General features: G+C 70.8%; 42 protein-coding genes (2 of these 42 only partly in view). 19 read left to right on the top strand and 23 right to left on the bottom strand.

The genetic code is table 11. From position 1 onward, the window contains the following. Positions 1-1,006 carry the 3' portion of an ABC1 kinase family protein gene (locus tag WME85_RS28715; RefSeq protein ID WP_437825715.1) on the top strand. Its footprint begins 344 nt before the window's first position, so 1,006 of the gene's 1,350 nt are visible here — the last part of the coding sequence; the start codon falls outside the window, past its left edge; it ends in the stop codon at positions 1,004-1,006. Positions 1,007-1,107: 101 nt separating this feature from the next. Next, complete coding sequence (locus tag WME85_RS28710; protein ID WP_437825713.1) at positions 1,108-4,365, top strand: protein kinase domain-containing protein; 3,258 nt, start codon at positions 1,108-1,110, stop codon at positions 4,363-4,365. A 21-nt stretch (positions 4,366-4,386) separates the two neighbouring features. Here WME85_RS28710 and WME85_RS28705 read toward each other — a convergent pair whose 3' ends face one another. Then, complete coding sequence (locus WME85_RS28705) at positions 4,387-6,036, bottom strand: hypothetical protein (RefSeq protein WP_437825711.1); 1,650 nt, start codon at positions 6,034-6,036, stop codon at positions 4,387-4,389. Positions 6,037-6,193: 157 nt separating this feature from the next. On the opposite strand from WME85_RS28705, the gene WME85_RS28700 reads away from it, so the two are divergent. After that, entirely contained in the window at positions 6,194-7,579 is a 1,386-nt protein-coding gene (locus tag WME85_RS28700; RefSeq protein WP_437825710.1) for a sigma 54-interacting transcriptional regulator, read from the top strand. A gap of 30 nt (positions 7,580-7,609) precedes the next feature. Here the strand turns inward: WME85_RS28700 and WME85_RS28695 are convergent, their stop codons facing one another. The 3 genes from WME85_RS28695 to WME85_RS28685 all read right to left on the bottom strand — a co-directional run bounded on the left by WME85_RS28695 (position 7,610) and on the right by WME85_RS28685 (position 10,313). Then, positions 7,610-8,377, bottom strand: coding sequence for a hypothetical protein (locus tag WME85_RS28695; RefSeq protein ID WP_437825708.1), 768 nt, complete (start codon positions 8,375-8,377; stop codon positions 7,610-7,612). A 481-nt stretch (positions 8,378-8,858) separates the two neighbouring features. Beyond that, positions 8,859-9,782: a hypothetical protein gene (locus tag WME85_RS28690; RefSeq protein WP_437825707.1), complete on the bottom strand. Its 924-nt coding sequence runs from the start codon at positions 9,780-9,782 to the stop codon at positions 8,859-8,861. A 72-nt stretch (positions 9,783-9,854) separates the two neighbouring features. Continuing rightward, positions 9,855-10,313, bottom strand: coding sequence for a hypothetical protein (locus WME85_RS28685; protein WP_437825705.1), 459 nt, complete (start codon positions 10,311-10,313; stop codon positions 9,855-9,857). 171 nt (positions 10,314-10,484) lie between these two features. Here WME85_RS28685 and WME85_RS28680 point away from each other — a divergent pair, with 171 nt between their 5' ends. The 4 genes from WME85_RS28680 to WME85_RS28665 all read left to right on the top strand — a co-directional run bounded on the left by WME85_RS28680 (position 10,485) and on the right by WME85_RS28665 (position 14,136). Then, positions 10,485-10,826, top strand: coding sequence for a hypothetical protein (locus tag WME85_RS28680; RefSeq protein ID WP_437825703.1), 342 nt, complete (start codon positions 10,485-10,487; stop codon positions 10,824-10,826). 101 nt (positions 10,827-10,927) lie between these two features. Next, positions 10,928-11,332: an SRPBCC family protein gene (locus tag WME85_RS28675; protein WP_437842373.1), complete on the top strand. Its 405-nt coding sequence runs from the start codon at positions 10,928-10,930 to the stop codon at positions 11,330-11,332. Next, on the top strand, positions 11,329-12,417 hold the full coding sequence (locus WME85_RS28670) for a hypothetical protein (RefSeq protein ID WP_437825700.1): 1,089 nt from the start codon (positions 11,329-11,331) through the stop codon (positions 12,415-12,417). Before WME85_RS28675 ends, WME85_RS28670 begins: the two co-directional genes overlap by 4 nt. A 111-nt stretch (positions 12,418-12,528) precedes the next feature. Next, positions 12,529-14,136: a GMC oxidoreductase gene (locus WME85_RS28665; RefSeq protein ID WP_437825698.1), complete on the top strand. Its 1,608-nt coding sequence runs from the start codon at positions 12,529-12,531 to the stop codon at positions 14,134-14,136. Positions 14,137-14,275: 139 nt separating this feature from the next. Here WME85_RS28665 and WME85_RS28660 read toward each other — a convergent pair whose 3' ends face one another. Next, a complete protein-coding gene (locus WME85_RS28660; protein ID WP_437825696.1) occupies positions 14,276-15,754 on the bottom strand; it encodes an NADH:flavin oxidoreductase in 1,479 nt (492 codons plus the stop codon). A gap of 193 nt (positions 15,755-15,947) precedes the next feature. Between WME85_RS28660 and WME85_RS28655 the strand changes: the two genes are divergently transcribed. From WME85_RS28655 to WME85_RS28630, 6 genes are all read left to right on the top strand, one after another. Continuing rightward, positions 15,948-17,294 carry a cytochrome P450 gene (locus tag WME85_RS28655; RefSeq protein ID WP_437825693.1) on the top strand — a complete coding sequence of 449 codons (1,347 nt, stop codon included), beginning with the start codon at positions 15,948-15,950 and terminating at the stop codon, positions 17,292-17,294. Continuing rightward, entirely contained in the window at positions 17,291-19,156 is a 1,866-nt protein-coding gene (locus WME85_RS28650; RefSeq protein ID WP_437825691.1) for a peroxidase family protein, read from the top strand. Before WME85_RS28655 ends, WME85_RS28650 begins: the two co-directional genes overlap by 4 nt. Before the next feature lie 31 nt (positions 19,157-19,187). Further along, positions 19,188-20,684, top strand: a complete 1,497-nt coding sequence (locus WME85_RS28645; RefSeq protein WP_437825690.1) for a cytochrome c — start codon at positions 19,188-19,190, stop codon at positions 20,682-20,684. A 30-nt stretch (positions 20,685-20,714) separates the two neighbouring features. Continuing rightward, positions 20,715-21,137, top strand: coding sequence for a hypothetical protein (locus WME85_RS28640; RefSeq protein ID WP_437825687.1), 423 nt, complete (start codon positions 20,715-20,717; stop codon positions 21,135-21,137). Positions 21,138-21,278: 141 nt separating this feature from the next. Beyond that, positions 21,279-22,709 carry a cytochrome c gene (locus WME85_RS28635; RefSeq protein ID WP_437825685.1) on the top strand — a complete coding sequence of 477 codons (1,431 nt, stop codon included), beginning with the start codon at positions 21,279-21,281 and terminating at the stop codon, positions 22,707-22,709. A 170-nt stretch (positions 22,710-22,879) separates the two neighbouring features. Beyond that, positions 22,880-23,404, top strand: a complete 525-nt coding sequence (locus WME85_RS28630) for a hypothetical protein (protein ID WP_437825683.1) — start codon at positions 22,880-22,882, stop codon at positions 23,402-23,404. Between the two features lie 7 nt (positions 23,405-23,411). Here the strand turns inward: WME85_RS28630 and WME85_RS28625 are convergent, their stop codons facing one another. From WME85_RS28625 to WME85_RS28605, 5 genes are all read right to left on the bottom strand, one after another. Next, the gene (locus WME85_RS28625; protein WP_437825681.1) at positions 23,412-23,642 is read right to left on the bottom strand and encodes a hypothetical protein; all 231 of its coding nucleotides are present in this window, start codon (positions 23,640-23,642) and stop codon (positions 23,412-23,414) included. Positions 23,643-23,756: 114 nt separating this feature from the next. After that, complete coding sequence (locus WME85_RS28620) at positions 23,757-25,634, bottom strand: DUF885 domain-containing protein (protein ID WP_437825679.1); 1,878 nt, start codon at positions 25,632-25,634, stop codon at positions 23,757-23,759. A 200-nt stretch (positions 25,635-25,834) separates the two neighbouring features. Next, positions 25,835-26,746, bottom strand: a complete 912-nt coding sequence (locus WME85_RS28615; RefSeq protein WP_437825677.1) for an SCE4755 family polysaccharide monooxygenase-like protein — start codon at positions 26,744-26,746, stop codon at positions 25,835-25,837. 235 nt (positions 26,747-26,981) lie between these two features. Further along, positions 26,982-27,641, bottom strand: coding sequence for a carbonic anhydrase (locus tag WME85_RS28610; protein ID WP_437825675.1), 660 nt, complete (start codon positions 27,639-27,641; stop codon positions 26,982-26,984). A 151-nt stretch (positions 27,642-27,792) separates the two neighbouring features. Beyond that, entirely contained in the window at positions 27,793-31,743 is a 3,951-nt protein-coding gene (locus tag WME85_RS28605) for a M36 family metallopeptidase (protein ID WP_437825673.1), read from the bottom strand. Positions 31,744-32,396: 653 nt separating this feature from the next. Between WME85_RS28605 and WME85_RS28600 the strand changes: the two genes are divergently transcribed. Continuing rightward, the gene (locus WME85_RS28600) at positions 32,397-33,359 is read left to right on the top strand and encodes a diacylglycerol/polyprenol kinase family protein (RefSeq protein WP_437825671.1); all 963 of its coding nucleotides are present in this window, start codon (positions 32,397-32,399) and stop codon (positions 33,357-33,359) included. A gap of 101 nt (positions 33,360-33,460) precedes the next feature. Here WME85_RS28600 and WME85_RS28595 read toward each other — a convergent pair whose 3' ends face one another. The 7 genes from WME85_RS28595 to WME85_RS28565 all read right to left on the bottom strand — a co-directional run bounded on the left by WME85_RS28595 (position 33,461) and on the right by WME85_RS28565 (position 39,990). After that, a complete protein-coding gene (locus tag WME85_RS28595; protein ID WP_437825670.1) occupies positions 33,461-33,880 on the bottom strand; it encodes an HNH endonuclease in 420 nt (139 codons plus the stop codon). After that, positions 33,877-34,233 (bottom strand): hypothetical protein, encoded by a 357-nt coding sequence (locus WME85_RS28590; RefSeq protein WP_437825669.1) that lies wholly within the window; start codon positions 34,231-34,233, stop codon positions 33,877-33,879. The genes WME85_RS28595 and WME85_RS28590 overlap by 4 nt, the downstream gene beginning before the upstream one ends. Positions 34,234-34,429: 196 nt before the next feature. Next, positions 34,430-35,071: an HD domain-containing protein gene (locus tag WME85_RS28585; protein ID WP_437825667.1), complete on the bottom strand. Its 642-nt coding sequence runs from the start codon at positions 35,069-35,071 to the stop codon at positions 34,430-34,432. 175 nt (positions 35,072-35,246) lie between these two features. Beyond that, entirely contained in the window at positions 35,247-36,059 is an 813-nt protein-coding gene (locus WME85_RS28580) for a mechanosensitive ion channel family protein (RefSeq protein WP_437825666.1), read from the bottom strand. 148 nt (positions 36,060-36,207) lie between these two features. Then, entirely contained in the window at positions 36,208-37,071 is an 864-nt protein-coding gene (locus WME85_RS28575) for a mechanosensitive ion channel family protein (RefSeq protein ID WP_437825664.1), read from the bottom strand. 279 nt (positions 37,072-37,350) lie between these two features. Further along, positions 37,351-39,357, bottom strand: coding sequence for a DUF4139 domain-containing protein (locus WME85_RS28570; RefSeq protein WP_437825662.1), 2,007 nt, complete (start codon positions 39,355-39,357; stop codon positions 37,351-37,353). Between the two features lie 150 nt (positions 39,358-39,507). Then, complete coding sequence (locus WME85_RS28565; protein ID WP_437825659.1) at positions 39,508-39,990, bottom strand: peroxiredoxin; 483 nt, start codon at positions 39,988-39,990, stop codon at positions 39,508-39,510. Between the two features lie 184 nt (positions 39,991-40,174). On the opposite strand from WME85_RS28565, the gene WME85_RS28560 reads away from it, so the two are divergent. Beyond that, positions 40,175-41,335, top strand: coding sequence for a hypothetical protein (locus tag WME85_RS28560; protein ID WP_437825658.1), 1,161 nt, complete (start codon positions 40,175-40,177; stop codon positions 41,333-41,335). Between the two features lie 183 nt (positions 41,336-41,518). On the opposite strand, the gene WME85_RS28555 is transcribed toward WME85_RS28560, so the two are convergent. Together WME85_RS28555 and WME85_RS28550 are read right to left on the bottom strand one after the other, a co-directional pair. Next, on the bottom strand, positions 41,519-42,004 hold the full coding sequence (locus WME85_RS28555) for a hypothetical protein (protein ID WP_437302199.1): 486 nt from the start codon (positions 42,002-42,004) through the stop codon (positions 41,519-41,521). 357 nt (positions 42,005-42,361) lie between these two features. Then, positions 42,362-44,014, bottom strand: a complete 1,653-nt coding sequence (locus tag WME85_RS28550; RefSeq protein WP_437825655.1) for a protein kinase domain-containing protein — start codon at positions 44,012-44,014, stop codon at positions 42,362-42,364. A gap of 167 nt (positions 44,015-44,181) precedes the next feature. Between WME85_RS28550 and WME85_RS28545 the strand changes: the two genes are divergently transcribed. From WME85_RS28545 to WME85_RS28530, 4 genes are all read left to right on the top strand, one after another. Next, positions 44,182-46,839, top strand: coding sequence for a protein kinase domain-containing protein (locus tag WME85_RS28545; RefSeq protein ID WP_437825653.1), 2,658 nt, complete (start codon positions 44,182-44,184; stop codon positions 46,837-46,839). A 121-nt stretch (positions 46,840-46,960) separates the two neighbouring features. Further along, positions 46,961-48,208, top strand: coding sequence for a serine/threonine-protein kinase (locus WME85_RS28540; protein ID WP_437825651.1), 1,248 nt, complete (start codon positions 46,961-46,963; stop codon positions 48,206-48,208). A gap of 1,073 nt (positions 48,209-49,281) precedes the next feature. Continuing rightward, the gene (locus tag WME85_RS28535) at positions 49,282-50,844 is read left to right on the top strand and encodes a DUF1592 domain-containing protein (protein WP_437825650.1); all 1,563 of its coding nucleotides are present in this window, start codon (positions 49,282-49,284) and stop codon (positions 50,842-50,844) included. Further along, positions 50,844-52,226, top strand: coding sequence for a DUF1552 domain-containing protein (locus WME85_RS28530; RefSeq protein ID WP_437825648.1), 1,383 nt, complete (start codon positions 50,844-50,846; stop codon positions 52,224-52,226). Before WME85_RS28535 ends, WME85_RS28530 begins: the two co-directional genes overlap by 1 nt. Positions 52,227-52,307: 81 nt before the next feature. Here WME85_RS28530 and WME85_RS28525 read toward each other — a convergent pair whose 3' ends face one another. From WME85_RS28525 to WME85_RS28510, 4 genes are all read right to left on the bottom strand, one after another. Next, positions 52,308-53,369, bottom strand: coding sequence for an SGNH/GDSL hydrolase family protein (locus WME85_RS28525; RefSeq protein ID WP_437825646.1), 1,062 nt, complete (start codon positions 53,367-53,369; stop codon positions 52,308-52,310). Positions 53,370-53,753: 384 nt separating this feature from the next. Then, positions 53,754-55,115, bottom strand: a complete 1,362-nt coding sequence (locus WME85_RS28520; protein ID WP_437825645.1) for a DUF1552 domain-containing protein — start codon at positions 55,113-55,115, stop codon at positions 53,754-53,756. 31 nt (positions 55,116-55,146) lie between these two features. After that, positions 55,147-56,637: a DUF1592 domain-containing protein gene (locus WME85_RS28515; RefSeq protein ID WP_437825642.1), complete on the bottom strand. Its 1,491-nt coding sequence runs from the start codon at positions 56,635-56,637 to the stop codon at positions 55,147-55,149. Between the two features lie 746 nt (positions 56,638-57,383). Further along, positions 57,384-57,671, bottom strand: the 3' end of a protein-coding gene (locus WME85_RS28510) for a LacI family DNA-binding transcriptional regulator (RefSeq protein ID WP_437825641.1). 765 nt of this gene lie beyond the right edge of the window; only the last 288 of its 1,053 coding nucleotides appear in the window; its start codon lies off the right edge, out of view; it ends in the stop codon at positions 57,384-57,386.

Raw genomic sequence — 57,671 nt, 5'->3', positions numbered from 1 at the left:
CATCCGCGCGGTCGTCGAGGAGGACCTCGGGGCGACGATCGGCGAGCTCTTCGCGGCCTGGGACGACGCGCCGTTCGCGAGCGCCTCCATCGGCCAGGTGCACCGCGCGGCGCTCGCGGACGGGCGCGAGGTGGCCGTGAAGGTGCAGCACCCGGGGATCGACAGGGCGATGGCGAGCGACCTCGAGAACGCCGGCGTGGTCCAGGCGATGGTCGGCGCCGTGGCGCCCAGGGAGCTCGACTCGAAGCGCGTGCTCGAGGAGGTCCGGGCGCGCTTCCTCGAGGAGCTCGACTACGGCCTCGAGGCGGAGCGGCAGCGCTATTTCGCGGGCGTGCACCGGGGGGACCCGGCCATCCACATCCCCGAGGTCATCGAGGAGCGCTCGTCGCGCCGGGTGCTCACCGCCGAGCTCGCGCGCGGCGCGACCCTGGAGGAGGCCGCGGCGCGCGACGAGCGCACCCGGCGCGCGTACGCCGAGGCGCTCTGGCGCTTCGTCTTCAAGGGCAACCTCGTCGGCGGGATGTTCAACGCGGATCCGCACCCGGGCAACTACCTCTTTCACCCGGACGGCCGGGTCACCTTCCTCGATTTCGGCTGCGTGGAGCCGCTCGACGGCGCGCGGCTCGAGCACGGGCGCGCGATGCACGTCGCCGCGCTCCGCAGGGACGAGGCGGCGTTCGCGCGGCACGCGGCGCTCATCCTGGGGACGCGCGGCGGGCGGTTCGAGGAGCTCTCGCTCGCGTACTCGCGGCGGTGCTTCGAGCCGCTGTTCGGCGCGCCGTTCCGCGTCTCGCGGGCCTACGTGGCGAGCCTCGTCGAGGGCGTGAAGGCGATCAAGGAGCAGATCCTGGTGAAGGACAGCGGGTTCGTGCAGCTGCCGCCGGGGATGCTGTTCATGAACCGGCTCCAGTTCGGGTTCTACTCGGTCCTCGCGCGGCTCGACGTGGAGGCCGACTATGCGGCCGTGGAGGGCGCGTTCCTGAGCGAGGCCGGGCTGCTCGGGTAGCTCCGCGCGTCAGAGATCCCGCCAGAGAAGGCTCCAGGTCGAATTCCAATTCAGGTAGGCAGCTGTCGTAGCGCCAGGATATCCTTCCCCCGAGGTCTCGCGTGACGTCCGTCGAGGTGGTCGAGGGGGCAATCTTCGCCGGACGCTATCGGCTGATTCGCCGCCTCGCCGCCGGTGCCATGGGCGCGGTGTACGAGGCGCTCCACCTCGGGACCGGTCGCCGGTGGGCGCTCAAGGTGATGCTCTCCCACATCATCGAGCGCCCCGAGCTCCGGCGGCGCTTCGAGCTCGAGGCGCGGGTAACCGCGCCCATCGAGAGCCCCTACATCGTGGAGGTCTTCGACGCCGGGGTCGACGAAGCGACCGGGGTGCCGTTCCTCGTCATGGAGCTGCTCCGCGGTGAGGAGCTCGGCCGATGTCTGCGGCGCGTGGGGCGGTTCTCGCCCGAGGAGACGCTCGCGTGCCTGCACCAGACGGCGCTCGCGCTCGACAAGACGCACCGGGTGGGGATCGTCCATCGCGATCTCAAGCCGGCAAATATCTTTCTCAGCGTGCGCGAGGACGGCGAGCGCCTCATCAAGATCCTCGATTTCGGCGTGGCAAAGATCATCACCGACGGCACCGTCGGCGGGGGCGCGACCCAGACCGTGGGGACGCCGCTCTACATGGCGCCCGAGCAGTTCCGGGCCCGGCGCGTCTCGGCGGCGACGGACATCTACGCGCTCGGGATGGTGGCCTATACGTTCCTCGTCGGCGAGGCGTACTGGGCCGACGAGAAAAAGGAGGAAGACAACCTCGTCGCCTTCGCGCTCGACGCGGCGTATGGCCCCGTGGAGCCGGCGAGCGCGCGCGCGGCCAGGAGAGGCGTCTCCCTGCCCGGCGGCTTCGATGCATGGTTCGCGCAGGCGACCGCCGTCGATCCGGACTCGCGATTCGCCACCGCGACCGCGGCAGTGCGCGCGCTCGGCGACGCGCTCGGGATCGCCGACATGGCTCGCCTCGACCTGCCTCGTCCCGCCGTCGCCAGCGTGGCGGAATTCGAAGCGGGGACGGCGGCGGCCGCGGAGGGGAACGTCCTCGAGGAGGGCGGAGCGCGCCCCGGATCCGCTCGGACCGCTTCGGGGGAGACCGAGTCCGCGCTCCCCGGGGGCTCGACGGCGACACGCTCGGTGTCGGGTCTCGAGTCCACGGCTCCCGTCGGAGAGGGAGGACAGGCGGCGCCTGGAACATCGGCGCCCCCGCCGCGCGCGTCGCCGCGGCTCGGTCGACCTCGAAAGGTGGGGATCGGGCTGCTGGCCCTGACGGGCGGCTTGCTCCTCGCGGTCGCCGGCGCATCGGTCCTCGATCCGCGGATGCCCGCAGGAGCGGTGCCTCCTTCCGCCTCCGCGGTGCCCTCTCCCGCCTCGCCCCTGCAATTGCCGTCCTCGGTGCTGGCGTGCCCGCCCTTCGCTGCGTCGGGCGTCGATGCGCCCACAGGTTGGCTGGGCGCCGCTGCGGCGTCGCTCTTCTGCGAACGAGCGCGCGTCGTGCTGGGGGGGTCCTCGGGGCGGACGCTCATCCCCGCCGAGCTCCTGGCGCTCCCGGCGCAGCCCGTGGACGGGTTCCCCGAGGATCCCTACGCCGCCCCCGGAGCGCGCGCGAAGGCCATCGAAGAAGCACACCAGCGAGCGGCCGCCTACGTCGACGGCGATGTCGTCCGGGAGGGCTCTGGCTTCCGGATGACGGTCGCCCTCCGCCGCGCCGACGGGGCCGAGATCGACCGCGCCGTGGGCGCCGGGCGCGCCCTCTACCAAGCCGTGAGGGACGCGATGAATCGCCTCGCCGAGCGGGGCGCGCTCCCGGCGGCGCCCTCCCTCGAGCCCGCGATGGCCGATTTTTCGCGCGCTCGCGACGTCGGCGGCGCGCTCGTGCTCTTCGACCTCGCCGCGGCCATGAGCAACAACGCGGGCGGGCTCGCGGACGAGTGCTCCCGCGTCGCGGCGAGGAGCGCCGATCTCGCGGAGCTGGGGCGCGCCGAGGGCCGCCATTGCGCCTACACGCTCGGCCTTCCGCTTCCGGCGGTGGAGCTGCCTCCGCGCGGCGATCCTGCCTCCTCGGGCGAGCTCGCCGCGCGCGCCCGCGTCGAGCACGTGGCCCTGCGCAAGGACGATCCGGCCACGATCGCCGAGCTCGAGGGCCGCTTCGCGCGCGAGGCCACGCCGCTCGGGCGCTCGACGCTCGCCACGACCCTCTCGTGTCTCCTTCAATCGCCCGACCCGAAGCGGGCCGCGGAGATGGCCCTGCTCGCGGTGCACGCGGATCCGAGGAACCCGATCGGCGAGGGCTGCGCGCCCTGGCTCCAGCTCCTCTCGGTGACGTACGGCACCGCGAGCGCAGGGGCGACGCTGCGCGCGATGCAGGCCTGGGTGCCCTGGAACAGCTATGGCTGGCTGTTTCAGGCGAAGGGCCCGGGCGACAAGGCGCCTGCGCTCGCGGTCGCCCGGCGCGCCTATGTCCTCTCGCCCCTCGACACGACCGTGGCCGGCACCCTCGCGGACGCGCTGCTCGCCCTCGGCGCGCGCGAGGAGGCGCGGGGCATCGCGGTCGCGCTCGCGACCGGGGGGCATCCCGTGCACCGCGTGGGGAGCGACTCGCTCCTGGTGCGCATCGAGGCGAGCGAGGCTCGGTTCGGCGCCGCGCTCGCGCGCGCAAGGCGGGCCATGGTCGTCTCCGCGGGCGACGCCGGCTGGCTGCGCGTGCAGCGCCTCGACATCGCCTGGCGCGCGCTGCAGATCGCGCTCGTCCTCGGCCGCGCGCAGGAGATCGCCGATCTCGTCGTGGAGCGGTTCCTCGATCCCGAGCCTCCTCCGCTCGACGGCGCATACCTCGACGTCCCGCTCCGGCTCCCGGCGATCTGCGCGCACGCCTCGCCCGCCGTCTCCCGCCGCTGCTTCACCCGATTCCGGGAGCTCCGGCAGCGCCTGTCGTACAGCGCCCTCCCGGACGCGGACGCCTTCACCGAGGGCGCCGAGCGTTACGCGAAGGGAGACCTCGCGGGCGCGGTGCGAGCCTTCCGGCCTCTGCTGCGGACGCCGGGGCCGTTCGTCGAGGTGCTCGCCGAGCCGATGGTGGAGACGTTCGAGCGCATGGGAGAGACCGAGCTCGTCGCGCGGCTGGAGGCCGCGCTCGCCGATCGCTCTTCGGAGCTCAACGGGGCGAGCCTCGCGCTGGTGCGGGCCGCGCGGCGCGCGGCCCGGCGGGGCGAGGACGGCCAGGCGCGGGAGCTCGCGCAGCGGGTGCTGGACGCGTGGTCGGTGGCGGATGAGACGGTGCCCGCGGTGGCGGAGATGCGGCGGCTGATCGAGGCGCCGGCGCGGTGAGCGGCGGTTCGCGGACGTGTGTCAGTTGCAGGTCTTGCCGCACACGGACTGGACCTCGCTGACGCAGGTCGTGTCCCAGGCCGTCCCGCAGCAATAAGGATCCTGATCGCAGAGGAGCTTCACGCAGCCCGAGGAAGTGAGGGGCGGGACGTCGCAGCCCGGGGTGAGCGCATCACCTTCTGTACAGAGCGCGTGGCCGCAGCTCGGGACGGGGCACATCAGGCTATTCGCCGCGCTCAGGACCTCGCTGACGCAGAGGCCGTCCCACTCCGTGCTGCAGCAGTAGGGATCCGCGGCGCAGACGCTCGTCACGACAGGGCTGCACCCATCGGGGAGCGGCGCGCCGGGCGTGCACTCGTCGTGCGGGGTGCACACGATCGCGGAGCTCGCCGGGTCCCTGGAGAGATCGCGATGATCGTTGAGATAGACGGTGACCCCATTCCACACGCGACCACCCCCCTCGCAGTCCCTGTACGCCTCCTCTGGAGGCGCGCTCAGCCCTGCCCCGCAGACGTCGCGGCAGGCGGCGCGTCCGCCGATCGCGCCGCAGCTCGCCCGGTCGCTCGGGTTCGCGCAGAGCCGATCCGTGAGGTACGTTCCGCCGGTCCGCCAGAGGTCGCTGTGACAGACGTATCCGAGGTCGTCGCTCGATCCAGTGAAGATGTCGCCATAGAACGAGCCTTCGGGGTAGGTGAACACCTGGCTCTCATCCGCCGGATAGGTGACGTCGAGGCCGGAACCCACGATGTCGTCGTCTTCAACCCAGCCATAAGGCACTTTGCCCACCATGATGCTGAAGTACCGATGGTGGGGCTGCCCCCTCGGGTGAGCTCCCTCGTCGTCGGGGCACGTGAAGGTGATCGGGGTGTCGCCCGCGGTGAACTGGTCCACAAAGCCGGCATACGGCGGAGAGTCGGGGAAGCTCTGGTCCTCCTGGTCAACGTCACACGCGTGGATGCCGTTGCACACGCGCACGCTCATCCATGCGTTCCGCTGCAGCGTCACCGGCGTGCCCTGCTTGCAGATCCCCACGAAATGCGGCTGCCAATTGCAGGTGTCCGCGACGTACATCACAGAGATCGGGCAGCGATCGAGGCTCCGGATCCTCGTCCTGTCGCGCAGGAAGCTGTGTAACTTCACCCGCGGCGAAGGCTCGTGGTCGCCAGGGACGTGGATCGAGATCGGCACCTCCCTGTCGAGCGCGTTCATCCGCGCGAGCACGCAGGCCGAGACGAGATCGAGGCAATCCTGCGTGGGCTGGGTGTCCGACCAGCCTGGGCACAGGCCGAATCGACCCCGCCATGTGCTGGCGTATCCGTCGGGCGTCACGGCCTGCGTCGCGTCGAGCGCGCACGAGACGACCTCCGCCATCAGGTTCTCGGCGCTCGTGGCCGCTCCCGTGTAGAAGAGATCGGCGAGGCTTTGCTGGTTCAGCAGCGCGCTGAGCCCTGCGTCGCTGAGCGTCGTGGCCTTCAGCGCCGACAGGAGCTCCACATTGACCCTGGCCGCGTCCGGATGCAGCCCGTTCTGCGGCATCTCGAAGCGCGGGCCTCTCAGAGGCTCCCGCGTCGAGGTGGTGACTTCTTCGTTCAGCAGTTCTTCAGGCCCGCACCCCAGGGCGATGGCGGCGGGCACGAGGACGATCGAGGTGATGGCGCGTCGAGAGCTCATGCCCCGCGTCTTTACAAGAGCCATGCCGCCCCCGGTAGAGCGCCTCTCCGGGCTCTCGGCCCGCGAGGCGCAGTTGCAGTGTTGCACCCCTGTTGCGCGGAGGGCTCCGCCGCGCCTCGGGGACGCCCGCTCGGAGATGGTGTATGTAGAAGATGCAATGGCCGACGACCCGGATAGCAGAACTCTCTCCTCCACCGAGGAGCTCAAGGAGATCGGCGACGCCCACCTCCGCCCCCACCTGTTCCTCGTCCTCGAGGCGCACCGCCCGCTCGCCCTCCCCGTGCGTTTCTCGCTCACGAAGCTCGACGAGCTCGTCATCGGCCGCGGGACCGCCCGGGAGATCGAGGCGACGGCCGGCGCTCGCCGGCTCGCGGTTCGCACCGACGATCGCCGCATGTCCTCGACCCACGCGCGCCTCGGCAAGCTGCTCCAGCGCTGGGTCCTCGACGATCTCGGCTCCAAGAACGGCACGCTGGTCGACGGCGTTCGAACGACCCGGGCCGAGCTCGAGGATGGGGACCTGATCGAGCTCGGGCATACTTTTTTTCTCTACCGGGAAGCCATTCCTTGCGAACCGAACGATCCTCCCGTGCTCGACCTGGCTGCCTCGCGTCCGGAAGCCCCGGGCCTCGCGACCGTGCTCCCTCAGCTCCATCGCGTGTTCGAGCGGCTCGTCCCCATCGCGCGCTCGACGGTCTCGGTGATCCTCGAAGGCGAGACCGGCACCGGCAAGGAGGTGATGGCGCGCGCCCTCCACGCGCTCTCGGGGCGGACCGGCGACTTCGTCGCCGTCAATTGCGGCGCGCTCCCGAAGGACCTCGTGGAAGCCGAGCTCTTTGGCCACAAGAAGGGAGCATTCTCGGGCGCGACGGAGGATCGCCTCGGCCTCGTCCGCAGCGCCGACCGGGGCACGCTGTTCCTCGACGAGATCGGCGACCTGCCGGCGCCGGCGCAGGCGGCGTTGCTCCGGACCCTGCAGCAGCGCGAGGTCCGCCCGATCGGCGGCGCGCGGTCGCTCGCGGTCGATTTCCGGATCATCGCGGCGACTCACCGCCCCCTCGAGCGGATGGTCGAAGGCGGCGCGTTTCGTGCCGATCTGTGGAATCGCCTCGCCGGCCACAAGGTCGAGCTTCCCCCGCTGCGCGCGCGCCGCGAGGATCTCGGCCTGCTCACCGGGGCGATCCTCGCCAGCCTCCCGCCGGAGCACACGGCGCAGGTGCGGATCCATCCGCGCGCGGCGAGGGCGATGCTCCGTCATGATTGGCCGGGGAACGTGCGGGAGCTGGAGAAGTGCCTCGGGACAGCGGTCGTGCTCGCGGGGGAGCAAGGGCAGGTGGATCTGGAGCACCTCTCCCCTGCGGTGCAGCGTGCGCTGGAAGGGCCGATGGCCGAGGATGCCGCGCGGCGGGATGAGCTCGTCCGGCTGCTCGAGGTGCACAGAGGGAACATCACCGCCGTGGCGAGCGAGATGGGCAAGGCGCGGATGCAGATCCAGCGCTGGCTCAAGCGGTATGGGATCGACGCGGAGCGGTTCCGGAGATAGCCACGCTCCTGGCCGACGGCGGGCGCGACGTCAGTTGCAGCTCTTGCCGCAGACGCTGGCGACCTTGCTGACGCAGCGGCTGTCCCACGTGTTCGTGCAGCACTCCGGGTCGACCGCGCAGATGCTCGCGACGCAGTTGGCCTGAGCCGCGTCGCAGCCTGCGGTCAGCGCCGAGCCGGTGGTGCAGAGCGCGTGCGCGCAGGGACCATCGTCGCAGGCCAGGCTGCCGGCGATCGTACGCGTCTCGGTGACGCAGACGTTGTCCCAGCTGGTGCTGCAGCAGTAAGCATCCGCATTGCAGATGGCCGCGATCGCCGGGCTGCACTCCTTGGCGAGCGGCGCCCCGGTCGTGCACTTGTCGTGCGAGCACCGGCTGTCTTTCTTCTCGATCCGATAGAAGCACTCCCCACAATTCACATCGTTGGAGTCGAAGATGTGCACTTTGACACGGCAGTCCCGAGCGTCGGGGGACGCCCAGCCCACAGCGTTGCAGGCTCCGTTGCCAGCGTTCCACACCTCGTAGGAATCACGAACGTAACCTGAACCGCAGTCGCCGCCTACGATGATATCGTAATTCTGCTGGTTCCAGATGTTGCCGCAGTGACGGTACTGAGAAGCGTAGGCGGTGATCTCTTGTTGCGCCTCGGCCACGTCCTCCGTGGGATCGTCGGCCTCCTCGATCGCGCGCAGCTCCGGGTCGAAGGCGGCGCCCTCCGCGTCCACGGCGCAGCCGACGGCGAGCGAGAACACAAGAGCAAGCGCGCCACCAATGGCGCTCCGGCAGGTGAGGCTGATCATCGTATCTCTCCGAGATGAAGGTGGTTGTTCGAGCCGCCCCCACGGGGGCCCTTGGACGCGTGCAGCAGAGAGTCTCCGTGCGACGCGATCGCAGCGGACCGGTTGGCAACTGACGTGCCACTCGGAATGATCGGGCCCTCGACGCTCACGCGCAGGGGAGGCGCTCGTCCGCCGGGGAGGTCACCGGTCGAGCGCCTGTCGCTCGCGGCGAACGAGCCGCGAAAGGAGCCGCAGCGCAGCAGCACAGCAGCGCAACAGCGCCTGTGCGGCGGGGCGTCGCCACGGCAGCCGGTGGGGAGCGGCCGTTTCCCCCGTGCGTGCAGGGGTGCCACAAGGACCGCCACGCCTGCAACCTCGAGGCGCGGCCTGGCGCATGGCGCCCGGGCTCGCCCCGCTCCTGCGCCGCGGGCCTCGGTCGGCGGGGGCGCATTCCTGCGGAGAGCCGGGCTCCTCGTGCACGCGGGCGGCGCGCGGCGCCGGGTCAGCGCGGGCGGCGGTCGTGGAAGAGGAGCATCTCGACCGTGCCGGCCTCGCGGAGCCAGGGCTGGTCGTGCGGCCCCGGCAGGACGCGAAGCGTGTGGGGGACGGAGCGCTTCGCGAGCTGCGCGGCGAGCGCGGCGTTCGCGTCGTGGAACGGGTCGCCCTTGCTGGTGAGCAGGTGGATGTCGCGCGGGCCGGCCGCGGCGACGGCCCTGGCGAGCCGGTCGGCGTAGGCGGGGGCGCGGTGGGCGCTGATGGCGGACTGCACGCCGCCCCAGGCGGCGAAGAGCTCGGGCCTGCGGAGGAACACCTCGACGCCGACGTAGCCGCCGAGGGAGCAGCCGTCGAGCGAGGTGCGGGCGGCGTCCTGGAACACGGGCGCCTCGGCGCGGGCGCGCGGCAGGACGACGTCCGCGAGCCAGCGCGCGTAGCCGTCGAGCGCCGCGGAGGGGTTCGGCGCCCTGTGGACGTTGGGCGTGAAGGGGCACGCGACCGCGAGGCCGCGGAACGGCTGCGCCGCGAGCGCGGCGTTCACCTCGGCGAGGCGCGCGTCGGTCCAGTCCTTCCGGCGCGCGGTGCGGACGAGCGGCGGTCGGCGGAGCCGCTCGTAGGCCGAGCCGAGGCCGTAGCGCTCGAGCCACGCGAAGGCGCCGAGGCGCTCGTCGCCGGTCTCGCCGAGGCCGTGGAGGAGCACGAGCAGCGGCACGCGCTCGCCGGGGGCGAGGTGCCTCGGGACGAGCAGCGTGAACCGCCGGCCGAGGGCGCGGTCGCCGGGGACCTGCAGGTCGCGCACATCGAAGGACGGCGGGGTAACGGCGGCGGGCGGCGGCGCCGGCGTCGCGGCGCCGGCGGGGTCGGCGAGGGCGGCACGCGGGGCGAGGGCGGCGGCGCAGAGGGCCAGGAAGGGGCGCCGGGGGAGGAGCATCCGCGGAGTGTCGCAGCTCCGCGGCGGCCGACCAGCCGCGCCGGCGGGCTCGGCGGTCCTGACCAGCCGCCGTCAGCCTGGCAGGGGCACCGCTGGAGATCGCGTCCGGAGGGGACGACGAGGCGGCTGCGCTTCGCCTGAGATGCCGTTCGGGTCGCGCGGACCGCGGAGGCGGTCGGCGCGCACCACCCGCTGTCCGCTGGCCGCCGCGCGCTCCATGGCGGCACGGCGCGTCTCGCCTCGCCCGTGCTCGTCGGGGTGGTCGTCATTGGCCGTGTAGCCGATGAGGATGAGCCCCAGCGGATCGACGTGCTCGGTCGCATTGAGGACGAAGCCGATGTCGTGCGCCGAGCCGGCCTGTCCGAGCGGTTCCGGCGTGACAAGTCGTGGTGATGACATGACAGCCATCATCATGCACGACGTACCGTTCAAGGCGGAGGACGGCGAGGGTGTCACCGGCGCATAGATGCAAAGCACGAGGGGGAGAACCGCATCCAGCCCGGATAAATCGCAATCGACGCACTTCTTCATGAACGACGACTCAGGGGCCTACGTCCCGAGGACACCCCACGAATCCGGAGTTGGCCATCGAGCATCTGATCGCGGTGGCGGAGCGGAGCAAGATGAGCGTGCTCGACAAGCGCATGGACGCCGCCCTGCGCGAGTATTCGCCTGTTCAGCTCCACCGAGTGTGTCTCCAACATGCACGGTGCCTTCGCTCTCTGCGTATGGAAGTCGAGGCAGGTCCGTTGCTTCAGCGCCTGCTGCACCCTGCTGCCCGCCTGGCGAGCCAACCCGGTGGGCCTCGACGATGTCCTCGAGGGCTTCTGTCCACCTGACTACAAGAACATGTCCGAGGCGGCTGACGCGCTGCTGGAGGAGAAGTGTGGGAAGGGCGACACGTACGGCGATCCGGCAGACTTCGAAAGAGCCTACGAGACCCTCGACATCGCGCAGCGCTTCCTCAATGAAGTACCGCGTTATCGAACGCCAGCGTGGCCCTCGGCACGACCGCCCGTCTTCAACCTGAAAGGGAACTACTGATGTCAACAGTCTCCGCCGTTGTAACGTCGCGAATCGCGGTGCCGAGGGCACCCCTCTTCGCCTGGCTCGTCCCCGGGGTCTTCGACACGGAGTTGAACACCGTGCTGCGCGCCGGGTACGGTTTTCCCGGCACGGAGTGGACCTCCGGCACCACTGGACCCTGGGATGTGCCTGGTTCGTACCGGACGATCCACCTGACGGATGGTAGCACCGTGCGCGAAGAGGTAACAGCGGCCGATGCGCCAGACCATTTCGCGTACATGGTAAGCAACTTCACGAATCCCATCCTCCGCCGACTGGTGAAGGAGGCACGAGGGCAATGGTGGTTCACGGACGACTGCCCCGGTACCAAGGTGAAGTGGCTCTACGAGTTCGAGGGCACGTCCGCCCTGGCCACGCTCCTCCTGACTCCCGCGATCAAGATCCTCTACCGCCGGTACATGGTCGCCGCGATGCAACGGATCAAGGAACGCGCTGAAAACGAGCTGCTGTGGAGCGTCCGATGAGCAAGTGGAATTTTGATCTGAGCTCCTTGCACGGCCCGCAAGGGATGAGCGAGGACGACCTCGCCTACCGCGGCTCCAGATATGCGGACGTCCGAGACGCCCTGTACGCGAATCCGTACCGCGGGGGCCGAAGCGGCGAGGCCCCCGGCCTCCTTCCGATGTTCAAGTCGACCATCAGAAATGCGTGGTCGGGCGCGTTCTCTGCTCATGCCGATTTGCTGAAGCAAGCCGCGGCGCGCACGGTGGACTCGAGGGCGGACCTCCGCTGGGGGCCCGATGGCAAGGGCTTCCGGAGGATGCTCTCGCCCAACGGCATCTGCCTCCTGGGAGTGTGGGAGATCACGGAGGAGAGCCAGTATAGCGGCTACTTCAAGGCGGGCGCCAAGGGCTTGATCATCGGACGATACTCCTCGGATGGCAATGAGACGCGGCGCGGGCAGCGACGCTCATTGAGCCTCGCCGGAAAGATCTATCCGACGATGGACCCGGACCACGCGACTCCGCTCGTTCCCGCCAGCTTCCTGTCCCAGGAAGACCTCGGGGGCATGCACACCGACTTCATCAACGACGCGGAGCTCCGAAATGCGCCCAACGTGACCGCATGGCGGCGCGGGATCTATTTCCTCATCATGGTTCGCGCTGGTTTAATCTTTCCGCTCGTGGACAAGGTGCCGGACGCTCGCCAGCTCCATGAAATCGCCGAGCTCGGCAAGCCCAAGGGCGAGCGCACGAGGTGCCCCGAGCACATGCTGCTCAAGATGGCGCCTCGACAGGCCCGGATTCAGGGCGAGGACCTGGACTTCCGAGATGAGGTTTATGCTCACATATTCGAGCCGGGGGCTCCCGAGCCCACTGGTTCGATAGTGTTCGACATCAGCGTGTCCGACAGGGGCGAGAGCGTAGGTATACCGGGATTCCGGCGTGTGAAGGTCACCGACTGGCGCCGCATCGGCCGGATCACGTTCACGGAGGCCGTCGCCTCGTACAACGCCGATCATGTGGTGCATTTCCATCACCCGGGTTGGCGCGACAACCGGAACGACGCGAAGACCGCGATCCGCTCGGGCGGGAGACGGGTCAGGTAGTCGTAATTCGCATCTCCAGGGCGAGCGACCCGACGGAGCGCTCTGCATGACGAGCGGCTGGAGAGCTGACGCAGCGTCCAGGTGAAGGGCCTTTCGCGAGGAGAGCGCCTCATGGTTGATCAGTTCGACGTCATCGTGATCGGGAGCGGCTTCGGGGGGGCCATCACGGCTGCTCGGTTGGCAGAGGGAGGTGCCCGCGTTCTCGTCCTCGAGCGGGGCAGGCGCTGGACGGCAAGTCAGCACCCGCGCGGGCCCACGGACGCCTGGCTCTATCAGCAAAATTCCCCAGCGAAGCACAACGGCTGGCTGGACCTGCGCTTCTTCCCGCGCATGATCGTCGCGCAGGGCGCCGGAGTCGGAGGCGGATCCCTCTGTTATTCGGCTGTACTCCTGGAGGCTCGACCCCAGCTGTTCGACGCCGGGTGGCCGCCGGAGATCACCTACGAGGAGCTGCAACCGTACTACGCGAAGGTCCGCGGCATGCTCAGCGCGAGGCCGATCCCGAGCCGACAGCTCACAGCCCGCGCGCGCCTGCTCCAGAGGGCGGCCACGAAGCTCGGCTATAGCGACCGCTTCACCAGAGTGCCGCTCGGGATCACGTTCGACAAACACTGGAATTATGACCGCGACGACCCGCTCGGCCGTCAGCACTCGAGGTCGTTCGTCAATCAGCAGGGCGAGCGGCAGGGCACATGTGTTCATCTCGGCAACTGCGATATCGGTTGCGACGTTCGCGCAAAGAATGCGCTCGATCTCAACTACATTCCTCTTGCGGAACGCCACGGGGCCGAAGTGCGACCGTTGCACGTCGTGCGCCGCATCGAGCCGGATGGCAGCGGCTACCGCGTATCCTTCGAGCGCGTCGACGGGGAGCGCCTGATTTCTGGCAGCGTGCGTGCGGAGGTGGTGGTCCTGGCAGCGGGCTCGCTCGGCACCACGGAGCTCTTGCTGCGCTGCCGCGATGAGCACCGCACCCTGCCGAACATCAGCCGACAGCTCGGGAAGCATTGGAGCCCGAACGCCAACTTCCTGACCCCGGCCCTCTATCCGCACGGCGACCAGGTGAAGCAGGGCATCGGCCCCACCATCACGTCGGCGCTGGAGTTCATGGACGGCAGCGTGAACGGAGAGCGATTCTACATCCAGGACGACGGAATTCCGAATATGGTGCTCAACGCGGTGCGCGCCAAGCTGGCGTCGCCCGCGTTGCGGCCGGTAGCATGGCTGCTCGAGCGACAGCTCAAGCGCGGTCTGGACGAGTGGAATCCGACCAGAAATGTGATGTTCTGGTTGGGCCAGGGTGTCGACGCCGCCGACGGTGAGCTGCGCCTGAGACCTCGCTTCGCGAAGTGGTGGGAGCAAGAGCTCGACCTCAAGTGGCGGGTCGACAAGTCGGAAGAGCTGGCCAGCACGATCCTGAAGATGCAAGAACGACTGTCCGAGGCGACTGGCGGCCAGCTCCACGTGCCCCTGTTCTGGCGACTCCTCCGGGGCATGATCTCGGTGCACCCGCTGGGAGGTTGTGGCATGGGCCGCAGCCGCGCCGAGGGCGTCGTCGACCATGCGGGGAGGGTGTTCGGCTACAAGAACCTGTTCGTCGTGGATGGCGCGATCCTCCCCGGGGCCATCGGGTGCAATCCCTCGATGACGATTGGTGCCCTGAGCGAGCGCATCGCCGATTTGCTGCTGTGCGACCGAGGCGCCGGCCCGGCGCGCTGAAGCAGGCGATCCGCGTCAGCCAGCGCCTGGAGCGCGTCTGAGACCAGGCGCCGGTCAGGGGTCCCAGCCCTGACCGGCGATGTTGCCGGCGGGCCGCTCCTCGCCGTGGCGGGCGAGAGCGGGCGCCGAGGACGGCCGCCTACCGGCGGTGGCGCTCGCCGCGGTAGTAGGTGCAGCGCAGGGACCCGCCGTCCACGGGCACAGTGCTCGGCACCTCGAGCGGCGCTGGCTGCCCTTGCGACGGCTCGGACGCGACGAGGCCGGCGAAGGGCGGCGGTCCCCCTCCGTACGGCGACGGGTAATAGACCGACATCGCGTTCTGCATCATCTTGATGTAATCGCCGCCGTAGCGATCGAGGTCATAGCACGCGAGCGGGTTCTCGAGGACGTTGAGCAGGCACTTGTTGCAGTAAGTGCAAGGGTTGGGCGGAGCGTCGAGCCCGCGCTCGAACATCTTGACGAGATCGTTGTTGGCGAGGAGCGGCCTCGCGATGCTGACCGCGTCGCTCGCCCCGCTCCGGATGGTCTCGGCGATGACCGAGGCCGTCTGGAAGCCGCCGGTGACGATCACAGGGACCCTGACGCGCTCCTTGATCGCGCGGGCGTTCTCGGCGTTGAGCCCCTCGATCCTGGTCTTCTCGGGCAGGTGGCGGAACCAGATGCGGCGGAACAGCGGGCGCAGGAGCCGGTACCTGAACATCAGGTAATTGCGCATCGTCAGCGAGCCGCTCGACAGGAGCCCGTCGTACCACCGGCGCGCGTCGTCCAGGGGGAAATCGCCGGCGGGGTTCCGCGGGTGCGGGAACATGCTCCCGGTGGAGACGTGGATGGCGTCGACCCCCGCCTCCTCGAGCATCTGACAGATCGCGATCGACTCCTCGAGGGTGTTCCCGCGCTTCTCGAACGGGACCACGTCGTTGTACTCGAGAGCGCTGATCTTGGCCTGCACATGGAAGTCGTCGCCCACCGCCTTGCGGATGGCGCGGATGATCTCCACCAGGAAGCGCGCGCGGTTCTCGACGGAGCCGCCGTATTCGTCCTTTCTGTCGTTGATGCCGGAGCTCAGGAACTGGTTGATCAGGTAACCGTTGGAGCTGTGCGTCTCCACGCCGTCGAGCCCTGCGGCCTTCGCGCGCCTGGCCCCCTCCGCGAAGCACTGTACGGTGTACTTGATCTCCTCCCTGGTCATGGACGTGCAGAGAAAGCCGTGAAACGGCTCTCTCTTGCTCGTCGAGCTCTGGGCCTTGAACGGGAGGTTCTCGACGCCCCCGAGGTCCTGCTGGCGACCCGAGTGGCTGAGCTGCAGGATGAACTTGCAGTCGTGGCGGTGGACCCGCTCGCCCAGGGCCGTCCAGAAGGGGATGGTCCCGTCGTGGTGGATCATCGCGTAGTTCGGCAGGATGCGGCCGCGGGTGTGGACCGGCACGTACGAGGAGATGATCGCCCCGACTCCGCCTGCGGCGAACTTCTCTTCCCAGTTGATCCGGACATAGGTGCCCGAACCATCGTAGTTGTCAAAGCGCCCGGAGATGCTCGATCGGAAGACGCGGTTCTTGACCGTGAGGTTCCGGAACTTGAGCTCTTTGAAGATGATTTCGTTCGCGTCGTTCTGTTTCATGCTGCACCAGGGGAGTTGTGGATTGTGCGGTGTCCTGCGTGGACACAGCGTGCCTGCTGGGCGGAAACGGCTGTGACTCGCGCCTTGGTCGTACTCGCTTGGGCCGACCTTGCGCGCTCCGCCAAGGTGGGTAGATATATGCCTTCAAGGCGGTGCGCGCCATCGGCCGCGCTTCGGAGACACCATGGGGCGAATGTTTCCCGCTCTGTCATCGTATGACGCCCTGGTCTATAACCTCGGCTATCTCGTTCCCTACGTGATGCAGGGCATCTTCACGGAGCGCAGGCTGTGGGTCCACGTCTGGCTCCGGCTGCACCCCGATCCGGGCGCGGTGAGGTTCTTCGGCCGGATGCGGAGGAAGTACGGGAGCGGGTGCTTCTGGGTGCGCGTGGGCCTGAGGAGCTCGCTCGTGGTCCTCGATCGGGACGCCGTTCGGCGGGTCCTCGAGCTCTCTCCGGACACCTATCAATCGGGGAGCTTCAAGCGCGAGGGGATGCGGGTGTTCATGCCGAAGGCGGTCACCATCTCACGCGGAGAGGCGTGGAGAGATCGCCGCCGCTTCAACGAGGCCGTGCTCGAATTCCACCGGTCTCGGCACCGGTACGCGGCGCGCTTCCTCTCCGTCGTCCAGGAGGAGGTCGAGCTGGCGAGCCGCGCGTCGCTCCTGTCCTGGGACGATTTCGATCGCCTGTTCGAGACGATCACCCGGCGGATCGTGTTCGGCGACGTCGCGCGCGACGACACCGAGGTGCTGGGCCTGCTCCGGAGGATGATGGCGCAGGCCAACTGGCTCATCAGGCCGAGGCGATCCAGGTACTTCGACCCGTTCTACGCCCGCGTCCGGCGTTACCTCGACGCCGCGGAGCCGTGCAGCCTGGCCGCGCTCGCCAGGCAGGTGCCAGCCACCGAGCTGACGGCGGTCGAGCAGCAGATCCCGCACTGGCTGTTCGCCATGTGGCAGACGCTCGGCATCAACACGGCGCGGGCGCTCGCCCTCATCGTCGCGCACCGCGACGTCGAGCGCGAGGTCCGGCGCGAGATGGCCGGGGGGTGCCCCACGGCGAGCGAAGGGATCGACGGGCTGGCGCTCCTCGGCGGCTGCGTGCAGGAGGCCATGCGCCTCTTTCCGACCACCCCGCTGCTCTTCCGCGAGACGACGGTCCCCGACGTCCTCGAGGGCGCCGCCGTCCCGGCGCGTTCTCCCGTGCTCATCCCGAACAGCTTCAACCACCGGGACCGGGAGAGGGTCGCGATCGCCGACGCCTTCTGTCCGGCGTGGTGGCTGAGCGGCGAGCGGGAGCCCCTGTTCAATCATCTGGGCGGAGGGGCCCAGGTCTGCGCGGGGAGGTCCCTCCTCCTGTTCTTGGCCAAGGCGGTGCTCGCCGCGCTGCTCAGCCGCCGCCGCTACACCCTCGTCCGGCCGGCGCTGAGCCCGGCCCGCCCCATCCCCTACGCGTTCAACTACCTGCGCGCCCGCTTCGAGGCTTCGCCGATCGAGGCCGACGAGAACCGTGACACTCTGCAAAGGATCCATCGATGAAGCGCTCGCATACGCTCCCTCAACGCCTGCTGATCGCCACGTTCGACCTCGTCAACACGTTCGTGCCGTGGCACCGCCTGCCGCCGTTGATCGGGGTCGCCAACCTCCTGGCTTTCCGCATGAGGCTCAGGAGGGAGAACCTCCACGACACGAGCCAGCTCCCGGAGGCAGAGACGGCGGCGCCGCACCCGGCGTATCGGCCTGAGGTCGCGGTCCGGCGGACGGCCGACGGCTCCTTCAACGACCTGGAATACCCCAACATGGGGCGGGTCGAGACGCGCTTCGGACGAAACGTGCCCCTCGAGCACGCGTGGCCGGAGCCGGAGGATCGCCTCCTGAGCCCGAGCCCGAGGGTGATCAGCGAGCGCCTCCTGGCCAGGCGGGAGTTCATCCCGGCGACGACCCTGAACCTGCTCGCGGCCGCCTGGATCCAGCTGATGACGCGCGACTGGTTCAACCACGGCAGGCCGAAGGAGGGCAACGAGTTCTGCGTCCCCCTCGACAAGGAGCGGGGCGACACCTGGTACGAAGATCCGATGTTGATCCGGCGGACCCCGTCGGACCGGACGCGGCGACCCGGCAAGGGGCATCACCCGCCGACGTTCCTCAACTACAGCTCGCACTGGTGGGACGCCTCCGTGTTCTACGGCAACCATGGGAAGGAGCTCGCTCAGCTGATCGATCTCGAGAACAGCCCGGGCTCCAAGCTCCGGCTGACGCAGGCGGGGAGCGAGCTCCTCGGCATGATCCCCCCGGAGATGCAGAGGCTGGCCGACGTGTCCAGACAGTGGTGGATCGGCCTCTCGATGCTCCACACCGCCTTCGTGAAGGAGCACAACACCATCGCGGATCTCCTCCACCGGCGTTACCCGGCGTGGAGCCCCGATCGCGTCTTCCACACCTCGCGGCTCATCGTGTCGGCGCTGATGGCCAAGATCCACACGGTCGAGTGGACGACGGCGATCCTCGGACACCCGACGTTGCAGATCGCCATGAACGCCAACTGGTGGGGGCTGCTCGGCGAGGAGATCACGCGCGGCTTCGGTCGCTTCGGCACGAACGAGGTGCTGAGCGGCATCCCCGGCTCTCCGACGGCCCACCACGCGGCGCCCTTCGCGATGACCGAGGAGTTCGTCTCGGTCTACCGGATGCACCCGCTCATGCCGGACGGGATCCAGATCTACCGCAGCAGCGACGGCAACCCGGTGCGCCACGTCGCGCTCCCCGACGTCTCGGGACGCGACCTGCTCAAGCTCTTCGAGGGCGACGCGCCCGTGTCCATGGCCGATCTCTTCTACTCCTTCGGAGTCTCCCACCCGGGCGCGGTGATCTTGCACAACTACCCGAGCTTCCTCCGCGACCTCCCGCGCGACGACGGTACGAAGATCGATCTGGCTTCCATCGACGTCATGCGCGATCGCGAGCGCGGCGTGCCGCGCTACAATGAGTTCCGCCGGCTCCTGCACCGCAAGCCGGTCAGCTCGTTCGAGGAGATCACGAGCAACCAGGAGTGGGCGCGCGAGCTCCGCGAGGTGTACGGCGACGTCGAGCGGGTCGATCCGATGGTCGGCATGTTCTCGGAGGACCTGCCGAAGGGCTTCGGGTTCAGCGACACGGCGTTCCGCATCTTCATCCTCATGGCCTCGCGGCGGCTGAAGAGCGACCGGTTCCTCACGACGGACTTCAACGAGAACGTGTACACCCGGGAGGGGCTCGACTGGATCAACACCAACGACATGAGGAGCGTGCTCCGGCGGCATTACCCCGAGCTCGCGCCGGCGCTCCGCGGCGTCCAGAACGCCTTTGCCCCGTGGACGCGCATCGACGCGCCGGCCGCCGGGCACGGTCAGCCGGGGAAGTGACAGGACAGCACGGGGGGAAACGGTGAGGACCATGAACACGCACTACGTGAGAGAGCCCATGGACGAAGGGGCCCGGCGGTGGCGCAGGCTCAGGAACGGGATCGCGGGCGCGCTCTCCGCGCTCGCTGTGTTCTTCCTCGTCTCCTCCCGGTATGCGCCAAACCAGCCGGTGACCTACGAGCACATCGAGGACCGCTTCAGGTACGGCACGATCGGCGCCGACACCGACAGCGGCCTCCCGCTGCGCGTGATGCAGGTCCTCCCGCGCATGTTCCCCGAGTACCTTCCCGCGGGGGGGCGGCGTGATTACACCGCGTTCGGCTTCATCCAGGAGCCAGGCCACCCGATGCCCGTCGGGTTCTCGATCCGCCGCCGGGTCATCGATCTGGTCGGCCAGAACTGCGCCGTGTGCCACGTCGGCTCGGTGCGCGCATCCGAGCAAAGCGCCCCGACCTACTACCTGGGGATGCCCGCCAACACGGTCGACCTTGAAGCGTATTTCGAGTTCCTCTTCCGCTGCGCGTCCGACGCCAGGTTCACGCCGGATCTCGTGATCGACGAGATCGAGCGCGACGGCGCCCTCTTCCCGCTCGATCGGCTGATCTACCGCGCCGCGATCGAGCGGATGAAGACGGGCCTGCTCAGCCAGCGGGACAGCCTCGGCCCGTTCCTGCGCGAGAACCCTCCCCCGGGCCCGGGGCGGGTGGACACCTTCAACCCGTACAAGACCAGGCAATTTGCGGCCTACTACCAGGGTCATATCCCCGACGAGGAGCGGATCGGCACCGCCGATTTCCCGTCCATCTGGAACCAGGGGCCGCGCGAGGGGATGCACCTGCACTGGGACGGGAACAACACGTCGGTCAACGAGCGCAACGTGAGCGCCGCCTTCGGCGCCGGCGCCACCCGCGAGGACGTCGATCTGCCGAGGATCACCTCGATCAAGGAGTGGCTGGACGAGCTCCCGCCGCCGGCGTTCCCGTTCGAGCGGGGCGCCGACCTCGCGAGGCTCCAGCGGGGGCAGGCGCTCCACGCCGAGTACTGCGCGAGCTGCCATGCCGTGGGCGGCGCCAGCGTGGGTCGGGTCGTGCCGATCGAGGAGATCGGGACGGACGAGCATCGATTGAACTCCTACACGCAGTTTTTCAGGCAGCTTCAGGTCTTCTACGGGCGGGGCTACGACTGGGAGTTCAGGCACTTCCAGAAGACCCACGGCTACACGAACCAGCCGCTCGACGGCATCTGGGCGAGGGCGCCTTACCTGCACAACGGCTCGGTTCCGACGCTGTGGGACCTGCTCACGCCGGCCGAGCGCCGGCCAGCGCGATTCTACCGGGGCCACGACGTGTACGACGCCGATCGGGTCGGCTTCCGGGTCGATGTCCGCGAGGTCGAGGGGCGAAAGGCGTTCCTGTTCGACGCGACGCTCCCTGGCAACAGCAACAAGGGACACACGGGGGCGCGCTACGGGACGGAGCTGAGCGACAGCGATAAGTGGGCGCTCATCGAGTATCTCAAGACGCTCTAGGCGTATGCCATGCAAGAGGGGGAATTCATCATGCTAGCACGAGCCGATAACCTCCACGCGAGCGCGTTCCGGGTCCTCGTGGCGCTCGGGATCGTCGCCGACGTCGCGCTGGCCTTGCCAGCGGTGCTCTCACCGGATTGGATCGAGTCTGCGCTCTACCTGCCGCCTGTCCTGTCGTTCAAGGCGGACATCTGGCAGCGTGGGGTCGGGGTGCTGCGGCTCCTCCTCTCCAGCATGTACGTGCCGGCGCTGGTGAGCCCGCTCCGGGACCGCTACGTCTCCGCGGCCGCGGTCACCTCGCGGCTGCTCCTCGGCCTCTTCTGGTTCTGGGCGGTGGAGTTCGCCGATTATCCGAGGGGCTACCTCCTGTTCGCCTACCTCGAGGGCGCGCTCGGCGCCGCCCAGGCAGCCCTCTACGTCGCGATCCTGCGGCGCGAGCACCGCCGCGCGTAGCGGCCCTGCGCCGGTGCCCGGAGCGCGCCGCGCGGCTGGGCCTGGCGCTCCGGTCTGTGCAGCAGGCGGTCAAGTCGGTGTCAGCGGAGGTACGGTATGCGCAGGATCCATCGTGCGACGGTTCGGCGGACGGTCGGGGGGATGCTCCTCGTGGCCGGGATCATCGGGGTCTTCGTCTGGTACAAGTTCTATCGCGACGTACGGGTCGGTTACGCGGACGATGACGAGAATTTCAAGTATGGATCGATCGGCAACGAGGAGAGCACGGGTATCCCGTACCTCATCTGGAAGGCGCTCCCCGAGCTCTGCCCGCAGCACCTGCCGGGCCCGGGCGGCTATGCGTCGCTCGGGATGATCTACGAGGGCCGCGAGGCGCCGATCGGCATCTCGGTGCGGACGATCGGGTTCCCGCGGGCAGCGACCAACTGCGCCTTCTGCCACGTGTCGGCGGTCCGCGACGAGGAGGGCGGCGCGCCTCGCCCCCTGCTCGGCTCGAGCGCGGCTCAGCTCGACGTCGAGGGCTACACCCGCTTTCTCTGGGCCTGCGCCGCCGATCCCCGCTTCACCCCCGACGGCGTGCTCGAGGTGATCCGCCGTGCCGGCGAGCTGTCGTGGGTAGACGAACAGATCTACCGACACGTCCTCGTGCCTCGGACGCGGGAGGCGCTGCTCGAGCAGCGCGACCGGGGGGCGGCCTGGATGGACGCGTCGCTTTCCTCCGTGGGCCACCGCCGGCCGCGCGCGGGCCGGGGGAGGGTCGACCTGGTCAATCAGATCAAGTTCCATGTGCTGAACCTGCCGCCCGACGAGACCATCGGGGTATCGGACATGATGCCGATCTGGCAGGTGCCCCCGTCGGTGCGCGGCAACTACGGGTATTTCTGGGACGGCCTCAACGATTCGCTGGTCGAGGTCGCCCGCAGCTCCGCGCTCGCCGATGGCGCGACGCTGTCGTCGATCGAGACCGACCAGATCGGCCGGATCGAGCGCTGGATGACCCGCGCGCCGGCGCCGCGTTATCCCTATGCCGTCGACCACGCGCTCGCCGCGGAGGGCCGTCGCGTCTACGTGAGGGCCGGCTGCGCCGACTGCCATGACACCGGCGGGGCCCGCTATCGTTCGGTCATCCCGCTGGACGAGAAGGAGCTCCGCACGGATAGGTCCCGCATGGAGGCGTGGACGGCCGAGGCGGCGGCGGCCTACAACCAGCATGCAGAGGGGACACGGATCGATTTCGATCGTTTCAGGAGTACGACGGGGTACATCGCGGTCCCGCTCCATGGCATCTGGGCCACCGGGCCTTATCTGCACAACGGGTCGGTGCCGACGCTGTGGCACCTCCTGACGCCGGCGGAGCGGCCCCAGGTGTTTTACCGCGGTATGACCGAGGTGGACCGCGAGCGCGTGGGGTTCCGCCACGACACAGCGGGTGCGCCGGAGCTTGCGCGCAGGGGTCTCCTCTCCCGCTACGACACCACGGAGCCGGGGAACGGCAACCAGGGGCACATCTATGGCGCCGAGCTCTCGCGCGACGACAAGATGGCCCTCATCGAGTACATGAAGACGCTTTGAGCAAGGCGGCACGACGGCAGACCCTTCTTCCTGTCGCGCCCGCGCCGAGCGGCGGCGGCGGCGGCGGCGGCGGCGCGGGCGTGGGAGGCGCCGCGGGCTGACAGGAAATGCCCGAGGCGCGCTGGACGGGGTGGACGCGCCGCGCGCCCAGCGGGTACACCGGGGCGCCCATGGACACGACGCACGACGACACGGACGAGACGCAGGACGAGGCGGGGCAGGAGCGCCGGCTCCGCCCGGAAGACCAGGACCCGAAGCTGTGGAAGGGCAGCGGGTGGACGGCGCGGGTCATCAAGAACGAGGACGACGACGGGTGGGCCGTCGAGATGACGTGCGACGGCCAGAGCGAGCCTTCGCTGGTCGGGCCGTGGACGATGGGGCGCGACAAGAAGAACCCGAAGCCCCTCGACGCGAGCGCGTTCGCCACCCTGGTGAAGACCGCGAACGAGGTGATGGCGCGGCACGCCCAGCAGCGCCGGGCGCAGCTGCACCGGAGCGTGACGACGGTGGTCGAGGGCGGCGCGCGGATGCGCGTGGACCTCGACGTGGTGCCCGACGAGGACGACCCCCACGCCATCCTCACCGTGCGCGACGCGGCGGGAGAGACCGTGACGCAGGCCAGGGTGCCCCCGGACTTCAAGCTCACCGCCGAGAGCGCGCGCCGCTGGATCGAAGGGAACGCCCCCGAGCTGTGACCGGCGCTCAGCCGGAGTGACCCGGCGTCCACGCCGGGGGGTCGCTCGCCGGGAACGACTCGTCCGACGCCTCGTCCACCGGCTCTGCAGGCACGTCCGCCGCCTCGCGGGGCGAGAGCGCGCCCCCGCGGTCGAGCGGCGTCTCCGGGGTGCGCTCCTCGGCCTCGTCGGGCCCGGCGGCCGCGCCCCCGGGCGCTTCCGGCCGTCGCTCCTCCGCCGCCTTGTCGTTCGTCTCCATGGGTCCTCCTCCAGCGTCCTCGTGCCCTCCACGGCAACTGGAGCCGGCGAGGGGGGCCGCAAGGGGGCTCCCGCGCTCGATCGCGCCGGACCTCCGTCGTCTCCTGGCCCTCGCTCAGGGCGCCGGCTGCGCCCCCACGAACCGCTCGAGCACCGCCTTGCGCAGCAGCTTCGGCGGCAGGATCCCCTGGGCGAGCACGAAGTCGTGGAACCGCTGCGCGTCGAAGCGAGCGCCCATCCTCGACTCGACCTCTGCCCGGAGCTCCATCAGCCGGGTGAACCCGTAGAAATAGGACGTCGCCTGTCCTGGCGCGCGGAACGTGTAGCGCTCCACCTCGGACTGCGCGAAAGGCGCCGAGAGCACCACCTCGCTCTCCAGGAAGGCGCGCGCCGCCGCCGGCGTGATCTTGCCGGCCTGGAGCTCCGGGTCCAGGAAGGCGCGCGCGGCCCGCAGCAGGCGGTATTGCAGAGAGACGAGCTGGCCGTCAGGCGGCATGAACGGGAGCACGATGGCCTCGGAGTAGAGGCCCCACCCCTCCGCATTGGCGCTGTTCATCGCGAAGACGGCCCGGGCGATCGAGACGCCGCGCTCGACGAGCGACGCGAACTGGAGCTCGTGTCCGGGGCGCGCCTCGTGGGCGGTGAGCGTCCACGACGCCGCTGCATGGGTGAAGTCGTCGATCTTCCGCAGCTCGTCCCTGGTGCCGGGGGGGCCCGGGAGGCTGAGCGGCAGCACGAACTCCCCCTCTTCCCCCTGGTTGCCGAGCAGCCGCGGCGGACGCATGTGCGGCGCCGGCGACTCGGCGCTCTCGGCGGCCGTGCCGAGCCGGATGCGCGCCGGCCTCTCGGGCAAGGAGACGAGGCGCTCCCTCTTGATGATCTGCTCGATCTGGGCGAGCCGCTCCTTGTAGTGCGGCAAGATCGCCTCGCCCACGAGCTGCTCCTTCTTCAGGGCGCGAATGACGTCGCGGTAGTCCGCGCTCGGCAGCTTGCGCGCCCCGGCGACCGAGACCGCGAGCCTCTGCATCTGCCCCTTCAGATCGTCGAACGCGGCGTGGGCCAGGGGCACGAGCTCGGCGGGCGGGAGCTCGACGCCATACGACTCGAGCGCGAACGCGTAGAGCGGCGGCGGCAGCGCGAAGTCGGTCCGCGCCCGCGGGAGCACCTCCTTGCGCAGCGCCGCGTCGTACGCCTCGAGCTGGCGGTTCAGCGCCGCGAGCGGCTCTTCATGGCCGCTGATGCCGTATTTGCGGAAGAGCTCGCCGATGCCCTCCCGCACGCTGGCGTTCGTGGCGAGGTGCCGCTCGATCTCCATCCTGGAGGGGGCGAGCAACCCGGGCTTCCCGAGATCCTGAGCGAGCCTTGCCCTGGCCTGCTCGGCGATGGGCGCACGGCCCGGCTCCATGCCGGCGTAGCGCCGGAGCCGCGTGAGGGCCGCGGCCCGTCGCGACGGCGCCACCCGGTCGTCGAGCAGGCTCAGTATGCCCTCGAAGACGAGCCCCGTGGCGTGCACGTACCTGACCCTGTGCTTCTCGTCGAGCTCGGAGCCGCGCACGGCCCGGTCCGCGGCGTCCAGCAGGATCTGCAGATCCTCGGCGACAGCCGGATCCTTCTCTGACGCTCGCCGCTTCTCTAGCTCCGCGCTCGCCGCGCGGTAGGCCGCGCGCTCGCGCGCATCGACCCCCGGCGAGAGATCGGTGACCTCCGTGTCCGCGCGCTCGACGCCCAGCGAGCCGGCGCGCTCCGGCGAGAACCTGGCGAGCACGTCGAGGAGGACCTGCGCGTGCTCGTTGCTGCGCTCCACCCACGCCGGAAGCCGCTGCTGGGCCGCCGCGCGCGCGGCAGGCGTGGCGCGCGCGGCTGGCGCGGCGCTCGCGGCAGCCGCGGGCGCGGGCAGGGGAGCCGGCGCGGCGGCGGGGGGCGCCGCGTCGCGGGCGCACGCGGCCAGGAGCAGGGGAACGAGGGCGAAGGTGTGGAGGGCGCGCACGGCCATAGCGTACCTCTTGGAGCCAGAGCTCCGATCGACGTCCTGATTTTCGCAGGCGGCGCTCTGGTGGCCGCCATGGTGTCCGCGACCTCGTGGAGCGCGACGGGGCCGTCAGCCAGCGGTGATCGTGAGGGATCGAGGGGAAACGGGGCGCGGCGTGGCGCGAGGGGGTTGCTCGCGCGGCGAGAGCTCGCTCGCGGACGGGCTCAGCGGCGGCGGCGCCAGCGCAGGAGCCCGAGCGCGAGCAGGCCCGCGATGTACGGGATTGCGGGCGTCTCGGTGGCGCCGACACGGCATCCGCAGCCGGACGAAGAGGAGGAGTCGGAGCCGTCTTCCCCGGCGCTCCCGCCGTCGCCGGTGGACGCGGCGGCGCCGTCGCCACCGCTGCCGCCGCTCGACGCGGCGCCGCCGTCGCCAGCGCCGCTGCTGCTGCTGCTGGGTGCAGCGCCGCCGACGCCAGCTCCGCCGCCCGCGCCAGCCGCGCCGCCCGCGCCGGCCGCACCGCCGGACCCCGCGGCTCCACCCTCGCGCGGGGCGATCGTGACGATCGCGCAGTGATGATAGAAGCAGCCACCAGGGTTGTTGATCCCGTGGTTCGACATGAACTCGCTGACCTGAAGCGTGCAGTTGGTGCAGGTCAGATCGTCAGGCAGCTTGATCTCGACAGTTTGCTGTCCCGAGAACGCCGCCGTGTGGGCGAGCAGGCCGTCCGCCAGGAGGGGGAGCTGCGGGTCGGTCTCGATCTCCGTGGAGCCGCACGGCGTGGAGCCAGGGGTCACCTCCGGATCCGGGGGGAGGGATTCCTGATCGGGCGCGATCGACACGCGATAATGGCCCGGGTGAAATATTCCCTCCGCGATGGTCAGCGTGATCGTCTGACCCTGGACATAGGTGGTCACCTTGCCGGTCGGCTCGACGGGCGACCCGGGATCCGCCTGGCCGCAGGGCGCGCTCTTCTGCGGGTTGCCGAGGTTGTCCTGCTCCGAATAGCAGGCCGGCTCGAGCAGGGTGAAGTGGGCGCGCGCCACGGCCGGATAGAGCGCGGAGATGGCGGTCGCCGCCAGGGCCGCCGCGGGCGCGCGCCACGGCGCATTACGTCTCGTTCGTGATATTCGCATCGCTTTTCTCTGGGTCAGGAGGTGGTCTCGGGCCCGCAGCCATGGGGTCTTGGTGGTTCTTCTCCCAGGCTGGCGCGGGCGCGCTACTCTCCACCACCGCTCGGCCGCAGCCAAGCCCGAACCAGCGCGTGGCCTCGATACTGGAGCTTGAATTCCTCCCTGTCAGCGGCCGCCAGCGGGCATCGGCGCAGCGGACTCGGCCACGCGTCGCGCCTCGCGCCGGGCCAGCGGGGCTTCACGCGTTCGGGAGGAACGTCACCTTGCCGGTCTCCAGCGCGTACTCGGCGCCCACGATCCGCATGCCATCCGCGGCGCACAGCCGCTCGAGCAGGCGGCTGCCGTGCCGGAGGTGATCGCACGAGTTGCGCACATTGGCGCGCACCGCCTCGCGCATCAGGAGGTCTCTCGGGGCATGGCGGCCAGCGACGCTCACGACCGTCTCCACCGGGGAGCGGCAGCGCTCGACGATATCGCGAATGTTGTCGGTCAGGGGACCGCCTTGCTCGTCCTGGAGCAGCTCGCTCAGCGTGGCCTTGATGGCGCCGCAACGCGAGTGGCCCATCACCACGGCGAGGCGAGTCCCGAAGGCGGCGGCGGCGAACTCCACGCTCCCGATCAGCGAGGGGGCCACCACGTTGCCCGCCACCCGGATGACGAACAGGTCGCCGAGCCCCTGGTCGAAGATGAGCTCAGACGGCACCCGCGAGTCCGAGCAGGACAGGATGATGGCGAAGGGCTGCTGTCCTTCCGCGAGCGCGGCGCGCTCCCGCTGTCCCAGCGCGACATGCTCGCTGCGGTCGTTGTCCACGAAGCGCCGGTTGCCCTCGACCAGGCGCTGTAGCGCCTGATCGGCGGACATGACGGGGAGGGCGGGCGCGCGGGTGCTGATGCTCATGGTTCTCGGCCACCGTGGTGGACCACCCGGCGGGCGTCAATGGGTGGTCAGCCGCTCCGCCGCGTGGATGAGCCCCGGACCTCGCGAAGACCGGGGCGATCGCCCGCGCGGGCGCGCCGGGCGGGCTGCCCCGCCCTGGCGCGCCCCGCGATCAGGCTCCGCGCTGCCGCCGCCGCCGCCGCACCGCGAGCGCCGCGACGGCCGCCATCGCCCCGAGCGCCCCCAGCGGCGCGCGCGGCGCGCTCCCCGGGATCGCGCACCCGCACCCCTCCGCCGGCAGCTCCTTCATCGCCGGATCGACCACCACGTTCACCTGGTCGGCCGCCGCCAGCAACCCGTCGCTGACCTTCACCTCGAACGCGAAGGTCGTCGCCTCCGCCACCTCCGGCGCCACGAACGTCGCCCGCGCGCCCTCGCCGACCAGCTCGACCGCCGGCCCCGCCGTCTGCGTCCAGGAGAACGTCAGGTCGTCCTCCTCGGGATCCGAGCTCCCGGAGGCGTCGAGCGTCACCAGCTCCCCGACCGGGACCGCCTGGTCCGCCCCGGCGTCCGCCACCGGCCCCCCCTGGCAGGAGGCGGTGTCCTCGGCGACGGTCGCGAAAGGCTTGTTCTTCAGGCCCTCGAACCCGATGTCGTCCAGCTCCCAGCCCGTATCGCCCGCGGCCTCGTCGGTGCCCACCCGGAACCGCACCCGCACCGTCTTCCCGGCGAACCGGGTCCCCAGGTCGACCGCCACCCGGTCGAGCTCGGGCCACGAGGGGCTCTCGCCGACATAGGCCCTCCGCCGGGCCAGCGGATTGCCGGACTCGGCGGTGATCCTCCCGCCATAGCCCGGGTTCACGTATCTCCCGATGTCCTCCCACGTCTCGCCGCCGTCCGCGCTGATCTCGATCACCGCGCCGTCCCACGCCGTGCCGTCGCTCTCCTCGAACTGGTGCCGGTGCGCGAACGTCAGCACGAAGCGCTCGGTCGCGCTCACCTCCAGGGCCGGCGACACGAGCGCCGCGTCGGCGAGGCTCCCCAGGTCGACGCCGCGCCACACGCGGTTCGGCGGCGCCCCTGCGGCGCGCGACCAGACGAGCTCGCTGGAGAGCCCCTCGACGGTCCACGTCGTGCTCTGCGTCTCCACGCCGTCCACCGTCGAGGAGGCCGGCACCTCGTCGTAGTTCACGCGCCGCACCAGCGCCTCGACCCGCGTGGGCGTGCACGCCTCCGCGCTCTTCAGCGTCAGGCTGAGCTTCAGGTCCTCGGACGGCTTGACGGAGCGGTCGAGCTTCACCGCGACCTTCGCGGTCCCGGTCGCGAAGGGCGCGATATCGCCGAACGACACGCGTCCCCCGTCCGGGAACGTCACCCCGCCGCCCGGCCCCTCGATGGACGCCACCGCCCCGGTCAGCGGCGCCGTGCCCCGGTTGACGATCTCGATCGACACGGTGCCGGACTCCTCCGCGTCGAGCAGCCCGTCGCGGTCGCACGAGCCGGCGCTGTCGTCGAGCTCGGCGCGGACCAGCGACATCTCCGGCTGGACCTTGAAGCTCTCGACCACGCCGGAGAGGTCGTACGAGTCGGCGCGGGGCGACTCGGCGCACGTGCCGGCGCCCCGCCGCGCGAACGCCTCCGCCAGGGCGAGGAAATCGCCCTGATCGCTGGCGAGCGCCGCGGCCAGGATGGCGTCGCGCTGCTCGGTGAACGTCGGGTTGGCCGGGGCGAGCTTCATGCCCGCGACCACGTAATCGCTCATCCGCCGCCGGGTCTGCTCGAACGGGCGCGGCGGGGTCAGGCCTACGCCGCGCCGGATCAGCGCGGCGTAGGCCTCGAACAGCATGCTCGCCCAGACCTCGCCGGCGTTGTGCACCTCGGCGTTCTCGGGCGTCGCGACGTTGAGCGGGTGGTCGGGGAGCCGCGCGTCGTTGGAGATGTGCTTGAACGTCAGCCCGTTCTTCGTGAAGTCGGCGGAGTAGGGCGCGCGCCGGATGCCGAAGTAGCTATCGCCGAGCGCCGCGCTCCCGTAGCCGGAGATCGGGTAAGCGCCGTCGAGGTCGTCGCCGTCGCGCAGCACCATGTGCAGCGCGATGAAGTCCCCCCACCCCTCGCTCTGCGCGCCGCACATCTGCGTGCCGCAAGCGACCTGGCGGAGGTGGATGTAGTGGCCCCACTCGTGCGCCACGATGGTGTTGTCGATCGTGCCGTCGCGCTCCACGCTGGGCTCGCGGGTCATGGTGATCGAGAGCGGCGCGCCCCCGCCGGCGAGCGCCGCCCTGAGCGCGCGGCCGTCCTCCAGCGAGATGCTCTGGGCCGGCGTCGTCACGTCGGGCGCGTCGCCGGCCAGCCGCGGGGCGCCGTCGCTCTCGCGGTTGTTGGCGATGAGCACGCCGACGGCGCCCGCCTCCTGCGCGTTCTGCGTCTTCTGCGCGAAGGTGCACCCGCCCCTGTCAATGAGGGCGATCTTGCCGGCGACGTCGCTCGTGAGCGGCTCGCACCCGTTGCTCCGGGGCTCGGTGTCGTCCTCGCCGAGGGCGAGCTCGCCGGTCACCTCGTAGCGCTGTGGCCCGAACAGGGCGGTGTTCGACGCGTAGCTGGCGTTCTGCGGCGTGACGCTCAGCGACCTCTGGTCAAGACCCGACCACAGGAACATCTGCATCCGCGGCGGCGCGCCGTCGTACGTCGCATCCATGTTCGCGTTGTCGCGGCTGCCGCCGGGCGCGTCGTCCTGCGCCTCGGCGAGGAGCGCGTCGCCGTCGAGGCCGCCCCGGCCGAGGTTGTCGCGCTGGGCGTTGCCGGCCGCCTCGGTGAAGCCCGAGTCGTAATACCAGTCGTGGAGCCAGTTCGTGACGTAGAAGACCTGGGTGACGGCCGCCATGATCTGCTCGGTATCGGCGAGCGGATCGGCGGACAGGTCATAGACGCGATCGAACGAGCGCGGCCCCGTGAGCGTCGCGCGCGTGTCGCCGCTGGAGAAGCCGTCGGGCGCGTGGTGGTCCGCGTAGGCGTCGACGTTGTTGCCGCTGGTCGAGGTCGCGTCGTCCGGCAGCCACGGGTCGACGCCGCCGTCCGGGCTCGCGTTGAGGCCCTCGATCGAGATGAGGCTCGGCGCGATGAACCGCGGCATGGTGCCGTCCGGCCGCCCGGTCGGGTGCGGCGAGAAATCCGCGAGGGGCCCGTCGAGCGGGATGTGCTTGCCCCCCTCCTCGGCCCAGACCCGGTAATCGAACGCGGCGGCGTGGGAGAGGTTCTCCCGGTAGAGATACCGCCCGTCGCTCGCCCCGAATACCCAGGCATACGCGTCGGAGCTCGTGCTGCTCACGTCGCCCGAGACGAGCTCGACGAAGTAGGCGGGCACGAGCCGGTCCGGCAGCGGGAAGAGCACCTTCTTCACCCGCGCTGGCTGCGTGAAGCGCAGGCTCCCGAGGCGCGCGCGCGCGTGCCCGGTGTCCGCGAGATCGAACGTGCGATACCCGCCCTTCACCTCGGCCCGCTCGCGCAGGTCGGCCGTCTTGATGTCGACCTGGTGCGCGTCGCGCACGGCGCGGACGACCGCCTGGGCCGGCGCGCGGGAGAACGCGCGGCTGCGCTTCGAGCCGGGCTGCAGCGAGCCGGCGCCGGGCGGCAGCGAGACGGCCGACGCGTGCAGGTTGCCCGCGAGGGCGACGAGCGCGAGGTCGCGCTTCATGAGCACCTTGAGCTCGCTGTGGAAGACGGGGACCCCGTCGACGTCCTGGCCGAGCGTCACGACGATCCCGCCGCGCCCGGTGTCGTGGACGTGCCGCACGACGGCTGTGTCGAGCGCGGCCTGCGGCAGGTTGTAGAGGCGCGCGTACCGCTGCACGTACCAGCGGGCGGCGGACTCGGCGGTGCTGTGGGTCGCCGCCGGCGGGCGGTGATCCGGCGAGGTCGCCCACACGAAGGTGGGCACGCCGCGCTGCGGATCGGTCGACGCGACGACGGCGCCCGGGACGTCCTCCGCGACGACGCGCGCCATGCCGGCGGGCAACGCCGGCGACTCCTTGAAGTAGGCGTCGTGGTTCGGGCGCTCCCGCGCGTGGGCGAGGGGGCCGGCGAGCAGCGCGAACGAAAGCGCGGTATACCGAACTGAAACCTTCATGTTCCTCGATTCTCCGACTCCGAGGGAACGACGCCTGATGGACGCGCGCGCGACAGCCGCAGGCTGCGTCCCGGGGCGCCTCGCGCCCACCCGTCGAATCCGCGACGACGGGCACCCTAGCCGCAGCGTGCGTGCAGGGGAAGCGCGGCGTCTCGCGCTCTGTCATGCGTCGTAAGGCGCCTCTCATGCGGTCTCGTCAGGTGCTCGCCAGGATGCAAGTGGGGCGTGGCCGAGCCCTGAAAGGAAATAACCATGAAGGGTCCCGGTGCACTCCATGAATCCATGAATGCCATGATGAGCTTGTCGCCTTCACCGGATCGCATCCCGGTCGAGGTCTGGCGCGGGCGGACGGGCGCCGGCGGTCGCGGCGGTCGCGGCGGTCGCAGCGGTCGCAGCCGTCGCGGCGGTCGCGTCGGTCGCGTCGGTCTCGGCGCGGGCCGTGGCGGTCGCGGGACCCGGCGGGCAGGGCGGTCTCCGCGGCGTGGCGGCAGGGGCGGCTGTCGCGCCCGCGGCGTTGTACGGGGGTCTTTCGGCGCAGCGCGTCGCGGGCGCCTGCATTGTCGGCCCGCGAGCCAGCCCACCTGTCGAGCCGCGGTATGACGAACGGCTGACACGCGGAACGATTTCCGGGAACTATCCTCACAAAAGCGAACGTGATCCCCACCTTGCACGTCGAGACCAAGCTCGTCTCCGAAGAGCTCTGCGCTCTTCTGCGTCAGGTTGACCCCGCGGTCTTCGTCTTCCGGGACGAGCCCGAGGTCCGCGCCCGGATCGAGCGGGTGGCGTCGCGGCTCCGGGAGCTCGTCGTCGCCGCCGAGCGCGATGAAGCGGGGGGCAGGATCGAGCGGCTTCGCGAGCGCCTCCACGCGCTGCTCGCCGCGGTCGAGCGGGCGACCCCGACCCGGACGCCCTCGCCCAAGGCGGCGTGGATCGCGTTCCAGCGGGAGGTGCAGCCCGCCTACGAGTCGCTGCTGCTGACGCTGCGCGGCGTCGTGGCCGCGCCGCCGAGCGTCAGGCCGACGAACCATGCGCGCAGCTTGTGGCATGTGGGGTCGGGGCTCGCGGTGCTCGGGCTCGTCCAGCTCCTGCCCGAGCGCGGCTGGCTCGTGGCCGTGAGCGGCGCGTTCGCGGCGTCGGCGTGGTCGATGGAGATCGCCCGCCGGCTCAGCGAGCGGGTGAACGAGCGGCTGATGCGGGTCTTCAAGCACGTGGCTCACCCGCACGAGCGTTACCGGGTGAACTCGTCGACCTGGTACGTGACGGCGCTCCTGCTGCTGGCGCTGTTCGGGACGCGGCTGAGCCAGTCGCTGGGGGTGGTGGTGCTCGCGGTGGCCGATCCGGCGGCGGCCCTCATCGGCCGCCGCTTCGGCCGCACGCGGCTGCTCGACAACCGCTCGCTGGAGGGGACGCTCGCGTTCTTCGTGGCGGGCGCGCTGAGCTCTCTCGTGGTGATGTGGGCGCTCGGTCCGCCGGCGTCGCTCTCGTCGCGGCTCTTCCTGGCCGCCGTCGCCGGCCTCGCCGGCGCGGTCACCGAGCTGTTCTCGTCGCGGCTGGACGACAACTTCACGATCCCGGTCGCCGTGGCGGCCGCGGTGACCGTCGCCGCGGCGGGCTGATTTCAAGTCGCCTGATCTGGACAAACCATCCCAGCTCGAAGCCTGCCGGGGCACGCTGCGGCGTGGCGTTCTGTGCGCTGGGCGGCTCTCGCCGTGCCCTGCTAACCAGGCGGGGCTGCGATGAGTCCGGCCGTGACCAGGAGCGCACGCTCGGCGAGCCGGCCCGGATGATTCAGCTGCAAGAGACGCACTGTCGCCCGGGCCACCGGCGTCAGACCAACGATGGAATTCCCGACGAGCTGGAAGTGATCGTGCCAGCGCTGGCGGCGCGGATGGAAGATGGCCGCGAGCCCTCCCGTGTCCGGGTCGATCGAGGCGAGATCGCTGCCCTTGTGCTTGTTGCAGAGCGCGCACGACAGGGCCAGGTTGTCTTCCGTCGTCTCGCCGCCGTGCTTCTGCGCCACGATGTGATCGATCTCGTGCACCGAGAACGCCATCGACTCGGGGTAGAGGCAGTACTCGCATGCACCTCCGGCGCGCTCGTGGACGAGCCGTCGCAGCGCCGCCGGAATGTGCTTCATCGCTGCTGTAGCTTCAGCGCCGCTCTGGCCTTCGCGAGCCGCACCAGATGCTCTACGGCCTGATAGCGCTGCCACTCCTCCTCTTCCGCGGACGAGAGTCCCGTGGCCTGGTTCTTCTCGAGCAGCTCGCTCGTCCGCGCCTGGAGTTGCGGCGAGGGTCGGAGCGCCAGGACCTCCTCCGGGGTGGGCAGGCTGGCGAGGAACTCCAGGATGTCCGAAGCGCCCGAGAATGACGTCATGGACGAGGCGTCGAGCTCGCGGAGGCCCAGCTCCAGGATATTCGGCAGACGATCGGACAGCGAGCGCAGCCGATCGGCGAGTTCGTCTGGAAGATCGAGGGTGATGGCGGCCATGGGTCGTGCTCTACGGGACCAGGCGAACGTAGCACGGCACGCGGGCACCGGCATGGCGCGGGCTTGAGGAACGCACGCGGCGTGGAACACCGGCCTCGCCGGCGCGGTCACCGAGCTGTTCTCGTCGCGGCTGGACGACAACTTCACGATCCCGGTCGCCGTGGCGGCCGCGGTGACCGTCGCCGCGGCGGGCTGATCAGGGCATCTCGACGCCGATCTCCTGTGCCAGGCGCGCGAGGTACTGTCTCATGAACTCCGCCCGTCGCGCGCCCTCGCGGCGCCCCGCTGCCGTCGTGAGTCCCTCGGCGGTCTTGAACAGCTTCACGTGGAAGTGGTCGATCGCGTTCTCGCGGTCGTCCCACGGCCTCCGCTCGGCGAACGGGTCCTGCGGATCGTAGAACCGCACGCCGAGCAGCCCGCCCACGGCGAAGCAGCGGGCGATGCCGATCGCCCCCAGCCCATCGAGGCGGTCGGCATCCTGGACGACCCTGGCCTCGAGGGTCCTCGGCGCGATCCCCGCGCTGTAGCTGTGGGCCTCGATGGCGTGGGCGATGTCCGCGAGGGAGCCCTCGGGGTAGTCGACGCTCCGGAGGAAGCGCAGCGCCTCCTCCGCGGAGAGCCGCGACGCCTGGGAGCGCCTGGGATCGTTCTTGGGGACATTCACGAGATCGTGCAGCCAGGCCGCGGGGACGACGACATCGAGCCTGGCTCCCTCGTCCGCCGCGAGGGCCTTGGCCGTGGCGACCACCCTCGTGAAGTGCGCCAGATCGTGGGCCGGGTCGTTGCCGAGGTCGGTCTCCTCGAGCTTCTTCACGAACAGCGCCTCCCAGTCTCTCATCCCCGCCTCTTATCCGCGGACGCGGATTCGCGCAACGAGGACAGGAGCTGCCGGCGCCTTCGCGTGGCGAGCGCTCCTGGCGCCGCCAGGGTGGCTGTTCATGAACCCGACGCCGAAGCCCCCGATGGGGCGACCCTCGTGATCAGAGACGCTCGTGCGACCGCAAGATGGACTGTCAGGACGGCATCTTGCTCCGCTGATGGAGGATGAGCTGCGTCCGGTTCATCAGCTTGACGCCCGTCGCGTCGAGCTCCTCCAGGACCGCGACACGCAGGTTGTGCATGCTCCCGTCCTCTTCCAGCGCGCTGTACCAGGCGGTCAGCGTGAGGTCGAGAGAGCCGTCCTCCATGTCGGTCAAGAACACCGTGGGCGCCGGTTCCTGCGCCACGCCGCCAGCCCGCTTGCCCGCGCGCACCAGGGCCTCCATCGCCGGCCCGAGGTCGCGCAGCCGGCCCTCCACGGTGACCGTCACGGCGCCGCGCAGCAGCCCTCGATCGGAGTAGTTCAAGATCGGGCCGTTGGTCACCGAGGCGTTCGGGATCACGATCTTCTCGTTGTCCGTCGACACGAGCGTGGTGGTGAACAGCCCGATGTCCTCGACGATGCCCTTGTGGTCCCCGATGGCGACCTTGTCCCCGAGCTCGAAGTGCTTGAAGAAGAGGATGAGCACGCCGCTCGCGAAGTTGCTCAAGCTGCCTTGCAGCGCGAGCCCTACCGCCAGCCCGGCCGAGGCGATGACGGCCACGAGGCTCGTCGTGTGGATGCCCACCGTCTCCAGCGACGCGATGAGCGTCGCCGTGAGCACGAGGTACCGGAGCATCGACGCCAGGAACCGCACCAGCGCCTGATCCAGGTGGGTCTTGGAGAGCGCCTTCGAGGCGATCCGGCTCGCCCACTTGCTCGCCAGCCATCCGACGATGAGGATGGCGAGCGCGATGGCGATCGCCCTGAGCGTGGCGAGCGATGGTACCAGTTCCTGGAAGTCCATGGGGTGATGACCTCGCGTGCGCCGCCCGCGGCTCCCGGGGCGTAGAGGATCTGGCCGCCGGCCTCAAGGCCTGTCGATCAGCCGCCCGCGCCGCCCGCGCAGCGGCGTAGAAGCGCGGCGATGCTGGCTGGACTTCCGGCCGATGGGCTCAGGCCGCGGGGTGCGCCTCGGCGTTCCCATTGCGCAGGGGAGGCGTCGCCGCGAGCTGCTGGATGTGCACGTGCTGGCCCGGGACCGGCAACCCCAGCTTGCCGAGCTCCTCGCGGATGATCCTCGTGGTGGCGAAGAAGACAGTCCCGTAGTGATCGTTATGGCAGAAGGGCCGGACGGCCAGCACGGGCCCGGCGAGGTTGAACTCCAGGATCTCGACGCTGGGCGCGGGCTCCTTCATCACCTCGGGGACGAGCGCGAGGCGCGCCTTGAGCCGCTCGATCGCCGCCTCGTGATCCGCGCCGTGGGCGAGCTGCGCGGTGCAGTCGACGCGGCGGAACGGGTTCGTGCTGAAATTCTGGATGGTGTCGCTGAAGATCTTGCTGTTGCCCACGATGGTGCGGATGTTGTCGGCCGTGTCGAGGGTCGTCGCGAAGAGGCCGATCGAGTGGACCTTGCCCGTCACGCCGCCGGCCGTCACGGCGTCGCCCACCTTGAAGGGGCGCAGGAGGATCATGAAGATACCTGCCGCGAGGTTCGACAAGAGGCCCGACCACGCCATGCCGATGGCGATGCCGACCGCCGCGAGCAAGCTGGCGAAGGTGGTCGTCTCGACGCCGAAGACGCTGAGCACCGCGATGATCAGCAGGATGTTCAGCAGCACGGACGTCGCCGACTCCAGGTAGTGAGCCAGCGTCACGTCGAGCTTCTTCAGCGCGGCGCTCCGCTGCATCACCGACAGCGCCCCTCGGATGATCAGGCGGCCGATGACCCAGACCAGGATCGCGCCCACGATCTTCCCGCCGAGGTTGACCCCGAGCGCTACCCCCATGTCGACGTACCGCTGAACCCTCTCGTCCATCTCAAGCCTCCTGGCGACGTGCGCGCCGCTCGCGGGGGCCCGGTGCAAGGCGCGTGCGCGCCTCGCGTCGCGAGATTCCCCCCGGCGGGTAGCTCTATCACACCGCAGCTCCGCGACGCGAGAGCGCGATAGAGGTTTCCAGGCATCAGCCTTGCGGCCCGCGCGCATCAGGTGACCTCGAGGCAGCGACCTCGTCGCCGCCCGATGTCGTCTCTGTTTCGCGATGACGGTAGGCCGCCGGCCGGCCGGCCCGGCGAGACCTCCGCCGCGCGCCCGGAGCTAGGTCGTGAGCGACAGCCCGCGCACGTAGTCCGAGAGCGCCCGCTCCGCGCTGGCCACCGCCTCCCGCGCGGGAGGCAGCTTCGCCGAGGCCGCCGCGATCCGGTCCTCCTGCTCGCTCAGCGCCTTGAGGTAGCGCTCCTGGAGCGCGCTCCCCGCGGGCACGGCCTTGAGGTTCTGGCGCACGCGCTCCTGCTCGTCGCGCAGCCCCGCGATCTCCGCCTCCAGCGCCGAGAGCGCGCGCTGCCGGTCGGCGATCGCGGCCCGCAGCTCCGCGAGCCGCACGAACACCGCGCGCAGCGCCTCGGGGATCTCGCGCGAGGACAGGTACACCTCGATCTGCTCGCCGGAGAGCCCCGTGAGCGCCACCGTGTGCGAGACGGGCTGCTCCAGCGCGACCGTGACGCGCGCGGTCTCGCCCGCCGCTACCTCGCGCCGGATGCGGTAGCGGTCGCGGGTCGCCTCGACGCCCTCCCTCGGCTCGGCGAGCTCCCAGCCGGCGACGCGCGGGTGCTCGATGAGCACGACGCGCGGCTCGCGCGCGGCGCCCACGATCGTGTAGTCGGTCACCCTGCGGGCGGTCCTCACCATCTCGAGCACGCCGCCCTGGATCCGCGCGCGCGAGAGCGTCTCCTCGCCCCGCTCCTCGCGGTCGATACGCACCTTCCGGTCCACGGCGAAGCTCACGAGCCGCGATTCCCCCGGCGGCAGCGGCGCCAGGCGGGCGTCGCCGACGTAGGTGACGACCCCTTGGTCGGAGCGCTCGTAGACCGTCATCGCGCCGGGCGGCAGGCTCGTGTCGCCGTCGTTCCGCAGCCGCGCCGAGGCGAGCGGGCTGCGCGCGCTCGCCTCGGGCTGATAGAGCCAGAGCCGCTCCGCCGGGATCTCGCGCTGGACGATCGGCAGGAGCGCCGTCTGCCCGCTCGCGAGCGTGAGGGGCGCCGGGAAGTGGAACACGACCTGCGTCGCCGCCTCCTCGGGCTCCGGCTCGCGCTTGTCGGCGGGCGCGGCCGGCGCGACGGGCGCGGCGACCGCCTCGGCGCCCGCGCCCGCGCGGTAGCGCGCGAGCCGCCCGGCCCTGGCCACGAGCGCCGCGGCGCCCTCGTCGAGCCGCGGCAGCACCCGCTCCGCGACGTCGACGGGCACCTCCGGCCGCGACACGTAGTAGATCTCGTAAAGCGCCTGGCGGAACGTCACCGGGTTGCCCGACACGAGGGTGAAATCGACGTTCTCCCAGTCGCCGCCGCTCTGGTTCTCGACGACGGCCCACCCGGAGAGCGCGCCGGTCGTCTTGCGCGGATCTTCCGGGACGGTGAGCCGATACGATGTCTTCCAGAGCGGCACCTCGACGACGTAGGCCACCCGGACGACGCGCTCGCCCTCGCCGGCCGCGCGCACGACGAGCTCGCGGCGGTTCCGCTCGCGCCCGCTCGCGAGGCCGAGGAGCGCCGCGCCGACCTGCTGCCTGAGCCGCTCCTCGACGAACTCGACGCCCTCGAGCTCCTCCAGGACGACATGCTTCAGCGCGCCGTCCGACATCAGCGCGAGCCGGTGCCGCGCCTCCGTGCCGCCGCCAGGCACGCCTACCTGCGCCTCCGTGACCGCGACGATCCGCCCCACGATCGCGCCCTGCAGCCCGCGGGTCCGCACCTCGGCGCCGCGCAGCGCGTTCAGCAGGGCGGCCGCTGACTCGAGCGCGCCCTCGTCGAACGGGAGCTCGCGGAAGAGGTCGCGCAGCGGCTCCCTCCCGGAAAGCGTGATCTTCCCGGCGGCGCCGCGATCGTCATAGACGACGAGGCTCTTCAGCACGTCGTCGACCTGATCGAGCCGCACCTCGAGCGCGAGCTCGGCGTCGCCGCGCACGCGCGCCTCGTGCTCGAAATACCCGACCCCGCCCGTGGAGAGCACGACCCGGCGGAGCGGGAGCGCGTCCCTCGCGGCCCCTGGCCGGGCATTATCCATCGTGGCGGCCGCCAGCGTCGCTGTCGTCCAGACCCTGTGATCCATCGTTGCCTCCCCCCGGCGGAGGCGTGCGATGGCCTCGCCTTGTCGGTCTATAACGCCCCTCCGGAGGGCGTCAACGACGCGGGGTCGGCGCGGGGTCGGCGCGGGGTCGGCCAACACCTCGCGCAGCGCTGGCGCGTTGGCCGCGCGCCGTTATTCGCGGCCCGAGGCCTCGAGCCGCTTCACCACGGCGAGCGCCTCCTGGACGTGCCTGGAAGCGCGGAGCTGGGAGGAAAAGGCGTGTCGAATGACGCCGTCCCGATCGATGACGAACGTCACGCGCCCTGGCAGCAGCCCGAGGAGCGGCTTGACGCCGTAGCGCGCCGCGGTCTGCCGGCCGGGATCGCTGAGCAGCGTCATGGGCAGGCGGTGCTTCTGCGCGAACTGCTCGTGAGACCCCTCCGAGTCGGCGCTCACGCCGATCACCTCGGCGCCGGCCTCCGCGAACGCGTCGTACTGATCGCGGAAAGCGCACGACTCCGCGGTGCAGATCAGGGTGTCGTCCTTGGGATAGAAAAAGAGGACGACGGTCTTCTTGCCGCGAAAGTCGGAGAGCTTCACGGACTCCCCCTTCTGCGATTGAAGGTCGAAGTCGGGGGCGGTCTCGCCGGCGGACAGGGTGGATTGGCCGAACATGATGTCGTCTTACCTGATCGCCGCGGCGCGTCCAGGGCGCGTCAGGAGTCGCGCTCGCCGCGCGGCGGATCGACCGCCGCCGGGCCTCGGATCCGGGAGAACTTGAGTAAGCGGTTATCAAGTCGCGGCGCGCGCCGCGGCAAACGCGCGCCGCGGCCGGCGATCGGGCTAACCTGAGCGCCCCATGGCCACCACGTTCGCTGCGCTGATCTTCCGACCGGCCGAGATCCCGGACCGCGCGCTGTCGCAGGGCTTCGCCGTCGCGCTCGGCGGCTGGGCCGTCGCCTCGCCGCGCCTGTTCGTCGCGCCGCTCCCGGGCGTGCCCGGCTTCTGCGCCGCGTACTACGCGAGCGGCGAGCCCGCCGCCGCCGGGGGCGACGAGCTCGATCACCTCGTCGAGCTCTTCGACGACGAGCTCTCGCCGCCGGTCGCCGTGCTCGACGCGGCGGCCGAGCTGGGCCACCCGGGCGCCACGATCTACGCGCTCGTCTTCTCGGAGGAGGTCGTCCACGACGACGGCTGGCGCTTCGAGGCGAGCGGGTTCGTGCGGTACTTCGTGAGGGAAGGGGAGGAGGGCGTCGAGGCCGGCGTGGAGACGCCCGACCGCAGCGATGTCGTCGAGGTCGACATCGACCTCCCGGAAGGCGCGACCGAGCAGCAGGAGCGCGAGGCGTTGGATCGGGCGATCCGGCCGCACCGCGGCTCGACGTTCCTCGCGGCCGAGCTGGGCGCCCCGGTGCTGGGCGCGCTCATGAGCGGCCTCTTCGCGCCGGAGCGCCGTGTCGACGTGCGCCTCGTCGAGCCCGGGCCGGCGTCGATCGCCGCCGAGGTGGCCCGCCTCAACCGGGCGCTCCGGCGCGAGGGCGGCCGCGGCGCCCCCGCGTCCCCGCCGCCGGTCCGCGGCGTCGCCGCGCCGGCGACGTACGAGGCGTTCGCGCGCGCGTACGACTGGGCCGATCCCGCGGATCCGGAGGATCTCTACCGGGAGCTGGCGATCGGCGCCATCGAGGGCACGCTGCGCTTCCTCCGCGAGGACGAGCTCCGCGGCCACGAGCGCGAGCCCGGCTGGGAGGCCGCGGCGGCGCGGCGGCTCTACCCGCTCGCCCGCCTGTCGGGCTCGGCGCTCGGCGGCGGCGGCGCGGCGCAGCGGGCCGTCGTCGCGCTCGGGGCCGACGGCGAGCAGCTCTGGCTCGTGCGCGGCGGCACGAGCGCGGCGCCGGCCGGTCCGACGTTCGGCGAGCTCCTGCGCTACCTGTCGCTCGGCTGGTCGCGCCGGAGCGACGCCGAGGAGGACCTCATCGGGGCGCTGATGCTGCGCGCGCGGCTCAGGTCCCTGGGTGGCTGATCCAGGACACGGGCAGCGTTCGCGCTCAGAATTGAACGGCCGCACAGGGCTGTCCCAGGTTCGATTGAGTGAGTACAACACGAGCGCCCCGGGCCCTGCCGCTGGGGCGCTCTGCTACGCGCGATTCGATTGAAACCACGCATCGGCGCCCGTGAGACGGGGCGCTCTGCTGCGCGCCGTCGATCACAGGAACGTGTCGTACGCCTGGGGCCCGATGGTCGCCGGACGGACCGCGTACCTGCCGGGATCGTCGAGGATCAGGTGGAGCAGGCCGACATCGCGTTCGCTGTGGGCGAATACACTCACCAGTATTCCGCCCTGTCTGACGCCTGTCTCGTAGCGCTCCGCCCAGTGCTTCGGGACGCCGGCGGTGATGAGGATCTCGCGCAGTCCGCCCGTGATCCCGGCGCCGACCGCGCTGGCCACCACGGCGGCCAGCGGGCCTGCCACGACGAACCCGAGGTCGGGGACCACCGCGCTCATCGCGATGGCGGCGCCGAACGTGTGCGCCGGCGGCGTTCCGTCCGGGATCCGGAAGCACCGGTGGCGCGTCGCGTCGGTCATCAGCAGGCTGATGTCCGGCCGCGCGTAGCCGCAGTCGATGATGCGTTCCGCCGCAGCTATCGCGTCATCGCGCGTCTGAACCAGGCCAATTACGAGCTTCGCCATGTGAAGAGACCTCCTTCGCCTTGAGCGCGCCCTCGCTCCGGGCCCCCGCGGCGGATACCGCATGACCTGTGCCAATTCAGAATTCTCTCGCGCTGGCGCGATTTCGCCGATTCCATCAGCTCGACGCCCGGAGGCGGGCGAGGCGGGATGTCGCACTGCGCCCGGTGCGCCTCGCTTTCTGATGCTGACTTTCGCCCACGGATCGCGGTTTGTTCCAGGATTTGCAGGCGTGCGGCGCCGCGGGCGATGTTCAGGGGCGTGCCTCGGCCACGCGATTCGACGGCGGCTCGACGGCGACCGCGGTGCTCGCGCTCACGGGCGCCTGGGGCGGCCGGACTCCCGGAGGCGAGGCGCGCCTCAGAAGCCGATCGTGTCCTCGGGCGGCTGCGGCTGCGGCTTCGTGGCCGTCCCGCGGCCCGGCGCCGCGTCTCTCGACGTGGCGCGCGTGACGCCGCCGCGGCCGTCCGTCGTGCCGCGCGGCGCCGCGGAAGCGCCCGGCCTGGCCGCTTGCGCCGCCGGCTTCGCCCCTGGCGCGCCCGTCTGGGTCGCCTGCGGACCCGCCTGGACGGCCGCTGGCGCCGTCGCCTTTGCGGGCTCTGCCGTCGCCGCGCTCGCGGGCGGCGCCGTGTCCGTCTGCCCCACCGCCACCGGCGCGGCGGCGCTGGCCGGCGCCGTCGCGGCGCCCTGAGCGGCGGTCACCTCGGGCTGCGCCGCACCGGGCGCGGACGTCCGGGCCGGCTGGTCGTCCGATGAAGGTGTCACGTCGACGCTGGGCGAGGTCCTCGTCGCAAAGAACACAGCCACCGACACGAGCGCACCGAGGGCGAGCGCCGCCGCCAGGATCGCCGGTGCCCAGCGGCGCGACCCGTCCGACCCCGACGTCGCCATGCCCGCGAGCGTCCGTCCCGGCGTGCCGCTGATCGAGAGCCGCGCGCCCGGCGCCGACGACGGCGTGCCGGTGGTCGAGAGCGGCGCGCCCGGCGCGCCCGGCGCGCCTGGCGCCGACGACGGCGCGCCCGGCGCGAGCAGCCCGCCAGACGCCGCGGGCACCGGCGTCGGCGCCCCGAACAGCACCGGCTGCGACGCGCTCCCGGGCGCGCCCGCGTGGCTGGCTCGATCGCCCCCGGACGCGGGGTCGGTCGTGAACGCCGTGCGCGAGATCCCGAGGACCGCGTGCTCCAGCGCCTCCGCCATCTGCCGCGCCGACGCGAAGCGCGCCGCGGGATCGAGCGCCAGCGCCCGCTTCATCCAGGCGTCGATCGCCGGGGAGAGCTCCGGCCGCAGCGCGCTCGGCGGCGTGAAGATCCCGGTGTGGAGCACCACCGACAGCGCCCCGAGCGTCTCGCCCCTGAACGGGACCTGCCCCGTGAGCGCGTGGTACGCGACCACCGCGAGCCCCCAGAGATCCGCGCGGAGGTCGACGTGCTTCGCGCTGAGCAGCTGCTCGGGGCTCATGTAGAGCGGCGTGCCCAGGACGCTCCCGGTCGACGTCATCCCGAGATCGCCCTGGGGCGCGCCCTGGACGCGCTTGGCCACCCCGAAGTCGACCACCTTCACGAACAGCTCCCCCTCGACGTCGAGCAGGAAGATGTTGTCCGGCTTGATGTCGCGGTGGACGATCCCGAGCTGGTGGGCCCGCCCGAGCGCCTTCGCCGTCTGCGACACGATCCCCGTGACCTCGATCGGCGGGAGCGCGCCGAGCCGCTGCATGCGGCTCTTCATGTCCTCGCCCTCGAGCAGCTCCATCACGATGTACGGCACGCCGTCGGCCGTGACGCCGTGATCGAAGACCTGCGCGACGTGCGGGCTCTTGATCTGCGCGGCCGCCATCGCCTCGCGCCGGAAGCGCTCCACGAAGCCGCTCTGCTCCGCGTAGGCCGGCGACATGAACTTCACCGCGACCTGCGTCCCGAGCGTGAGGTGATCGGCCACCCACACGCTCCCCATCGCCCCCTTCCCGAGCTGGCGCGCTAGCCTGAGCGTGCTCGTCACCTGCTGTCCGGGGTTCATCGGGGGTGCCTCTCCATCAGCCGAGCCGCCGACCCGAGAAGGCGTCCTGTGCGCGCAACGTGGTCCGCCGGGCGTCTGCGCGCACAGCGTACAACAATCACCCCGAACCGTCACCACCGAGCGCGCCGACCGCGGACGTCGCAGGAGCTCTCGGATAAGCTTGCGCCATGCGCGAGGGCACGCTGGTCGCAGGCCGGTTCGAGGTGCACCGCCTCGCCGCCTCCGGCGGGATGGGCATGGTCTACCGGGCGACCGACCAGCTGACGGGCCGCCCCGTGGCGCTCAAGGTCGCACCCCCGGAGCTCGCGGCCCGCTTCCGGCGCGAGGCGCGCCTGCTCGAGGCCGTGCAGCACCCCCTCATCGTCCAGCACATCGCGCACGGCACGAGCGACGACGGCGCCCTGTGGCTCGCGATGGAGTGGCTCGACGGGGTGACGCTCGGCGAGCGCCTCGAAGAGGGCGCGCTCCCCGTGGCCGACGCGCTGCTCGTCGCGCACCAGATCGCGGAGGCGCTCGCCGCCGTGCACGCGCTCGGGATCACGCACCGCGACCTGAAGCCGAGCAACGTGCTGCTCCGCGACGGCAGGGTCGATGGCGTCGTGCTGCTCGACTTCGGCGTCGCGCGCGCGGCCGCGTCGACCACGCTCGTCACCGAGGCCAGCTCGCTCGTCGGGTCGCTCGGCTACGTCGCGCCCGAGCAGGCGCGCGGCGACGCCGAGGTCGACGCGCGCGCGGACGTCTTCGCGCTCGGCGTGCTGCTCTTCGAGTGCGTCGCGGGGCAGCGCCCCTTCGCGGCCGACGACCCGCTCGCCGAGATGTGCCGCATCCTCCTCGAGGAGGCGCCGCGCCTCGCCGACCGGCGCCCGGACGTGCCGACCCCGATCGACGAGCTCGTCGCGCGCCTGCTCGCGAAGGACCCGGCGGCGCGCCCCGCCGACGGCCGCGCGGCGTCGGCCGCGCTCGCGGAGACCCGCGCCCTGCTCGCGCGCGCCCCCGGCGAGGGCGGGGACGGCGCGCCGGCCTCGGTGACCGGCGACGAGCGGCGGCTCATCAGCGTCGTCCTCGTCGACGTGGGGGTCGCGGACCCCGAGCCGGCGAGCGACCGCGGGGTGGAGCGGGTCGTCGCCGAGATCGCGGAGGCGTTCGGCGGCGACCGCGTGCGGCTCCCGGGCGGCACGCGCATGGTGATCCTCTCCTCGCAGACCGACGAGGTGTTCTCCGGCCGCGGCGGCTCCGGCACGATGGTCGCCTTCGACCTCGCCGCGCGCGCCGCGCAGTGCGCGCTCGCGATGAAGGCGCGCCTGCCCGGCCGCCCCGTCGCGCTCGCCACCGGCCGGGCGCAGGTGGGCGAGCGCCTGCCCGCGGGCGACGTGATCGACCGCGCCGTCGCCGCGCTGCGCGAGGCCGAGGGCGACGTGCGCATCGACGAGGTGACGGCGGGGCTCGCGGCCCCGCGCTTCGAGGTGAGCGGCGACGGCCCGTCGTTCCTGCTGAAGGGCGAGCGCGAGGGCTCGGAGCCGGAGGGCACGCTGCTCGGGCGCGTCACCGCGTTCGTCGGGCGCGATCGCGAGATCGCGATGCTGCGCGGCCTCTTCGAGCAGAGCGCGGACGAGCCCGTGGCGCGCGCCGCGCTGGTGCTCGGCGAGGCGGGCATCGGCAAGACCCGCCTGCGCAACGAGGTCGTGCGCGCGGTGCGCGAGGGCGACGCGCGCGCGTCGGTCTACGTCGCGCGCGGCGATCCGCTCGGCGCGGGGGCGCCGTTCGGCATGCTCGGCGAGATCGTCCTCGCGGCCGCCGGGTGCCTGCCCGGCGAGCCGATCGAGGCGCGGCGCGCCAAGATCCGCGAGCTCGTGGCGCGCGCCGCGCCGGCGCCGCTCGACGACGCGCGGCGCGTCGCGTGGTCGCTCGGCGAGATCGCGGGCACGCCGTTCGACGACCCGGATCCGGAGCTCCACGCCGCGCGCGGGGACGCCGTCGCGATGGGCGATCAGGCCCGCCGCGCCGTGCTCGACTGGCTCACCGCGCGCTGCGAGGCGGGGCCGGTCGTGGTGGTGCTCGACGACATGCACTGGAGCGATCACGCCTCGGTCGCCGTGCTGGACGAGGCGCTCCAGGCGCTCTCCGACCGCCCGCTGCTCGTGCTCGGCTTCGCGCGCCACAGCGTGATGGAGACGTTCCCCGGGCTGTGGGTGCAGCGCGGGGTGCAGCACATCAAGCTCGGGCCGCTCAGCCCGCGCGCGGCCGAGCGGCTCGTCCGCAGCGTGTTCGGCGAGGAGCTCGCGCCGGTCGAGGTGGCGAGGCTCGTCGAGCACGCGGACGGCCACCCGTTCTTCCTGGAGGAGCTCATGCGCGCGCGCGCCGAGGGCCGCAGCGACCTGCCGCCCACGGTCGTGGCCCTGATGCACGCGCGCATCGAGGCGCTGCCGGCGGAGGCGCGGCGCACGTTGCGGGCGGCGAGCCTGTTCGGCGGCAGCTTCTGGACCGAGGGGGTGCGGCAGCTGCTCGGCGCCGGCACGTCGGCCGAGTCGCTCGATCGCTGGCTGAAGAGCCTGCTCTCGGAGGAGCTCGTCGCCCGGCGCGGCGCGTCGCGCTACCCGGGCCACGAGGAGCTCACGTTCCGCCACGCGCTGGTGCGCGACGCCGCCTACGGGATGCTCACGGACGGCGATCGCGCCGCCGGCCACCGGGCGGCGGCGCGCTGGCTGCGCTCGGTGGGCGAGACCGACGAGCGGGTGCTGGGCGAGCACGCCGAGCGCAGCGTCGAGGCCGAGCGCACGGGCGGCGCCGCCGCGCGGCCCTACGCAGGCGCGCGCGGCCCTGCGTAGGCGACATCATCGTGGCTGGGCGCGGGAAGCGCGGAAAGCGGCGGAAACGCGACAGAGCGTAAAATGGGCAAGGTTGATGAATTTACATTGACGTGATAACTGGCCGCCCAGAGTATCGATCATGGATTCGTCTGGGCAGGGCGCTGTCGGTCCATACGAGCTGCTGTTGCAGCTGGCCATGGGCGGCATGGCCGAGGTCTTCATCGCCCGGCGCGCCCGCGCGGCAGGCGCCGGGGCCGCGGGCGGTCCGTCCGAGGCTGGCTGTTCCACGGAGGCGGTCGAGGCGGGCGTCACGGCAGCTGCAGTCGAGGGCATCTCGGCAGCTGCGGTCGCGGGCGTGCCGGCAAGCGTCCTCGAGGCGGGCGGCTCGTCAGCTGCGGTCGAGGTGGGCGGCGCCGATCCAGGCCGCGAGCCGCTCGTCGCGGTGAAGCGGATCCGCGCCGACCTGCGGTACGAGTCGGGCTATGCGGCCATGCTCTTCGACGAGGCGGGCATCGCGTCGCGCGTCGTGAGCCCGAATTTCGTGCCGGTGCTCGATTACGGCCTCGACGAGGGGGGAGCGCCTTACATCGTGATGGAGCTCGTCGTCGGGGTGACGCTCAAGAACCTCACCCGCCCTCCGGAGATGCTCGAGATCGGCGACGCGCTCGATCTCATCGCGCAGGCGGCCGAGGGGCTGCACGCCGCGCACGAGGCGCGCGACAGCGCGGGGGAGCTGCTCCAGGTGATCCATCGGGACATCTCGCCCTCCAACATCCTCGTCGGCGTCGACGGGCGGGCGAGCATCTGCGACCTCGGGCTCGCGTACGCCCTGCGCCGCACGACGCGGACGAAGACCGGGACGGTGAAGGGGAAGCTGAGCTACCTCTCGCCGGAGCAGGCGCACGCGCGGGCGCTGGACCGGCGCTCGGACGTGTTCTCCCTCGGGGTCGTGGCGTGGGAGGTGCTGGCGGGCAGGCGCCTGTTCATGGGCAGCAGCATGCTCTCGATCCTCCACGCCGTGCTCGAGCGGGAGATCCCGCCGCTCTCGAGCGAGCGCGAGGGCGTGGGCCAGGCGGTCACCGCCGCCGTCGCGCGGGCGCTCGAGCGCGACCGCGACGCGCGCTGGCCGACGGCGGCCGAGTTCGCGCGGGCGCTCCGGGAGGCGGCCGAGCGCGAGGGGCATGCGGCGTCGCGCGAGCGTGTCGGCGGGCTGGTCGCGGCGATCCTCTCGGAGCCGCTGAAGCTGCTGGCGCCGTCCTATGCTCCGGGAGGGCCGCTCGCCACGCCGGAGAGCGTCGCCGCCCTGCGGGCGATGCACGCGTCCGGGGTGGTGGGCGAGGCGGATCCCAGCGGGATACTGGCGCCGCGGCGGCCCTCGCGGGGTTGAGCGCGAGCGGCGGGGCCGCGCCGCTTGGCCGTCGCACGCCGCCGTCCGCGTCGCCGGCTCCTCGCTTGATCCGATCGTGCCGGTGGAGCTTCGCGCGGACGTGGTCATCGACCTCCACGACGCCGAGGAGGCTGCCGCGCTGCGCTGCCTGACTCTCCTCCTCCTCCGACCGGCATCGTCTCGCAGGAGGGGACGTTGCCCACGAGCGTATTGTGAGCGCTCACATAATCGGCGTCAGACCCGGTGGACCGCTTGCGGCTGTCCTCGATCCCGGTCCTGCCCGCGCGTCGCCGGAGCGCGCTCAGGCGACGCGCACATGAGGCGCCCGCTGTCGACACGCTCATCGCCCCTCCTGACGCAGCGCTCCGGAATAGCCCGGCCGGCCCTGTTCTCCCTCGGGCTCGAGGACACGTGGGGGCTGGCCGATTTGGAGTTGACACCAAAAATGTGATCGTTCACATTTGGGTGAGGGGTATCCTTTCGCTTCGCTGCTGGACGGGTCGTCAGGCGCACCGCGACCTTCGTCATCGGGTCGGCACCGGCTCCGTTCGTTCGGTCATCGCGAAAGCGATGCCGAACGATGGTGTTCCGCTCCGGGTCGAAAAGGTCATGAGAACCAGAATCGGTGCGCCGGGTGAGCAGTGCAGGGTGGAGGCGGAGCAACACAGCGTGTCACCGGCGCGACGAGCACCGAACCTTGCGAGCCTTCCCGGATCACCGGGCCGCTGAAATCAGGAATGGCCAGCCGCGCCCCGCCATGCAGTGGTTGATGGAGTTCCTCGGCAGGTAGTCGAGGGAGTTTCAGGCCGAAGTGCCCACGATCTGCCGCTACGAGGGCGAGGGTAAACACCAGGTCCCGCCTACACTCCACCTTGTGTGCCCACAGCGGGCGAAGAGAGAGAACCATGTCTAGGCCCTCAATTCACGAGCGGGCGCGTCCTCTCACAGGCTCTCGGTCAGCTGTCTCGATAGCGTTGATCCTGGCCAGTGGCTGTACGGGAAGCCTGGGCGATAATACGACTCGCACCAACGACTCCACGGACGAGCCCCCCACGGGGGGGAACCCCACCACGGTGGACCCGAGCGCCTGCGCGGACGGCTCGGTGCACCCCGGGCGAGCGCCGCTGCGGCGGCTGACCCGCTTCGAGTACAACAACACTGTCCGCGATCTCTTCGGTGACACGACCGATCCGGCCTTCTCGCTGCCGAGCGAGGATGTCGGAAACGGCTTCGGCAACGACGCGGACACGCTGTCGGTCTCGAGCCTGCTGGCCGAGCAGCTGGGCACCGTCGCGGAGGGCGTCGCCCGGCGCGCGACCGCCACCCCCGACGCGCTCGCGAAGCTCGCCCCTTGCGCGAGCAACGTGAGCCCGCAGAGCGAGGAGGCGTGCGCGCGCACCATCGTCGAGCGGATCGCGCCGCTCGCTTACCGGAGGCCGCTCGCCGCCGGCGAGGCGGACGAGCTCCTCGCGCTCTACAGCGTCGGCCGGACGGACGCGACGTTCGACGTCGGCATCGCGACGGTGATCGAGGCGCTGCTCCAGTCGCCAGACTTTCTCTACCGCATCGAGTGGGGCACCTCCGACCCGGAGCACCCCAAGCTCCGCCGGCCCACGGGCGACGAGATGGCGACGCGGCTCTCGTACCTGTTCTGGGGCACGACGCCGGACGACGACCTGCGCATGGCGGCGCAGGCAGGTGAGCTCTCGACGAAGGAAGGCGTGCGCGCGCACGCCGAGCGCATGCTCGACCACCCTCGGGCCCGGACCACCATCCGGTTCTTCTTCGACAACCTGCTCCCCATCAGCAACCTCGCGGATCTCGAGCGGAAAGCGGAGACGTTCCCGACCTTCTCTCGACAGATCGGCGCGTTCATGCGCGAGGAGACGCAGCGGTTCCTCGAGCACGAGATCTTCGAGGGGACCGGCACCTGGGCGTCCGTCTTGACGGCCCCGTACACGTTCATGAATGGACCTCTCGCGGCGTTCTACGGCGTCTCCGGCGTGACGGGCGACGAGTTCCAGCAGGTGCAGCTCGACACGACCCAGCGCCTCGGGCTCCTCACCCAGGCGGGCCTGATGGCCGGGACGACGCACTCGAACAACACGAACCCCGTGGTCCGCGGCTCGTTCGTGCTCCAGAAGCTGATGTGCCAGAAGATCCCGCTCCCCATGGGCGACATCCTGGAGCGGGTGAAGCCGCCGGATCCGTACTCCGGCGCGACGGCGCGCGAACGCTACAGCCAGCACAGCCAGGACGAGGTCTGCCGGACGTGCCATCAGTACCTGGATCCGGTCGGCTTCACGTTCGAGAACTACGACGCGGTCGGGCTGTTCCGCACAACAGAGAACGACGTCACCATCGACGCGAGCGGCTCGCTCCCGGGCACGCCGGGCACGGTGAACAATGCGACCGAGCTGGTGCAGAAGCTCGCCGAGGCCGAGGAGGTGCATGACTGCTTCGCGACGCGCTGGGCCGAGTACGGCTACGGTCTCACCCTGCGCGCCGAGGACACTTGCACCAAGCAGGCGATAACGACCGCTTTCAAGGCGTCCGGGCACAACGTGAAGCAGCTCCTCATCGAGCTCACGCAGACGGATGCTTTCCACTACATCGCGGATGCCGCCCAGGAGTGATGGTCATGTCCAACTTTCGTTTGAGCCGACGTGCCGTGCTGCGGGGCGCTGGCGCCATCGCCATCGCGCTCCCCTGGCTGGAGATCATGGGCCCCGAGCGCACGGCGCGCGCGGCCCCCGCCCCCGCCAAGCGTTTCCTCGCCGTCTACACGCCGGGCGGGACCGTGATCGATCGCTGGCGGCCGACCGGGAACGAGACGAGCTTCACCCTGGGCCCCATCCTGTCGCCGCTCGCGCCGGTGCAGGACCGGCTGCTCGTCGTCGACGGCCTCGACATGAAGAGCGCGCGCGGTGAGCAGCACCAGGCCGGCATCATCGCCTGGCTCACGGGCAGCGCTCAGGAGGGCTCCACGAACGGCGGTTACGGGAACGGGCCGTCCATCGATCAGGTGATCGCCTCGCAGATCTCCGCCGGCATCAAGGCGAAGGCGAGCATCCAGATCGCCGTGCGCTGGGCGACGGGCAAGTCCCACGGCCTGCTGTCGCCGATGAACGCCGCGAATTTCGAGAACGCCGCGCCGTTCAAGCCGATCCCGCCGCGCCTCGACCCGACGGAGATCTTCACCGAGCTCTTCGGCTCGCTCGATCCCAGCGCTGGCAACGAGGCCGCCCGTCGCCTCGCGCGAAAGAAGTCGATCCTCGACTTCCTCGACGGGCGCTACTCCGCCCTGTCCGCGCGGCTCGGCGCCGCCGACAGGCAGAAGATCGACCAGCACCTGACGAAGATCCGCGAGATCGAGATGAGCATCAACAACGTGCCGGTCGAGACGAGCGCGTGCAAGGCGCCGGAGCGGGTCGACACGTCCGACTACAACCCGCGCACGGGGCTCAACTCCTCCGACACCGGCTCGATCAAGGACACCTCGACCGACGCGGCGATCCCCAAGGTCGGCAAGCTCATGATGGACATGCTGGTGATGTCGCTCGCCTGCGACATCACCGCGGTCGGCACGCTGCAGTGGAGCGACACCGAGGCGAAGCACACCTTCCCCTGGCTCAACCTGACCGAGCACCACCATTTCTACCAGCACGACGGCGGCTTCAAGCCGAACGAGTGCGAGCGCATCTGCAACTGGTATTCGAAGCAGCACCTCTACCTCATCGAGGAGATGGCGAAGATCGACATGGGCGGACACTCGCTGCTCGACGAGAGCGTCATCTTCTTCGGGTCCGAGCTCTCGGATCCGCCGAGTCACAAGAAGGAGAACATGCCGTTCCTGCTGGCCGGCGGCGGCGGCGGCCTGCGCGGCGGGCGCTGGCTCCGTTACCCGAACCGCCCGCACAACGACCTGCTCGTCTCGATCTTGAACCTGTTCGGCGACCCCCGGACGACGTTCGGCGACCAGCGGTACTGCACCGGGCCGCTCACGAACCTGACGTAGCCATCCGAGGGTGGAACGCCGGCCGGCTCGAGTTCATCGACGCCGGCCGGCGCTCGTCCAGGTGCCCTCCCGGACGTCGCCTCAGGGCAGAAACTCCTCGATCGCCGCGTACCAGAAGTTCGCCATGCGCGCGTAGCCGGCCTCGTTCGGGTGTATCCGGTCCGGGAGCTCCGCTGCCGGAAAGCCGGTGTGCATGTCCACCAGCATCACGTGCTGCCCGGCGGCTGCCCGTGTCTCCACGATGTCCACCAGCGCGTTGTTGTAGGTGACCACCGTGGGATCGGCGAAGGTGATCGGGATGATCTGCGCCACGACCACGAGCGTCTCCGGGGACGAGGCGAAGATCTTGTCCAGGACTGCTCCCACGCGCTGCGGCGCCATGGGGATGTTATCGTTCTGGGTCAGATCGTTGGTCCCCGCGTGGAGCAGCACGATGTGCGGGTGATCCGCGAGCGCGGGCGTCGGCACCAGCCCGGCGATCTGATTGATCTTCCAGCCGCTGTGCCCTTCATGAGCCCGCGGAAACGCAACGCCGTCGACCATCGCCGGCCCGTTCACCAGAGACCCGACGAACGTGATGTTCTGGCCCGCGGCCCGCGCCTTCTTGAACAGCTCGATGCGATAACCGCCACCGCCCTGCACGCCGACCCCGTCCGTGATGGAGTCGCCGAGCGGCAGGATCTTGCAAGGCTCCCCGGTCGTAGGGCACGGCCTGAACCCGGCCGCGCCGCCCGTGCCGCTCGCGTCTCCGCCGCCGTCGCCACCCGCGCCGCCGTCGCCACCCGCGCCGCCGCCGCCCTGGCTGCCCTCGCCACCGCCGCCCTCGCCACCGGTGCTGGCGGCGCCGCCGCCGTCGCCGCCCGAGCCTGTCGCGCTGCCCGTGGTGACCCCGCTTCCGCTGCTCGCGCTGGTCACGCTGCTGCTCGTCGCTCCGCCGCTGCTCGCGCTCGACGCGGCGTCCCCGACGGACCCGGAGCTCGTCGACGTCGCTCCTCCCGGCTCATCGGAGCACCCGCCGAGCATCGCCGCCAGCGCGGCAGCCCCCGCGAGCGCGACCCACGTCGAGCGGCGCGGCCTCCGGAGCTCCGCGTCGCTCCGCTCGACCGACCCACACAGCGAAAATCTCGATCTAACCAGACTCATCGCATTCCTCCGTGTCACGTACTCCGAAGCGGAGATCCGCGGAGCTCGGCATGCGCGCTCCGCCACGCTATCGTGATGATCAGCCCGGAGTCTCCGAGGAGACGCGCGGGTTGGTGACCTGATGAGCTCGACACGCTACATCGAGCTGAAGCATCCGCAGCAGGCGGCAGGCGAGAAATCAGGCGGAACATGGCTCCGTTCCGCTCGCTCTGTCGACGCATGCGATGGCGCTTCACTGTGGCGTTGACGATCTGACCAGCCCCAGGGAATTCCAGGCCCGTGGAGCTCGGCGCGGTGGGGGAGGGGGCGGCGCGGGCAGGCGGGCGAGCGCGCGGGCGCGCGGGCGTTTACAGAGCGCCTCTTCCAGGCGCCGCGATGCCGCGCTCAGACCTGGATGCCCGCGAGCGGTGACGTGACCCGCCCCGCGTCGAGGCCGATCTCCGTCGCCTTCGAGCCCATGATCTGGGCGACCGTCAGGAGCGCTTTGCTCAGGTTGTCGCCGGGGAAGTTGTGATGCTCGTCACCGCGCAGCCGGCCTCCGGCCTTCCCCGCGAGGAGCACCGGCCATTCGGCCTTCGTGTGCACCTTGCCCCAGGCGGTGTCGGACGTGACGAACACGAGCGTGTTGTCGAGCAGGTTCGAGCTGCCGTGCGGCGTGCTCTTGAGCTTCGTCAAGAACTCGTTCAGGCAGCGCATCGTGTAGATCACGCCCTTGTCGACGCGAGGCTGGCTCGATTGATCTCCGGCATCCCCGTGGCAGATGGTGTCGTGGAAGTCGTCGTTCATGTCCTGCGCGAGGTGCCGGTAGTAGACGTGCGCGGCGGGGAGCGAGAACATGAACGAGAGCACGCGGGTCCGCTCGCAGGCGAGCGCGAGCGCCGAGAGCTCGACCATCGCGGTGTTCACCTGCGGGGGCGCTTCGCTCTGCGCGTCCTTGCCGGCGGTGGGGGCCGTGGGGCTGCTGCACGCGGACGGCGTGCCGCCGCCGGAGGTCGTCGTCTCGAGGCGCCGCTCGATGGCGCGGATCGACTCGAGGTGCTGCTCCACGCGCTGCTTGTCGGCCGCCCCGAGCCGCTGCTGCAGGCTCGCGCCGTCTTGCAGGATCGAGTCGAGCACGCTCTTCCGGACGTTCGCGAGCTTCGCGGCCTGGTCCGCCCCGTCGTCGTTGGGCGCGGGCGTGCCGCCCATGAACAGCCGATTGAACACGGCCTTCGGATCGAACTCCGCGTTGTTGCGCGAGTTCGGCCCCTTGTGCGAGACCGTGTGCAGCGAGTCCTGAGGGCCGTTCGGTGTCGCCGGCGTCACCCCCACCTCGAGAGAGCGGTACGGCGTCCCCGCCGAGATGGTGTCCGCGACGACCTGGTCGATGGATGCGGCGCGCACGGCGTTCCCGCTGATCGGCGCGCCGGTCGTGGCCCCGGCCGACCCCGAGGGGTGCTCGACACCGGAGACCACGAGCTTGTTCTCGAGCCCGCTGATCACCGTGAGATACGACTTGTGGTCCGCGAGCGGCTGGAGCTGGGGGCTGAGCTCCCACGCCGAGCCGGAGCCCGTGCGCGCCGGCTTCCAGCGACCAGGCAGCGTCCCGTTGCCGAAGAACCACGTGACGTAGAGCGGCGAAACTGGGGTGTTCGACTGGGCGAGCGCCGTGCCGCTCTCGTTCAGCATGATCTCCAGCAGCGGCAGCGGGATGGTGACGGCGGCGCCCGTCGCCAGCAGGCCCCGGAGTACGGTTCGTCGGTCCAAAGCTTTCTTGGTCATGGAGGGCACCGTGCGTTCAGGGTTGGGGGGCGACGGCCGAGAAGGCCTTGTTCGTCACGACGTCGAGGACCAGCTCGCGCAGCTTGAACCCCGACGCCTCGAACGACGTGGCCAGCGTGTTCACCACGCTGCCGTCCACGGCTCGCTCTTCGTGGCCTGCTGCATACGAGTAGTACTTGCGGACGAGGCATCGAGCGACCTTGTCGCTCGCGCTGACGGTCGTGCCGAGCTCGCGCGCGTCGGCCACCGGCGCCCCGTCGAAGTCGCCGCTCGGGTCGATCGGCAGGCCGTGGTCGGTCGTGCGGTAACGGCCGATCGCGTCGAACGTCTCGAGCGGCAGGCCGAGCGGGTCCATGTACGCGTGGCAGGCGGCGCAGGCAGGAGCGGTCCGGTGGTTCTCGAGCCGCTGACGTTTGGTGAGGGGCCTGTCCGCAGGCGGCTCCGGGAGCTCGAGGGCGATGTTCCCAGGCGGCGGCTGGACGGGCTCGCACATGAGGGCCTCCCGCAGGAACTTGCCGCGCAGCGTGGGCGAACCTTCTTTCTGGTTCGCGAACTGCGAGAGGAAGCCGACCTTGCCGAGGATCCCGACGCGCGGGCCGTCCGCGGGCAACGAGCGGACCTCGAAGGTGCTCGAGCTCAGGCCGGCCGTGTCGAGGCCGTAGAGCTCGGCGAGCTCCGAGTTGACGACGGCCTTCGTGGTCGAGAACAGGTCGAGCGCGCTCGCCTGATCATCGAACGCGAGGACCTCCCAGGTGCCTCGCATGTCGCGGACCATCGCCGCTTGCAGCGCGGCGTCGTACTCCGGAAACAGCTCCGCGTCCTTTGCCTGCGTGCCGACTCGATCCAGCCGCATGTACTCTTCGGCGAAGGCGCCGACGGCCTCGCGCCCGGCGGGCGCGTCGAGCAGCCGCGTCGCCGCGGCGCGAACGCCCTCCACCGTCGCGAGCTCCCCGCTCGCGGCCTGGTCGAGCAGCTCCTCGTCCGGCAGGCTGTTCCACACGAGAAACGCGAGCCGGGACGCCATCTCGTAACCCGTCAAGCGAAGCGACCCATCGGCGCTCGGAGCGCCGAGCTCGGGGCGATACAGAAAGTTCGGCGACGTGAAGAGAGCCACCGTCGCCCAGCGGACCCCCTCGACGGCGCTCTCGAGCTCGGTCGCGGCCTTGTTGGCGACCGCCGCGAGCCGGTCGACCTCTGCTGTCTCGAGCGGGCGGCGCCACGCTCGAAGCCCCAGCGACTCGATGAAACCGCGCGCGCAAGCGTCGTCCTGCGCGCCGCTGGGCGTGCAGCCGATGAACTGGTCCCGCTTCGCCGAATCCGCGAACACCGCGTCCACGGCCTTCTCGATGGCCGTGTGGTACTGCTCGACACCTCGCTCCGAGGTCACGACGGTCGCGGCGCCGATGACCGCGAAGTTTCCATTCCAGCTGTCGGAGTCGAGCTGATTGACATCGACTTCCACGCCGAACACGTCGCGCACCGCATTGCGAAATTGCGTTCTCGTCAAACGACGCAGCATCCCGGCCGCGGGTTGAAACGCCGGAGGGGTCGAGCCCGTCGACGGTCCATCGTCGCCGCCGGAGGGTCCCCCGGCGTCATCCACCGAATCACCCAGCGCGCCCGTGCACGCGGCCGCGAACGCGAGCGCACAAACGGCGGCGACTTCTGTTGAGGAACGGAGCACGTGCCAGGACGGCTTCTTCATCTTGCTCTCCGATGATGCACAGGGGTGACGACGGACGGGTACCCACATCGGGTGACCATGCCTCAGCGCAACTGCTCGCACGACGAAGCCCATTGCGTCCGGCGTGGCCTCGGCAAACGCCAATCACCAGCCATCAGCGATCGCTTCAGCGCCGACCGAGCGAACCGAGTAGGTGCAAAAATCAATCAGAGTCGATCAGCTGACGAAGGTATCGGTGCGCCTCACGACCCACCCAGGGCGAAGCAAATGGGCACGGTACATGGAACTTGTGAACGATCACATGTTCGAGATCAATCCCGATCGACCGCCTGATGAGGTTTCTCTGGCCCGAGGGGGGACGAGCGGTGTCGGCGCAGATCGCTCCCTGTCCCAGGGACGACCGACCCGGGTCAACGCGACGGCCTCCTCCAGCGCAAAGCGAAAGGATATCCCCGAGGGGCATTGTGAGCGTTCACAATGGCCGGTGTCAACGAAAATGGACGGGCGCGCGGCTGTCCTCGGTCCCGACGGATGACAAGGGCGGGTCCACGCCGGAGGCGCTTACGAGCTCATCGGCTCCGGGAGACCATGGCGGTGCTCTTGCGCAGGACCAGCTCGGCCTCGACCACGACGCGCGAGCAGGAGCGGCGGCCGCTCTCGATTTGCCCGAGCAGCAGGTGGAGGCACCTGCGCCCCAGCTCGGAGAAGTCCTGGCGGACGGTGGTGAGCGGAGGCGTGAAGTAGGCCGCCTCCGGGATGTCGTCGAAGCCGACGATGCTGATGTCCCGCGGCACCGCGCGCCCGATCTCGTGGAGGTAGCGGAGCAGGCCGAGCGCCATCTGGTCGTTGGCCACGAA

It is taken from the genome of Sorangium sp. So ce1153 (genome assembly GCF_051521595.1).
In the GTDB taxonomy this organism is placed as follows: Bacteria; Myxococcota_A; Polyangia; order Polyangiales; family Polyangiaceae; genus Sorangium.
The sequence above is the reverse complement of the archived record's forward strand: the minus strand, read 5'-3'. Positions and strand labels throughout refer to the sequence as shown.

What these genes read in the sequence shown, in the direction of transcription:
- WME85_RS28695 (WP_437825708.1), bottom strand. Translation starts at nt 8,377, where the DNA reads ATGATCAGCCTCACCTGCCGGAGCGCCATTGGTGGCGCGCTTGCTCTT.
- WME85_RS28585 (WP_437825667.1), bottom strand. Translation starts at nt 35,071, where the DNA reads ATGAGAGACTGGGAGGCGCTGTTCGTGAAGAAGCTCGAGGAGACCGAC.
- WME85_RS28530 (WP_437825648.1), top strand. Translation starts at nt 50,844, where the DNA reads ATGGTCATGTCCAACTTTCGTTTGAGCCGACGTGCCGTGCTGCGGGGC.
- WME85_RS28620 (WP_437825679.1), bottom strand. Translation starts at nt 25,634, where the DNA reads ATGGCCGTGCGCGCCCTCCACACCTTCGCCCTCGTTCCCCTGCTCCTG.
- WME85_RS28595 (WP_437825670.1), bottom strand. Translation starts at nt 33,880, where the DNA reads ATGAAGCACATTCCGGCGGCGCTGCGACGGCTCGTCCACGAGCGCGCC.
- WME85_RS28615 (WP_437825677.1), bottom strand. Translation starts at nt 26,746, where the DNA reads ATGCGAATATCACGAACGAGACGTAATGCGCCGTGGCGCGCGCCCGCG.
- WME85_RS28630 (WP_437825683.1), top strand. Translation starts at nt 22,880, where the DNA reads ATGGACACGACGCACGACGACACGGACGAGACGCAGGACGAGGCGGGG.
- WME85_RS28640 (WP_437825687.1), top strand. Translation starts at nt 20,715, where the DNA reads ATGCTAGCACGAGCCGATAACCTCCACGCGAGCGCGTTCCGGGTCCTC.
- WME85_RS28555 (WP_437302199.1), bottom strand. Translation starts at nt 42,004, where the DNA reads ATGGCGAAGCTCGTAATTGGCCTGGTTCAGACGCGCGATGACGCGATA.
- WME85_RS28670 (WP_437825700.1), top strand. Translation starts at nt 11,329, where the DNA reads ATGAGCAAGTGGAATTTTGATCTGAGCTCCTTGCACGGCCCGCAAGGG.
- WME85_RS28635 (WP_437825685.1), top strand. Translation starts at nt 21,279, where the DNA reads ATGCTCCTCGTGGCCGGGATCATCGGGGTCTTCGTCTGGTACAAGTTC.
- WME85_RS28705 (WP_437825711.1), bottom strand. Translation starts at nt 6,036, where the DNA reads ATGAGCTCTCGACGCGCCATCACCTCGATCGTCCTCGTGCCCGCCGCC.
- WME85_RS28540 (WP_437825651.1), top strand. Translation starts at nt 46,961, where the DNA reads ATGGATTCGTCTGGGCAGGGCGCTGTCGGTCCATACGAGCTGCTGTTG.
- WME85_RS28690 (WP_437825707.1), bottom strand. Translation starts at nt 9,782, where the DNA reads ATGCTCCTCCCCCGGCGCCCCTTCCTGGCCCTCTGCGCCGCCGCCCTC.
- WME85_RS28660 (WP_437825696.1), bottom strand. Translation starts at nt 15,754, where the DNA reads ATGAAACAGAACGACGCGAACGAAATCATCTTCAAAGAGCTCAAGTTC.
- WME85_RS28580 (WP_437825666.1), bottom strand. Translation starts at nt 36,059, where the DNA reads ATGGACTTCCAGGAACTGGTACCATCGCTCGCCACGCTCAGGGCGATC.
- WME85_RS28645 (WP_437825690.1), top strand. Translation starts at nt 19,188, where the DNA reads ATGAACACGCACTACGTGAGAGAGCCCATGGACGAAGGGGCCCGGCGG.
- WME85_RS28575 (WP_437825664.1), bottom strand. Translation starts at nt 37,071, where the DNA reads ATGGACGAGAGGGTTCAGCGGTACGTCGACATGGGGGTAGCGCTCGGG.
- WME85_RS28560 (WP_437825658.1), top strand. Translation starts at nt 40,175, where the DNA reads ATGGCCACCACGTTCGCTGCGCTGATCTTCCGACCGGCCGAGATCCCG.
- WME85_RS28625 (WP_437825681.1), bottom strand. Translation starts at nt 23,642, where the DNA reads ATGGAGACGAACGACAAGGCGGCGGAGGAGCGACGGCCGGAAGCGCCC.
- WME85_RS28655 (WP_437825693.1), top strand. Translation starts at nt 15,948, where the DNA reads ATGTTTCCCGCTCTGTCATCGTATGACGCCCTGGTCTATAACCTCGGC.
- WME85_RS28685 (WP_437825705.1), bottom strand. Translation starts at nt 10,313, where the DNA reads ATGAAGAAGTGCGTCGATTGCGATTTATCCGGGCTGGATGCGGTTCTC.
- WME85_RS28565 (WP_437825659.1), bottom strand. Translation starts at nt 39,990, where the DNA reads ATGTTCGGCCAATCCACCCTGTCCGCCGGCGAGACCGCCCCCGACTTC.
- WME85_RS28590 (WP_437825669.1), bottom strand. Translation starts at nt 34,233, where the DNA reads ATGGCCGCCATCACCCTCGATCTTCCAGACGAACTCGCCGATCGGCTG.
- WME85_RS28610 (WP_437825675.1), bottom strand. Translation starts at nt 27,641, where the DNA reads ATGAGCATCAGCACCCGCGCGCCCGCCCTCCCCGTCATGTCCGCCGAT.
- WME85_RS28605 (WP_437825673.1), bottom strand. Translation starts at nt 31,743, where the DNA reads ATGAAGGTTTCAGTTCGGTATACCGCGCTTTCGTTCGCGCTGCTCGCC.
- WME85_RS28700 (WP_437825710.1), top strand. Translation starts at nt 6,194, where the DNA reads ATGGCCGACGACCCGGATAGCAGAACTCTCTCCTCCACCGAGGAGCTC.
- WME85_RS28665 (WP_437825698.1), top strand. Translation starts at nt 12,529, where the DNA reads ATGGTTGATCAGTTCGACGTCATCGTGATCGGGAGCGGCTTCGGGGGG.
- WME85_RS28550 (WP_437825655.1), bottom strand. Translation starts at nt 44,014, where the DNA reads ATGAACCCCGGACAGCAGGTGACGAGCACGCTCAGGCTAGCGCGCCAG.
- WME85_RS28680 (WP_437825703.1), top strand. Translation starts at nt 10,485, where the DNA reads ATGCACGGTGCCTTCGCTCTCTGCGTATGGAAGTCGAGGCAGGTCCGT.
- WME85_RS28570 (WP_437825662.1), bottom strand. Translation starts at nt 39,357, where the DNA reads ATGGATCACAGGGTCTGGACGACAGCGACGCTGGCGGCCGCCACGATG.
- WME85_RS28545 (WP_437825653.1), top strand. Translation starts at nt 44,182, where the DNA reads ATGCGCGAGGGCACGCTGGTCGCAGGCCGGTTCGAGGTGCACCGCCTC.
- WME85_RS28525 (WP_437825646.1), bottom strand. Translation starts at nt 53,369, where the DNA reads ATGAGTCTGGTTAGATCGAGATTTTCGCTGTGTGGGTCGGTCGAGCGG.
- WME85_RS28650 (WP_437825691.1), top strand. Translation starts at nt 17,291, where the DNA reads ATGAAGCGCTCGCATACGCTCCCTCAACGCCTGCTGATCGCCACGTTC.